At 54.4% G+C, this 57671-nt stretch carries 48 protein-coding genes (1 of these 48 running past the window's edge); 40 read left to right on the top strand and 8 right to left on the bottom strand.

Going from position 1 to position 57671, the window contains the following annotated elements; all coding sequences use genetic code 11:
• From GC101_RS32740 to GC101_RS32665, 16 genes are all read left to right on the top strand, one after another.
• Positions 1-723, top strand: partial view of a methyl-accepting chemotaxis protein gene (locus GC101_RS32740; protein ID WP_171720713.1) — the end only. Its footprint begins 1332 nt before the window's first position; the window shows 723 of its 2055 coding nt (coding positions 1333-2055); its start codon lies off the left edge, out of view; it ends in the stop codon at positions 721-723.
• A gap of 91 nt (positions 724-814) precedes the next feature.
• Positions 815-1627, top strand: a complete 813-nt coding sequence (locus GC101_RS32735; RefSeq protein ID WP_171720712.1) for a uroporphyrinogen-III synthase — start codon at positions 815-817, stop codon at positions 1625-1627.
• Between the two features lie 201 nt (positions 1628-1828).
• Positions 1829-2461 carry a ThuA domain-containing protein gene (locus GC101_RS32730; RefSeq protein ID WP_039305493.1) on the top strand — a complete coding sequence of 211 codons (633 nt, stop codon included), beginning with the start codon at positions 1829-1831 and terminating at the stop codon, positions 2459-2461.
• 159 nt (positions 2462-2620) lie between these two features.
• A complete protein-coding gene (locus GC101_RS32725; protein WP_039305489.1) occupies positions 2621-2977 on the top strand; it encodes a phasin family protein in 357 nt (118 codons plus the stop codon).
• On the top strand, positions 2978-4648 hold the full coding sequence (locus tag GC101_RS32720; protein ID WP_171720711.1) for an ABC1 kinase family protein: 1671 nt from the start codon (positions 2978-2980) through the stop codon (positions 4646-4648).
• A 424-nt stretch (positions 4649-5072) separates the two neighbouring features.
• Positions 5073-7064, top strand: coding sequence for a DEAD/DEAH box helicase (locus GC101_RS32715; protein WP_171720710.1), 1992 nt, complete (start codon positions 5073-5075; stop codon positions 7062-7064).
• 199 nt (positions 7065-7263) lie between these two features.
• The gene (locus GC101_RS32710; RefSeq protein WP_171720709.1) at positions 7264-8211 is read left to right on the top strand and encodes a M15 family metallopeptidase; all 948 of its coding nucleotides are present in this window, start codon (positions 7264-7266) and stop codon (positions 8209-8211) included.
• 882 nt (positions 8212-9093) lie between these two features.
• A complete protein-coding gene (locus GC101_RS32705; protein ID WP_042140287.1) occupies positions 9094-9432 on the top strand; it encodes a DUF3243 domain-containing protein in 339 nt (112 codons plus the stop codon).
• A 229-nt stretch (positions 9433-9661) separates the two neighbouring features.
• Positions 9662-10693, top strand: a complete 1032-nt coding sequence (locus GC101_RS32700; protein WP_171720708.1) for an LLM class flavin-dependent oxidoreductase — start codon at positions 9662-9664, stop codon at positions 10691-10693.
• Positions 10694-11322: 629 nt separating this feature from the next.
• Positions 11323-11802 carry a glutathione peroxidase gene (locus GC101_RS32695; protein ID WP_039309160.1) on the top strand — a complete coding sequence of 160 codons (480 nt, stop codon included), beginning with the start codon at positions 11323-11325 and terminating at the stop codon, positions 11800-11802.
• Between the two features lie 253 nt (positions 11803-12055).
• Complete coding sequence (locus tag GC101_RS32690) at positions 12056-13690, top strand: formate--tetrahydrofolate ligase (protein ID WP_171720707.1); 1635 nt, start codon at positions 12056-12058, stop codon at positions 13688-13690.
• A gap of 364 nt (positions 13691-14054) precedes the next feature.
• Positions 14055-15419: an FAD-dependent oxidoreductase gene (locus GC101_RS32685; protein ID WP_171720706.1), complete on the top strand. Its 1365-nt coding sequence runs from the start codon at positions 14055-14057 to the stop codon at positions 15417-15419.
• A gap of 238 nt (positions 15420-15657) precedes the next feature.
• Positions 15658-16485 (top strand): formate/nitrite transporter family protein, encoded by an 828-nt coding sequence (locus GC101_RS32680; RefSeq protein ID WP_039309150.1) that lies wholly within the window; start codon positions 15658-15660, stop codon positions 16483-16485.
• Positions 16486-16951: 466 nt separating this feature from the next.
• Positions 16952-18169, top strand: a complete 1218-nt coding sequence (locus GC101_RS32675) for an MFS transporter (protein ID WP_171720705.1) — start codon at positions 16952-16954, stop codon at positions 18167-18169.
• A 61-nt stretch (positions 18170-18230) separates the two neighbouring features.
• The gene (locus GC101_RS32670) at positions 18231-18734 is read left to right on the top strand and encodes a GNAT family N-acetyltransferase (RefSeq protein ID WP_039309145.1); all 504 of its coding nucleotides are present in this window, start codon (positions 18231-18233) and stop codon (positions 18732-18734) included.
• Positions 18735-18739: 5 nt separating this feature from the next.
• Positions 18740-19390 (top strand): MOSC domain-containing protein, encoded by a 651-nt coding sequence (locus GC101_RS32665; RefSeq protein ID WP_171720704.1) that lies wholly within the window; start codon positions 18740-18742, stop codon positions 19388-19390.
• Between the two features lie 132 nt (positions 19391-19522).
• Here GC101_RS32665 and GC101_RS32660 read toward each other — a convergent pair whose 3' ends face one another.
• A complete protein-coding gene (locus tag GC101_RS32660) occupies positions 19523-20071 on the bottom strand; it encodes a GNAT family N-acetyltransferase (RefSeq protein ID WP_039309141.1) in 549 nt (182 codons plus the stop codon).
• Positions 20072-20111: 40 nt separating this feature from the next.
• Entirely contained in the window at positions 20112-20357 is a 246-nt protein-coding gene (locus tag GC101_RS32655) for a DUF2164 domain-containing protein (RefSeq protein WP_042240376.1), read from the bottom strand.
• Positions 20358-20604: 247 nt separating this feature from the next.
• Between GC101_RS32655 and GC101_RS32650 the strand changes: the two genes are divergently transcribed.
• Positions 20605-22317: a glutamine--tRNA ligase/YqeY domain fusion protein gene (locus GC101_RS32650; RefSeq protein ID WP_171720703.1), complete on the top strand. Its 1713-nt coding sequence runs from the start codon at positions 20605-20607 to the stop codon at positions 22315-22317.
• 101 nt (positions 22318-22418) lie between these two features.
• Here the strand turns inward: GC101_RS32650 and GC101_RS32645 are convergent, their stop codons facing one another.
• On the bottom strand, positions 22419-23636 hold the full coding sequence (locus tag GC101_RS32645; RefSeq protein WP_042140280.1) for an MFS transporter: 1218 nt from the start codon (positions 23634-23636) through the stop codon (positions 22419-22421).
• A 236-nt stretch (positions 23637-23872) separates the two neighbouring features.
• On the opposite strand from GC101_RS32645, the gene GC101_RS32640 reads away from it, so the two are divergent.
• From GC101_RS32640 to GC101_RS32630, 3 genes are read left to right on the top strand one after another with little or no spacing between them, the layout of a single operon-like run.
• Positions 23873-25738: an ABC transporter ATP-binding protein gene (locus GC101_RS32640; RefSeq protein WP_171720702.1), complete on the top strand. Its 1866-nt coding sequence runs from the start codon at positions 23873-23875 to the stop codon at positions 25736-25738.
• Entirely contained in the window at positions 25668-26339 is a 672-nt protein-coding gene (locus GC101_RS32635; protein WP_042140278.1) for a response regulator transcription factor, read from the top strand. Before GC101_RS32640 ends, GC101_RS32635 begins: the two co-directional genes overlap by 71 nt.
• A 2-nt stretch (positions 26340-26341) precedes the next feature.
• Positions 26342-27409: a sensor histidine kinase gene (locus GC101_RS32630; RefSeq protein WP_171720701.1), complete on the top strand. Its 1068-nt coding sequence runs from the start codon at positions 26342-26344 to the stop codon at positions 27407-27409.
• On the opposite strand, the gene GC101_RS32625 is transcribed toward GC101_RS32630, so the two are convergent.
• From GC101_RS32625 to GC101_RS32615, 3 genes are all read right to left on the bottom strand, one after another.
• A complete protein-coding gene (locus tag GC101_RS32625) occupies positions 27402-28145 on the bottom strand; it encodes an SDR family oxidoreductase (protein ID WP_076247587.1) in 744 nt (247 codons plus the stop codon). The two genes, GC101_RS32630 and GC101_RS32625, sit on opposite strands and share 8 nt — an antisense overlap.
• Positions 28146-28164: 19 nt before the next feature.
• Positions 28165-28764, bottom strand: coding sequence for a TetR/AcrR family transcriptional regulator (locus tag GC101_RS32620; protein ID WP_343049848.1), 600 nt, complete (start codon positions 28762-28764; stop codon positions 28165-28167).
• A gap of 110 nt (positions 28765-28874) precedes the next feature.
• The gene (locus GC101_RS32615; RefSeq protein WP_246354625.1) at positions 28875-30326 is read right to left on the bottom strand and encodes an aminotransferase-like domain-containing protein; all 1452 of its coding nucleotides are present in this window, start codon (positions 30324-30326) and stop codon (positions 28875-28877) included.
• 367 nt (positions 30327-30693) lie between these two features.
• On the opposite strand from GC101_RS32615, the gene GC101_RS32610 reads away from it, so the two are divergent.
• The 4 genes from GC101_RS32610 to GC101_RS32595 all read left to right on the top strand — a co-directional run bounded on the left by GC101_RS32610 (position 30694) and on the right by GC101_RS32595 (position 34745).
• A complete protein-coding gene (locus GC101_RS32610; protein WP_171720799.1) occupies positions 30694-31305 on the top strand; it encodes a LysE/ArgO family amino acid transporter in 612 nt (203 codons plus the stop codon).
• A gap of 176 nt (positions 31306-31481) precedes the next feature.
• Positions 31482-32873 carry a helix-turn-helix domain-containing protein gene (locus GC101_RS32605; protein WP_171720698.1) on the top strand — a complete coding sequence of 464 codons (1392 nt, stop codon included), beginning with the start codon at positions 31482-31484 and terminating at the stop codon, positions 32871-32873.
• A 284-nt stretch (positions 32874-33157) separates the two neighbouring features.
• Positions 33158-33337: an aspartyl-phosphate phosphatase Spo0E family protein gene (locus GC101_RS32600; protein ID WP_042218151.1), complete on the top strand. Its 180-nt coding sequence runs from the start codon at positions 33158-33160 to the stop codon at positions 33335-33337.
• 85 nt (positions 33338-33422) lie between these two features.
• Positions 33423-34745 (top strand): helix-turn-helix domain-containing protein, encoded by a 1323-nt coding sequence (locus GC101_RS32595; protein ID WP_171720697.1) that lies wholly within the window; start codon positions 33423-33425, stop codon positions 34743-34745.
• A gap of 105 nt (positions 34746-34850) precedes the next feature.
• Here the strand turns inward: GC101_RS32595 and moaA are convergent, their stop codons facing one another.
• Positions 34851-35852 (bottom strand): GTP 3',8-cyclase MoaA, encoded by a 1002-nt coding sequence (gene moaA / locus GC101_RS32590; protein WP_039309112.1) that lies wholly within the window; start codon positions 35850-35852, stop codon positions 34851-34853.
• A 384-nt stretch (positions 35853-36236) separates the two neighbouring features.
• Here moaA and GC101_RS32585 point away from each other — a divergent pair, with 384 nt between their 5' ends.
• Positions 36237-36932, top strand: coding sequence for a TorD/DmsD family molecular chaperone (locus GC101_RS32585; protein ID WP_039309109.1), 696 nt, complete (start codon positions 36237-36239; stop codon positions 36930-36932).
• Between the two features lie 204 nt (positions 36933-37136).
• Entirely contained in the window at positions 37137-38645 is a 1509-nt protein-coding gene (gene cls, locus GC101_RS32580; protein WP_042140271.1) for a cardiolipin synthase, read from the top strand.
• A 367-nt stretch (positions 38646-39012) separates the two neighbouring features.
• Here the strand turns inward: cls and GC101_RS32575 are convergent, their stop codons facing one another.
• Positions 39013-40557 carry a phospholipase D family protein gene (locus GC101_RS32575; protein ID WP_171720696.1) on the bottom strand — a complete coding sequence of 515 codons (1545 nt, stop codon included), beginning with the start codon at positions 40555-40557 and terminating at the stop codon, positions 39013-39015.
• 282 nt (positions 40558-40839) lie between these two features.
• On the opposite strand from GC101_RS32575, the gene GC101_RS32570 reads away from it, so the two are divergent.
• The 14 genes from GC101_RS32570 to GC101_RS32505 all read left to right on the top strand — a co-directional run bounded on the left by GC101_RS32570 (position 40840) and on the right by GC101_RS32505 (position 57499).
• On the top strand, positions 40840-41769 hold the full coding sequence (locus GC101_RS32570; RefSeq protein ID WP_343049846.1) for a MerR family transcriptional regulator: 930 nt from the start codon (positions 40840-40842) through the stop codon (positions 41767-41769).
• A 209-nt stretch (positions 41770-41978) separates the two neighbouring features.
• The gene (locus tag GC101_RS32565; RefSeq protein ID WP_281365939.1) at positions 41979-43535 is read left to right on the top strand and encodes a phytoene desaturase family protein; all 1557 of its coding nucleotides are present in this window, start codon (positions 41979-41981) and stop codon (positions 43533-43535) included.
• The gene (locus GC101_RS32560; protein ID WP_171720695.1) at positions 43532-45052 is read left to right on the top strand and encodes a phytoene desaturase family protein; all 1521 of its coding nucleotides are present in this window, start codon (positions 43532-43534) and stop codon (positions 45050-45052) included. Before GC101_RS32565 ends, GC101_RS32560 begins: the two co-directional genes overlap by 4 nt.
• The gene (locus GC101_RS32555; RefSeq protein ID WP_042140267.1) at positions 45045-45902 is read left to right on the top strand and encodes a phytoene/squalene synthase family protein; all 858 of its coding nucleotides are present in this window, start codon (positions 45045-45047) and stop codon (positions 45900-45902) included. The genes GC101_RS32560 and GC101_RS32555 overlap by 8 nt, the downstream gene beginning before the upstream one ends.
• Positions 45903-45904: 2 nt before the next feature.
• Entirely contained in the window at positions 45905-46690 is a 786-nt protein-coding gene (locus tag GC101_RS32550; RefSeq protein ID WP_171720694.1) for a carotenoid biosynthesis protein, read from the top strand.
• Positions 46659-47399, top strand: a complete 741-nt coding sequence (locus GC101_RS32545) for a lysophospholipid acyltransferase family protein (protein WP_171720693.1) — start codon at positions 46659-46661, stop codon at positions 47397-47399. Before GC101_RS32550 ends, GC101_RS32545 begins: the two co-directional genes overlap by 32 nt.
• The gene (locus GC101_RS32540) at positions 47396-48553 is read left to right on the top strand and encodes a glycosyltransferase family 2 protein (RefSeq protein ID WP_171720692.1); all 1158 of its coding nucleotides are present in this window, start codon (positions 47396-47398) and stop codon (positions 48551-48553) included. Before GC101_RS32545 ends, GC101_RS32540 begins: the two co-directional genes overlap by 4 nt.
• Positions 48550-50025 carry a phytoene desaturase family protein gene (locus GC101_RS32535; protein WP_171720691.1) on the top strand — a complete coding sequence of 492 codons (1476 nt, stop codon included), beginning with the start codon at positions 48550-48552 and terminating at the stop codon, positions 50023-50025. The genes GC101_RS32540 and GC101_RS32535 overlap by 4 nt, the downstream gene beginning before the upstream one ends.
• Positions 50026-50164: 139 nt before the next feature.
• The gene (gene fni / locus GC101_RS32530) at positions 50165-51304 is read left to right on the top strand and encodes a type 2 isopentenyl-diphosphate Delta-isomerase (RefSeq protein WP_171720690.1); all 1140 of its coding nucleotides are present in this window, start codon (positions 50165-50167) and stop codon (positions 51302-51304) included.
• Positions 51305-51348: 44 nt separating this feature from the next.
• A complete protein-coding gene (locus GC101_RS32525; protein ID WP_246354622.1) occupies positions 51349-51819 on the top strand; it encodes a GNAT family N-acetyltransferase in 471 nt (156 codons plus the stop codon).
• A 237-nt stretch (positions 51820-52056) separates the two neighbouring features.
• Positions 52057-53157: a redox-regulated ATPase YchF gene (ychF, locus tag GC101_RS32520; RefSeq protein WP_039309103.1), complete on the top strand. Its 1101-nt coding sequence runs from the start codon at positions 52057-52059 to the stop codon at positions 53155-53157.
• A 797-nt stretch (positions 53158-53954) separates the two neighbouring features.
• Positions 53955-55022, top strand: a complete 1068-nt coding sequence (prfA, locus tag GC101_RS32515; RefSeq protein ID WP_039309100.1) for a peptide chain release factor 1 — start codon at positions 53955-53957, stop codon at positions 55020-55022.
• A 4-nt stretch (positions 55023-55026) separates the two neighbouring features.
• Positions 55027-56157 carry a HemK/PrmC family methyltransferase gene (locus GC101_RS32510; protein ID WP_171720689.1) on the top strand — a complete coding sequence of 377 codons (1131 nt, stop codon included), beginning with the start codon at positions 55027-55029 and terminating at the stop codon, positions 56155-56157.
• Between the two features lie 157 nt (positions 56158-56314).
• Complete coding sequence (locus tag GC101_RS32505; RefSeq protein WP_076246353.1) at positions 56315-57499, top strand: FtsW/RodA/SpoVE family cell cycle protein; 1185 nt, start codon at positions 56315-56317, stop codon at positions 57497-57499.
• Positions 57500-57671: the final 172 nt, after the last annotated feature.

The raw sequence follows: 57671 nt of genomic DNA, 5'->3' as shown, positions 1-57671 counted from the left end.
AGCGTAGTCGATAAGATCAACGGGATTCATGAAACGGTAGAGGAGCTGGGCGGGGTCATTGATAAGCTTAATGAGCGGACCGGACAGATTCAGGGGATTGTCGGTGTAATTACCGGGATCTCGCGGCAGACCAACCTGCTGGCGCTGAATGCTTCCATTGAAGCGGCCAGAGCAGGCGAGCAGGGCCGCGGCTTCGCGGTTGTCGCCTCAGAGGTGCGCAAGCTGGCTGAAGAGTCAGAGAAGTCGGCAAGAATGATCTCCGAACAGATTACTTCCATTAATGCGGAGATGATCCAGGCTACAGCTACCATGGAGTATGCGAAGAACCGGGTATCCGAAGGCATTATGGCGGTCGATACGACCGGACGCTCCTTCTCACGGATCCGCAGGGCGGTTAAAGGGGCGGCGGAGAAGATTGAAGCGATGAATGGTGCAGTGCATACGCTGACGGCAGAAGCGGATAGTATGGAGAAGGCCATCGGAGAGATCCGCGGGATCACCCAGGAAGCGGCAGGCAATACCGAAACCATCTCCGCTGCCGCCCAGCAGCAGCTGGCATCGGTGGAAGAGATCGCTTCTTCCTCGGCAGATCTGAGCCATCTTGCCGATGAACTGCAGCGGCTGGTCGGCAAATTCAAATTATATCCGGGAAATCAGGCTCCGGGTGCAGCGGATACCGTCAGGCAGAGTAGAGGTAGTTCCGGAGACCAGCGGAATTCCTGAAGCAGAAAGTGCGCTGCGGTCTTCCCTTTTACCTCCTTTTGCAAGTATACTGATAAGCAATAATATGGGGTGACGAAGGAGAGAAGCATTCATGGCAGAGCAATTGAAGGGCATTACCATTGCCCTGGCGGGTCCGCGCAAGGCGGAAGAAATGGCCAAGCTGGTACAGAATATGGGTGGGACTGCGCTGCACCGTCCGGCCCAGGGGACGGCATTTCTGGATGATGCTGCACTGCGTGACGGGCTGACGGCCTGGACAGACCAGCCGCCGGACCTGGCGGTTCTGACGACCGGAATGGGACTCGACGCATTGTTCGAGATGGCCGCGAAGCTGGAGCTTGCGGACCGCTTCCTGGAAGTTCTCTCCGCTTCACCTATTGCTGCTCGCGGCTATAAGACAGTCAATGCCTTGAAGAAGCGGGGGCTGGAGCCCGTGGTGCGCGACGATGATGGCAGCACCAAGGGGCTGATCCGCGGTTTGCAGGATTGGGATTTGCAGGGCAAACGGGTCAGACTGCAGCTGCACGGAGAGTCCGCCCCGCATCTGGTCCAGTGGCTGGAGCAGGCGGGAGCAGAGGTCAGCTGGGTGCAGCCGTACCGGTACACGCAGCCGGAGCCGGGAGCGCTGGCCCTGCTGCTGGCGGATATTACAGAAGGCCGGGTGAACGCGGTAGCCTTCACAAGTGCTCCGCAATTCCGTTTCCTGGCGCAGTATGCGCGGGAGCAGGGCAGGCTGGAAGAACTCGTTCAGGCTTTGGAGGATAAGGTGCTGGCTGTATCTGTCGGCCGGCTTACCTCTGAAGCCCTCAAGGAAGAGGGCGTGAAGCGGATCATTATGCCGGAGCATGAACGGATGGGCAGCATGTTCGTAGAGCTGGGCCGCTATATCGCGGCTTCCCGGTAACCGGCAGCACCAGGCCGGGCTGCACAGGCACCCAGAGCAGGAATTCCCGTCCGGTACAGGACGGGAATTCTTTTTGGACAACCCGGATTAGCGTATTCTTACTATAAAAGCAGCCCGTTTTATGGACATCGGGAGCTGTTTTCCTTAGAATAATAGGCAACGTTCAACTACAAAGATAAAGAAATAAGGAGGAGGAGACCCATGGATAAGAGAAAATGCCTGTTACTTGGCGATTATACCCACCCACGGTTTCACCCGCTGCAAGGCGTAGACAAGCAGGTCAGCGAGATTCTGAATGATCTTCTGACCGTACAGTGCTCGGAGAATAAAAAGCTGCTGTTAAGCGAACATTTGGCAGGATATGATCTCTGCATTGCATATAACGAATTATGGAACGAAACCGTATCTCCCCAGCAGACGGCGGGTTTGCTGAGTTATGTAAGCGGCGGCGGCGGCCTGATTGTCCTGCATACCGGTGTTTCGCTGGCGAAGCGGTATGAGCTGGCACATCTGATCGGCGGCAGATTCACCGGACATCCTCCCTATGCACCGCTGAATTTCAAGGTGCGGGAACATGATATCACCGAAGGCATTGAGGATTTCCAGCTCGATGAAGAGCCGTACCGTTTCGAGTTCGACCCCTTCACCGATAAGAAGATCCTGCTTGAATATGAAGCGGACGGGGAAATGCTGCCAGCGGCCTGGTGCCACAGCTACGGTCAGGGACGGGTTGTCTACCTTATGCCCGGCCATCATGAGCCTTCGTTCCGTCATCCGGCAGTCCGCCAGCTGATTCTGCGCGCAGCCACCTGGGCGGCACGGATTCCGAGATAACCCCGGACTTTTGTGAAAGACAGTATATATTTTGGGGGTCCCTGCAAAGTATCTGAGTAATCATTGAAGCTTTGGCCCCACTTTGTGGGGTTATTTTGTGAATTGGCCCGCTAAGGGGTATACTCTAACCATAACTGGAATCTTTGGGAGGGAAGTACCATGAGTGATTTGTTCAAGAAAGCAATCTCTTTAGGAGTGGGCCTCACCATTGTCAGCAAGGAAAAGGTTGAAAAGGTCGTAGATGAACTCGTCAAGCGGGGCGAGCTTGCGCCATCGGAATCCAAGGCACTGGTTGACCGGCTGGTGGAGCGCGGTGAAGAAGAACGCGGTACCTTCAAAGCGGCTGTACATGAGCAGGTTCAGAAGGTGCTGAAGGAGCTCAAGGTGCCTGTTCAAGGAGACATTGCCGGACTGGAATCGCGCATTGCTGTGCTTGAACGCCGCGTGGCCGAGCTGGAGGGCAATACGGCTCCCCGCACCCAGGAGGATGTCGTGCCGGAAACGCATACGGAATAAATGGCAGTCCGCATAAGACATGCCGGCCGTTACCGGGCAATAGCCATGGCGCTTATGCGTCATGGCTTCGGCTATATGGTGGAGGAACTGGGCCTCTATCATCTCCTGTCCCTTCCGCGCCGGATTATTACGCAGGAGGTTCACGAAAGCGTAACACTCGGGGAGCGGATCCGCCGGGTGCTGGAGGATCTGGGGCCGACGTTTGTCAAATTGGGCCAGCTCGCCAGTACACGTTCCGATCTGCTGCCGGATTCAATTATACAGGAGCTTATTAAGCTGCAGGACAATGTGCCGCCGTTCTCGGCTGAGACGGCCCGCAATATTATCGAGCAGGAACTCGATCAGCATATGGATACGGTCTTTGAGTACTTCGAGAACAATCCGCTTGCTGCGGCTTCCATCGGTCAGGTGCACCGGGCGGTGCTGCACGGCGGCCAGAGTGTAGCGGTCAAGATTCAGCGTCCCGGCGTCATGCGGACCATGAGCCGGGATCTTGAGATTCTGCTGGATCTAAGCGTCCTGGCTGAGCGGAAGATGGACTGGGCCAAGCAATACGGATTAACCCGGATGGTCGAGGAGTTCTCCCGTGCCCTGATGGCCGAGCTTGATTATGCCCAGGAAGGGCGCAATGCCGAACGTATAGCCGGGCATCTGACTGCCCAGGATAATGTATATATACCGGCCATCTATTGGGATTTCAGCTCGACACGGGTGCTGACGATGGAATACGTGGACGGAATTACGCTGAACCGCAGGGATGAGCTGCTGAACAAGGGCGTCAAGCTCAAGACTATTGCCCAGCAGCTTGTAGAGATGATGCTGAACCAGATTTTCATCCATGGCTTCTTTCATGCCGATCCGCATCCGGGCAATGTCATGGTACTGGAGGACGGCAAGCTGGCTCTGATTGATTTCGGGATGGTCGGGCGGCTGAGCGAGGAAATGAAGGACGGGCTGTCCGCACTCGTGATTGCACTGATGCGCAAGAATACCGATTCGATGGTACGTGCCATTCTGCGCCTGGGTGTGATTCCGGAGGATGCCGACCGGATGGCGCTGCATGATGATATGGACCGGCTGCGGGAGCAGTATTATGATATCCCGTTCAAGCAGGTCAGCATCGGCAAGGCGCTGAATGATCTGTTCGGCATTGCCCGCAAGCACCGGCTGGTTATTCCGCCGGATCTCGCGATGCTGGGCAAGACGATGCTGACGCTGGAGGGTATGGTCGCCAGCCTCGACCCGGCCTTCAGCATAGTGCAGATGGCCGAGCCGTTCGGCAGGCAGCTGGTGAAGCAGCGCTTCAGCGGAAGCCGGCTGCAGCGCAAGCTGCTCGGCGGAGTAGCCGATCTTGCCGAGAGTCTGGTGGAGCTTCCTGCCCAGGCCCGGCAGCTCTCCGCACTGCTCAGCAAGGGGAAGCTCAAGGTGGAGATTGGGGTACCTGAGCTCCAGAATCTGGAGCACAAGTTCAGCCGGGTCGGCAACCGGCTCTCCTTCAGTATCGTACTGCTGGCCTTCAGCATCATTATGGCCGGTCTGATTGTTGCTTCCTCTCTGCGCGGCGAGCCTTCGCTGCTCTGGGATTTCCCCATCGTGGAGATCGGCTCCGTCATTGCTATGCTGATGATTATATGGCTGCTGTTCTCGATATTCAAATCAGGAAGATTCTAGCGGGATAAGCCCGGGAAATAATTATTCTTCCGCATATGCACACAAGCAGCGCGAAATCAAGTACAATATATAAAGATAACTTGCCCAAAATTAAAGTGTAATGGAACGCAAATGGAGTGCCGTCTGAATGTCCGGTGGATCGCTGCTGCCCCAGAAACCGAACTTCGACTGCAGCCTTGCGGGCCAGTGGAACGGAAGGGCTCCGGCAACGGGGTTCTTCCGCTTTTGTTTGATACGGATACCTGAGAGCGATATCTGGACTGGCTGTCCTGGCACAGCACACTATGCAGGACGGTGCAGCCGTTGCCGCCTGATAACGGGCTTATGCCGCAGGCCAAGCCTTGTGAATGCGTACATTACTCCGATAAATGGATGAATATAAGTTATGAAGTGAAAACTTAGGGAAAATAGTGAGGTGGAGCAATTGCCGGGTTTTAAAGAATTAGGAGTTTCAGAAGTACTAAACGATCTGCTCAAGGGGCAGGGAATCGTGAAGCCGACGCCGGTGCAGGAAGAGGCGATTCCGCCGCTGGTAGAGGGTCTCGATGTTATCGCCCGTGCCAAGACGGGAACAGGGAAGACACTGGCTTTTCTGCTGCCGATTATGGACAAGATCCGGGTAGAGGCGGCTTATCCGCAGGCGCTTATTCTCGCGCCGACGCGTGAACTTGCGCTGCAGATTACCGAAGAAGCGCGCAAGCTGGCGCGCCATACGGGAGTGAAGATTCTGGCAGTCTATGGCGGACAGGATGTGGAGAAACAGCTCCGCAAGCTGGAAGGCGGCAGACATCTCATTATCGGAACGCCGGGACGGCTGCTGGATCACCTGCGCCGGGAGACGCTGGACTTGGGCGGCGTGAAGATGCTGGTGCTGGATGAAGCGGACCAGATGCTGCACATGGGCTTCCTGGAGGATGTAGAGACGATCATTACGGCTGTGCCTTACCGCCGCCAGACAATGCTGTTCTCTGCAACAATGCCGGACCCGATCAAACGACTGGCTGCGAATTATATGAAAGAACCGCTTGATATCATTATCAAGAGCGGCTCTCCAATTCCGCTGGACAATATCCGCCAGCAGGTAGTGGAATGCTCTGACCGCAATAAGGAAGAGGCGCTGATCTCCCTGATCGAGCGGGACCGCCCGTACCTGGCGATCATCTTCTGCCGGACCAAACGCCGGGCCATCAAGCTGAACGAAGCACTGCAGGCTGCCGGGTATGACTGCGACGAATTGCACGGCGACTTGTCGCAGGGCAAACGCGAAGCCGTCATGAAGCGGTTCCGCGATGCCAAGCTGCAGCTGCTGGTTGCTACGGATGTGGCAGCCCGCGGGCTTGATGTGGAAGGCATTACCCACATCTTCAACTACGATCTTCCGCTGGATGCGGACAGCTATATTCACCGGATCGGCCGCACGGGCCGCGCCGGAGGCAAAGGCCTTGCGATCACGTTCTCTTCGCCGCGCGAACGCGCCGGGCTCGAACTGATCGAGCACGGCATTTCCCAGCGGCTGGACCGCCGCCGGTACGAGAAGGATGAATTCGGCGTTGGCGAATTCACCTCTGTGCAAGGCGGCGGCTCGCCGCGCGGCGGGCGGCAGAGCGCAGCGCCTGAAGCGGCGCGCGCTGGACGCGGCGGCCGCGGGCAGGGCCGCAGCGGCGGTGCTCCGCGCGCGGAAGCCGCAGGCGCAGGGCGTCCGGGCGGACGCGGACGCGGCGGCAAGGAAGCAGGCGGCTGGGGTGCGCCTGCGGAAGGCGGAAGCCGCAGCCGTAAGGACGCGGCAGGCGGCAAGGAAGCAGGCGGCTGGGGCGCGCCTGCGGAAGGCGGGAGCCGCAGCCGTAAGAACGCGGCGGGCGGCGGTGGCGGCAAGCGCAGCGCGTACAGCGCGGCTGCGGCTCCGCGGGGCGGCGACTCCGCCGGCAAGAGCGCGGCGAAGCCAAGACCGGGCGGCGGCTACGGCGCCTTCGCCAGCGGCGGCGACAGCAGCCCGGCTTCGGGTTATGCGGCTGGAGCGAATGCCGCAGGCGGACGCGGCGGCAATAAGGGCGGCGGCGCCAGAAGCGGCGGCCCGAGCAGCGGCTACAGCACCAATGTATCCAGAGGCGCGGATGCCGGCGAATTCAGCTATGGTGCTTCGAAGGGCGGCGGCTCAGGTGCCGGGTACAACCCGGGCGGCGCGAAGTCGAGCCCGAAATTCCGGGCGCATGTAGCCCGCAGCAATGAAGGCGGCGGCTCAGGCGCGCCCGCTACCAAAGGCGGCGGCTCACGCGGAGGTTATAGCGGCGGCGGCTCCAAGGGCGGCAAAGGCGGATTTAGCTCGGGCGGACGCAGCAGCGGCGGAACCTCATCGCGCGGCGGACGCAGTGGCGGCTCCGGCGGCGGTTCACGCGGCGGACGCGGCTCATCCAGATAAAGGCGCTTTACATTCATAAGTGAAACTTGTTACCATAGGGCAGTTAGCGTATCGGCTAATTGTTCTATGGTAATATTTGTGTTAGGGGCTGCTGCACATTTATCAGCCCGGACTGAAACATTTCGGCCCTTCAGCCTGTCTAATAATGTAACTAAGCTTTAGAAAGAATACAGAACTTCTAGGAGGAACGAAACCGCATATGTCCAGAACCACCAAGATTGTCATCTTGTTCATCGTTGTCATTGCTGTCGGCTGGGGAATCGGGAAGTATACTAGCCCGTCCGCTTCCCGGGAAGACGGAACAAATATAAATACAGGTACCGATCTCGGGGCCGGGCCGGGTACGGCGCCGGAGACTTCGGCACTGCCAAGCGCAGAGCCGGACGGCCAGGAGCAGGGCTCCGGCAACAATACGGGGACTGAGCCTACACCGACGCCTGCGGATTCAACGAGCGGGGAGAATAATGCGGCCGGGACTCCGGAACCAACGGACAAGCCTGCCCCTACGGATAAGCCGGCAGCTACGGATTCCGGCAGTAATGGTGATGCAGAGATGGTTGCCGCCGAACCGGAGAGCATCGCGGTTATGGTTAATAAGCAGTACAGACTGCCTGATAAATATAAGCCGGCTGATCTGGTCTATCCTGATGTGCCTTTTATATTCTCGGAGAAGATCGAGAAGCGGATGCTGCGGCGTGAAGCTGCCACGGCGCTGGAGGAGATGTTTGCCGGGGCGAAGAAGGACGGTATTTATCTGGCCGGCGTATCCGGCTACCGTTCGGAAGCGACCCAGAGAAGGTTGTTCAATAACTATGTAGCCCGGGACGGCGAAGAGAAAGCCCGTACCTACAGTGCGTTGCCCGGACACAGCGAGCATCAGACGGGTCTGGCGATTGACCTGTCCGGCAGTGACGGCAAATGTGCGGCCGAAAGCTGCTTTGCCGGTACGAAGGAAGCAGAATGGCTTGCGGATCATGCCGCTGAGTACGGATATATTATCCGGTTCCTCGAAGGCAAGCAGGCGATCACCGGATATATTTATGAGCCTTGGCATGTCCGGTATGTAGGCAAGGAGATCGCCGCGTCCGTATCGGAGAGAGGAATTACCCTCGAAGAATATTATGATGCCGTTCCGGTGTCGAATTAATGTGAAATCGATGTACAGCCGGCCCCGTGGTTCACGGGGTCTTTTTGTGATTTATTCTAAGTCTATCCTTCACCCTGTGAATAGTTGGACCTCCGGGCGTCTCCTGTTGCCGTAGTTGCTACATTTACGTATTTACAGTATTTGCAGTATTTGCCGTGGTTGCCGTAGTTGTCGTTGGAATTCCTCGATTCATAAAATCCTGCCCAAAATACAACATTCCTCTCATCCTAGCGGCGCAAATCCAGAAATGTTGTATAAAAGGCAGGATTTCACTGTGTTCAAGCGGCTTAGCAGGATTATTCTTGTATTTTATACAACAATCCTCCCGAACACCCTGCTATCAAGACATCAAAGTTGCAGAACGTACAACATTTACGACTACAGCGCTTCCTAAGAGTCTCCATTCTGCCGGCAACGAATCAAGTTTATGGAATTGATGTATTCATCCAGTCCCACACAGCAGCTGAACGATAGCTTGTAGGGTTGTTGCTGTATTGCGGTTTATATAGTTGAATAGCTGAACCTGACGCAAGCGGACTGAGAAGCGCTTATTTCTCCGTTAATCATCATATTGGCGCCGAAGCGGACTGAGATTCCGTTATCTTATGTATTTTTGCCTGAAATGAGGATCTGCGGACATATAAGGGATTGTGAGTCCGCTTGATCTGCAAATACGGCCGTTCTGCCCGAATAAGCGATTCTCAGTCCGCGTCACTAGCAGCCCGGGCCATGAGAGTGCTGACAGGTTTCTGTCTGCTGCGCAGGAAAGCGGTGTGTCCACGGGATGACGATATATCCTTCGGCGGGCTTCGTTTGGTTCACCTACGGGGCCTCTGGTTAATTAGTGGGAAACCGCACACTAATAAATGGGAGGTGTTCTGAATGTCTGAACATAATCATGTGGTGAGCAAGGACGGAAGTGTGACGATGCACCGGGTGAACGATGCGCTGGACCGGATTGAGCCGGGGCAGAAGGAATTGATCCTGAACAATTTCGAGGATTTCAAAAGCTACTTGGGAAAGCGCATCCAACTGGCGCAGAAAATCGGGCTCAGCGATGAGCAGCTGGCTGTGGCTGCCGAGAAAATCGCCGATTATCTGGCGGCGTACGAAGAGCCCCGCAACAGTGAGGAGAAGCTGCTGCTGGAACTGTGGAAGGCCGGAAACAAGGAAGAGCGCCACCGGCTGGCGCATATGCTGGTGAAGATGGTACAGCATTAAGAAGCAGCAGACAACGGGTGCCGCCTTGAAGAGGCCAGTGCCCGTTGTTTCTGCATCTGCTGCCCCTCCTTCTGCCTTGTATCTGCCTATGGTCGGCAATGCTGACGGATGCTCAGATTGACTGATTCCAGGGATATATCCGGTGATATACCCGGTGATATAATGGACTGGACCAATATAGATGTTCCCGCCGAAGTTGAAAATTCAAACCCATTGGAGCTGCTCCTATATGAAATTAAGCATTCTGGATCAATCGCCGGTGTCTGAAGGGAGCACGCCTGCGGAGGCACTGGCCCAGACAGTATTGCTGGCCCGCGAAGCTGAGCGACTCGGGTATCACCGCTTCTGGGTTGCAGAGCATCACGCGGCGCCCGGACTGGCCGGCTCCAGTCCGGAGGTGCTGATGGCTCATCTGGCTGCTGTAACTTCGGAGATCCGCATCGGCTCAGGAGCTGTGCTGCTCCCGCATTACAGTGCTTACAAGGTCGCCGAGAACTTCCGCGTCCTGGAGGCCTTGTATCCCGGGCGGATCGATCTGGGTGTGGGCAGAGCGGCAGGCGGCGGTGCGCTGTCCGCCAGGGCGCTGCAGGATAACCGCGTGAATCCTGAGGATATAGACCGATATGAGCAGCAGCTTAAGGAACTCATTGCATATCTGCATGAGTCTGATGAGACTGGGGCTGCCGAACCTCCGCACCGCTATGCCGGACTGCAGGCTACACCTGCCGTGAGTACAGCGCCGGAAATCTGGCTGCTCGGCTCAAGCGGTGACAGCGCTGCGCTCTCCGCCCGGCTGGGTACCAGGTATGCCTTCGCCCGGTTTATTAACGGTAACGGGGGAGCGGAGGCGGTGCAGGAGTATGCCAACAGCTTCGCTCCATCCCTTGCTGCTGCATCGCCACAAGCACTGGTGGCGATATTTGCCGTCTGTGCTGCTGCCTCAGAGGAAGCGGACCGGCTGGCCGCCAGCATGGATTTGTCGCTGGTGCTGCTGGAGAAAGAGCATCTCTCCACTGTAACCCCTTCCGTAGAAACTGCAATGAATTATACATATACACCTTATGACAGGTTCTCCATTAAGGATAACCGTAAGCGGATGGTTGTAGGGTCGCCGAGTGAAGTCAGAGAGCAATTGCAGGCGCTGGCGGAAGAATATCGATGCGGGGAGCTGATGATTTCATCACATATTCACAGCTTTGAGGATAAGCTGACATCTCTCCGGCTTATTGCCGAAGCCTGCGGGCTGACGCGAAGGGTGTAGCCTTCCAGGGCCAATTGGGATTGAAGCTGAAGAGCATAAAAGTACCTAAATCCGCCCAAAGTGGGCTGGCTGCGAAGGCAAACAAGCCCAATGTATGCGAAAAACCGAGTACAATGTGTCACCGCGATGGTAAACCAGCCCAATGTATGCGAAAAACAGAATACAATGTGTCACTGCGAAGGTAAACGAGCCCAATGTATGCGAAAAACCGAATACAATGTGTCACTGCGCAGGTAAACAAGCCCAATGTATGCGAAAAACCGAATACAATGTGTCACAGCGGAGGCTTACGAGCCCAACGTATGCGATAAACCGGTACAATGTGTCACCGCGATGGTAACAAGCCCAACGTATGCGAAAAACCGAGTACAATGTGTCACAGCGGAGGTAAACGAGCCCAACGTATACGAAAAACCGAGTACAATGTGGCCCAAAATGGGCTACTCACTTAACGATTATTCCTGCAGCTGCCACCCGCACCGCAATCAGAGCCTGAAATTTTGTATCACGCTGCCAATAGGATAAAATAAAGAGGAATGCCCGTAGTGAGGCATAAGCTCTATAAGGGCATGGACTCTATAAGCCGCCAGGGTAAATACGAATATACAGCCGAAAGGAAGCGAAGCAGGATGTCGATCTATAGTTTTGCCGGAGTCACACCTTCGGGTACAGAAGTGCCGTTTAAGGACTATGAGGGTAAGGTGCTGCTGATCGCCAATACGGCCAGCAAGTGCGGGCTTACCCCGCAATACGGAGATTTGCAGAAGCTGTACGAACAATACGGAGATCAAGGGCTTGTTGTGCTGGGGTTTCCCTGCAACCAGTTTGCCGGCCAGGAGCCGGGTACAAGTGAGGAAGCGGAAGCCTTCTGCCAGATCAATTACGGCGTTACTTTCCCGGTGTTTGCCAAGGTAGATGTGAATGGGCCGGAGGCAAGCCTGCTGTTCCAATATTTGAAGGGTCAGCAGCCGGGTGACGGGGAGAGCAGCGATATCCAGTGGAACTTCACGAAGTTTCTGGTGGACCGCAGCGGCAATGTGGTGGCGCGTGTGGAGCCGAAGGAATCACCGGAGAGCATGAAGGACCTTATTGAATCGCTGCTGAAGTAAGTAAGGATAGCTGTCACAAAATAGTCCGCTCCCGGATTGGGGTGCACGCGCACCCCTGTCCGGGAGTTTTTTGTATGAGCAAGCCGTTTCTGCTTGGCTTCTAGAGACGGAAGTATCCCCTCGTATGAAAATTATCCTTGAATCTTTTCAGAGACACTGTATCCTTTGAAGAGGAATGTTTCACTCATCTACGGAGATTGCATAAAGAAATATGGGATGCAGGATAATAACGGCAGGAGGGTTTCATAAAGGCATGAGGTTAATAACAGAGGTAGCATCGGCAGCAGGGATCAATGAAGAGCATCTGGAGTTGTACGGTAAATATAAAAGCAAACTGTCGCCGTCCCTGTGGGCGGAGCTGAAGCACAAACCGGACGGCAAGCTCGTCCTGGTTACGGCAGTTAACCCTACACCGGCGGGTGAAGGCAAAACCTTGACGACTATCGGATTATCCCAGGCGCTGAATGCGGCGGGGATCAAGACGGTGGCGGCATTGCGAGAACCTTCGCTTGGACCCTGCCTGGGCATGAAGGGCGGCGCAACCGGCGGAGGCAAGGCGCAGATTGTTCCGGCAGACGAGATTAATCTGCATTTCACCGGGGATATCCACGCGGTGACCTCCGCGCACAACCTGCTCTCCGCGATGATCGATAATCATATTTTTCAGGGCAACGCCTTGAACCTGGACCCGCAGCGGATAGTATGGAAACGTGTGATGGATATGAATGACCGCAGCCTGCGGAATATTGTGACCGGCCTTGGCGACGGGAACGGGACGGTGCGGGAGAGCGGCTTCCAGATCACGACGGCGTCTGAGATTATGGCTGTGCTGTGCCTCTGCAATGACCTCGCGGATCTGAAGAAACGGCTGAGCCGGATGCTGGTTGGATATGACCAATTGGGACAGCCAATAACCGCGAAGGACATCGGAGCCGTTGAGGCGATGACTGCACTGCTCAAGGAAGCTGTGAAGCCGAATCTGGTGCAGACGCTTGAAGGCACGCCCGTGATTGTGCATGGCGGACCCTTCGCTAATATTGCCCACGGCTGCAGCAGTGTAATCGGAACCCGCTACGCCCTGAAGCTCGGAGACGTGGTAGTGACTGAAGCGGGCTTTGGCGCAGACCTTGGTGCTGAGAAGTTCATGGATATTAAATGCCGCCAGGCCGGCCTGACCCCTTCTGCCGCAGTACTGGTGGTTACAGTGAAATCACTGAAATATAACGGAGGTGTCCGCAAGGAGGAGCTGTATGCCGGCAACCGGGCGGCGCTGCTCTCCGGATTGTCCAATATGGAGCGCCATATTGAGAATCTTGGCAAATTCGGTGTGCCTGTACTCGTTGCCCTCAATCACTTTGAAGGGGATGCCCCGGCGGAGATTAACGATGTGCTGGAGGCCTGCCGCCGGCTGGGTGTGCCCGCTGCGGTATCCAAGGTATGGGCTGAAGGAAGCGCAGGCGGGCAGGAACTGGCGCAGGAGCTGAAGAAGCTGCTGGACCGGGAAGAGGCCGTAAAGTTCGCGCCGCTGTATGAAGACAATCTGGACATCCCGTCCAAAATCAATAAAATCGTCACCGAAATCTATCATGGCGCAGAAGTGGCCTTCTCTCCGGCAGCCAAACGCAGTCTGGCTGTTATTGACAGGCTGGGCCTGCACCAGCTTCAGGTCTGTATGGCCAAAACGCCATATTCCTTCTCGGATCAGCCGAGGCTGCTTGGAGCACCGGAAGGCTTCACCATGGGTGTCCGGGACATTACATTGTCCCTTGGCGCAGGATTTGCTGTGGTCATCACAGGGAACATTGTCACAATGCCGGGCCTACCCGCCAAACCGGCCGCAGAAGGGCTGCTGGTCGATGAAGATGGTGTGATCTCCGGTTTGGAATAAAAGGTTTTTTGGCCGCATACAGGCGGCAGCCATCCATTAGATAGAGCCTCACTTGTTCCGCAGAAGGTTTGCGGTGTAGTGGGGCTTTTTTGCTGCAAAAATTAGAATTTATACAGTTCCACACCCTAACGCCGCTTCCTGCTGCTTCCTGCTGCTGACAGACATAATGTCCTACTGGCGGGGAAAACTAATGCAAGACGAAAAGAAACCCGTGCAGATAATTAAAAATTGAAATTGTGAACAATGTGAGAAAATTCACAAAAGTGCTTGTAATGTGATAAATATCACAATATAATCAGTATATAAAGTGAAATTAATCACAACCACAGAGAAAAAGGCTTGTAAATTGGAGGAGGAAGAAATCATGAAAGTAGCAGTCATTGGATGTACACACGCCGGAACCGCCGCAATTGTTAATACCGCACAGCTGTACCCGGATGCCCAGATTACGGTTTATGAGCGCAACGATAACATATCGTTCTTGTCTTGCGGCATTGCGCTTTACGTAGGGGGAGTCGTCAAGGACCCGCAGGGATTGTTCTATTCTTCCCCGGAACAGCTTGCAGCACTGGGTGTGCAAACGAAGATGCGCCATGAAGTGACGAATGTGGATACCGCCCGCCGAACATTGAAGGCCCGCAACCTCGCTACAGGTGAAGAATTTGAAGATACGTACGACAAGCTGATTATGACAACAGGCTCATGGCCGATTGTGCCTAAGCTGGAAGGTATAGAGCTGGAGGGGATTCTGCTCTCGAAGAATTATAATCACTCCAACACCATTATTGAACAAGCGCAGAAGGTGACAAGAATTACAGTAGTCGGAGCTGGATATATCGGCGTTGAGCTGGTTGAAGCTTTTCAGATGAACGGCAAGGAAGTTACCCTGATCGACGGGGAAGAACGTATTCTGAGTAAATATCTTGATGAAGAATTCACTGCTCCGATTCAACAATCACTTGAAGAGCATGGCATCAAGCTTGCGCTTGGTGAGAAAGTCGCAGCATTCGCCGGGGAGAACGGCAAAGTCACTAAGGTCATTACTAGCAAGGGAGAGCATGAAACCGATCTGGTCATTCTCTGCATCGGCTTCCGTCCGAATACAGAGCTGCTCAAGGGTCAAGTCGACATGCTTCCGAACGGTGCGATTATGGTCAACGATTACATGCAGACCAGCCTGCCGGATGTATATGCCGCTGGTGACAGCTGTGCGATTCATTACAACCCGACCGGTAAACATGCCTATATCCCGCTCGCCACGAACGCTGTACGCATGGGGACACTGGTAGCCCGCAATCTGGTCTCGAATACGATCCCTTACATGGGTACGCAGGGTACATCGGGCATTAAGATTTATGAAGACAATATTGCCGGAACCGGACTTACCGAGGATGCCGCCAAAGCCGAAGGTATGGATGCTGAAAGTGTAATGCTGATTGACAACTACCGTCCGGAGTTTATGCCGACATTCGAGCAGGTTCAGGTAAAAGTCGTATTCGAACGTGCGACCCGCCGCATTCTTGGGGCACAGATTATGTCCAAGATGGATCTGACGCAGTCGATCAATACCGTCTCGGTATGTATTCAGAATAAAATGACCGTGGACCAGCTGGCCTTCATTGATTTCTTCTTCCAGCCGCATTACAACAAGCCTTGGAACTTCCTGAACACTGCAGGACTTCAGGCACTGCCCAAGACAGTTGCCGTTAAAGAACCAGTACACGTCTAAACCCCCAGATTTCGCCGGGGCCCGTTAAGGGCTCCTTTTTTTATGGTTTTAAGTATTAATTCCGGGTCCGAATGAGAAAAATATTCCGCCGCCTAACCTTTTATGGTAAATTTGACATGTCAGTGAAAACTTTCACTTAGGTTTTCTGAGAGTGATTTTTATCACGTTAATGTGATTGTGATCACGTTACAATGGCATAAAGGAACAAATTTTAAGTAATTAGAAGGGGATAGGAATCATGGCTTATAACAAACCGCAGGGGATCGCCGAAGTAACGGTAGAGAACGGAGTCAAGAAAGCGCACAATCCGCTCAGCACTGTACTTATTCTTGGTTTCCTGGGAGGAGCGTTTATCGCGCTCGGATTTTTGCTGGATATTCGTGTCATTGCCGGTGCGCCTGCCGAGTGGGGGTCCATCGCTAACTTCATCGGAGCTGCGGTATTCCCGGTAGGGCTGATACTGGTGCTGCTTGCCGGAGGCGAGCTGCTGACAGGCAACATGATGGCGGTGCCGCTTGCTTTTATTGCGAAGAAGATTTCGTTCTGGGAAGTGATTAAGAACCTGGTGCTGATTACGCTCAGCAACCTGGCAGGTGCCTTGTTCGTTGCTTATTTCTTCGGTCATGTCGTTGGCCTTACATCGGACGGGGTGTATCTGGAGAAGCTGGTGAGTATGGCTGAGCACAAGATTGATGCGACCTTCCTGCAGGCCTTTATCTCCGGGATCGGCTGTAACTGGCTCGTGGCGCTGGCAGTGTGGCTCTCCTATGGAGCAGATAATTTCAGCGGCAAAATCCTCGGTATCTGGTTCCCGACAATGGCGTTTGTAGCCATCGGCTTCCAGCACGTTGTAGCTAACATGTTCCTTATCCCTGCTGCCATCTTCGAAGGACATTTCACGTGGGCGCAGTACTTCGCCAACTTTGCCCCGGTATGGCTGGGCAATCTTACGGGCGGCGCGATCTTCGTCGCAGCGGCTTACTGGATGGCTTACCTGCGTAAGGAGCCGGCAGCTGTAACGGCTGTTGAAGGAATCTCCGCTGCAGGTGTGAAGAAACACGCTTAATTCAAAATCCGCTGGTAATGACCGGCATGTTCAATAGTTTGGCCCCAGCACTTCCTGGCTTCTCGGCACCCTGTTTTTGGGAATCGCAGAGAAACAGGGAGTGTTTTTTGTTAGCCCGGCTCTGCCTGGAATAACTTCAGAGCAAAACAAAATTCGCCGTGCATATCCGACTCGGGGGAACGAAATCGGATTCACGGCGAATAAATAGGGAGTGTTTCATATGCACTATTACCCCGGCCTGCGGGGAACGAATCAGGTCATATCCACCTATTTTCTTTACGTGCAGAAGCTGCGGTTATAGAATATAAATAGCACGGCAGGCGGGAAGTGATTCGGAATTTCGCAGCAGAAAATTCAATGGTTCTATGCGATAAAGCGTTAACGCGAGAACTTGCCCTTCATCCTATTTTCAGATGATACTGGATGGATTAATGACACCTATGTTACAGGGGATGAAAGACAAGTTATGAGATTTTTGCAGGCCTATCCGAAGGAAGTCAAAGTGTTCTTGATTTCCAGTCTCATTAATGCAACCGGCAGCGCGCTGATGTGGCCGCTGGTTACGATGTATGTATTTGATGAGCTGGGACGCAGTATGAAAGATGCGGGAATTGTTCTGCTGGTCCAATCCCTCGGGGGGATTGCCGGGCAATTGCTGGGCGGATCTTTGTATCACAAGGTAGGGGTAAACCGCCTGATTGTCGGAGCACTGGCGATGAACGCGCTGACCCTGTTTGCTCTTCCATGGGCGAGCGGCAGCTGGAGTATATTCATTATAGTTATGGGCCTGATGGGTTTGTTCAACTCCCTGTCTCTCCCGGCTATTCAGGCCTTTATCGGCTTCCGGTTCGCGGAGCAGCGCGGAGAGCTGTTCAATATTGTCTATGTCTCGAACAATATCGGGGTAGCACTGGGTACCGCACTGAGCGGATTCCTGGGCAATTATATGCTGAGCTTTGTGCTGAACGGTGTGACTTCGGCGGTGTTTGCCGGATTCTTCTTTGTCTATCTGCGCAGGGTGGGGACAGCACCGTCGCCGTCCCATGAGACAATACAGAAGAAACACCCGCAGGGGGAAGCGTCGGGCTGGAAGCTGCTGAGGCATACGCGGATTTATCTGTACATGGCTATTGGTTCGATGTTTCTGCTGATCGGCAATTCGATCTGGAATACCGGAGTATCGCCGTTTATTATTTCAGAAGGCTGGTCGAAGCAGTTATACGGCTTCCTCTGGACGCTGAACGGCGTACTTATCTTTGCCGCGCAGCCGCTGGTCAGTCTGATCAAACGCTGGTTCGCAGGGACTTCTACTGCGCAGATGACCGCAAGCGCCGTATTCTATCTGGGCGGGTATGCGGTTATACTGTTCATGCCGAGCTACCCGGGCATGCTGCTGGCGATGGTGCTGGCTACACTGGGGGAGATGCTGATCTCTCCGGCCATGCCATCCTTCATCTCGGAGCATGCCCAGCGCAGTGCGCCCTTCTATCTCGGGCTTAGCGGCGGTATCGGCGCGGTCGGCCGGGTTATCGGCCCGTATCTGATGGGGATTCAATTCGACAGAGGCGGCCTTGCGCCGACAGGCTGGCTGGCCTGCGGGATGGCGGTTCTGTCCGTGGGATTCTTCGCGGTCCATGCCTACGTTAACCGCGGGAGCGTGAAGCTCCGGGGTAATACTGTATAAACGGCTGCGCTGTAACTAATCCTTTTATTATCTGCTTAGCAAGGCAAGGGGTGTAGAAGCTATGCAACAACTAAACAGGGATTCGGCTTTCACCATCCGTCCCTCTGAAATCAGGGATGCCCGTGAGCTGATCATTCTCGATAATATGATCTGGACAGAGGAGACAACACCCGGTCCGCTGATGTGGCGCTCCCGGGAGGATTATCTGCTGCATGCACCGCCCGGGTCCCAGCTTGTAGCCTTGCAGGACGGGGAGCTATGCGGGTATGTCGGCTTCGGCTGTCCCAGCGGAATGGAGAGCAACCGCCATGTATGCGAGGTTAATATTGCCGTACATCCGCGCTTTCAGCGCCTGGGTGTAGGCAGCCGGCTGATTGCAGAGATCAAGCGCCATGCCGCAGAGAATGGAATCCGTAAGCTGCGCCTGCGTGTGCTCTCCTGCAATACACCGGCACTCTCGTTCTACCGCAAATGCGGATTCGAGGAGGAGGGACGGCTGCGGGAGGAGTTCTATCTGGGCGGACGATATGTAGATGAGGTATTCATGAGCTGCATGCTGGACTAGGAGGAATGAAGATGGAAGTCGTCTCACTTAATGTAGGCAAGCCGAAGACCGTGGATTACCGCGGCAAACCGCTGGAAACGGGAATCTACAAGCTGCCGGTCACCGGCCCGCTGGAGCTTCATGCTGAAGGCTTCGACGGGGACGGGCAAGCGGATCTGGTAAACCACGGGGGCCCCGACAAGGCCGTCTGCGTCTATCCGGTTGAGCATTATGCCTACTGGGAAGAGCTGCTTGGACGGAAGCTGGACTACTCCGCATTCGGTGAGAATATCACAGTGAGCGGACTTCTGGAGACCGAGGTGTGCATCGGGGATGTCTTTGAGATTGGTACGGCACTGCTCCAGGTAAGCCAGCCGCGCTTCCCCTGCTTCAAGCTCTCGCAGAAGCATGGACCGGCGGATATGCCTGCGCGGGTGCTGTCCACCGGTTACAGCGGGTTCTATTTCCGCGTGCTGCGTGAAGGCAGGGTTGCATCCGGTGACCGGATTATTAAGCGGGAGAGCGGAGCGGGAAGTTTCCCTGTGAAGCAGGTGCTGTACTCAATGGAGCACGGGCGCAAGGATAAGACCGGACTAGCCGAGCTAGCCGGGCTGGACAGCCTCACAGCCGGCATCCGGGACAAATTCCGGGGCTGGCTTGCGGCAGCGGAGAATTAGACCGGAGCAATAACATGGAAGACGGTACGCCAGAACCCCCGGGGCTTATGTTATGCCTCCGGGGGTTCTGGCTTATGCTGTGTATAAATGTGCATAATAACATGCTGCCTAATGCCTGCTGCTGCCTTGCTGTCAGCCCAGCAGCTTCCATTCGCTGCGCAGCAGACCGTAGACTGCGTGGTTCACATAACCTGCGGGCAGCTTCTCCGCCTCGCGGATCACGCCTTCGAAGATGAATCCGAGCCGCTCGGGAATAGCCCTGCTTGCCGTGTTACCCGTGGCGCAGCGGATCTCTACACGGTTGAGCTCCAGCTCCAGCAGGGCATAATCCACGAATACCCGGCAGGCGCTGGTCATGTAGCCGTTGCCTTCATAGCCTTCACCCAGCCAGTAGCCGATACCGACAGACCGGTTATGCCAGTCAATCTCGTGATACCCGATGATCCCGGCCAATTCCTCCCGGACCCACAGTCCGGCCGTGAAGCCGCCATTGTCACTGCCCTGCTTCACGGCATTCTTGATGAAAGTAGTCAGGTGGGCCTGCTCGGCTACGCCGTCCACCCAAGGCAGCCACTGCCTGAGCCGATGGCGCGAGCGCTCGACTAGGGCGTACATATGGCGGGCATGCTCAGGCATAAGCAGCTTCAGCTTCAGCTCTTCATCAATGACATAATTAAACATGCGGCTTCCCCCTCTGCGGCGTAAGGTATAAGCTTCTGCCCTAACGCTTTTTCCACTCCAGAGCGTAGATATCTTCCTCCAGCGCCTGCATGCGCTGTGAAGCCAGTGTCCGGCAGTCACTCAGTGCCCCGTTGTAGACAGCCGGCCCAAGCTCGTTCAGGAAGAACTCCAGCAGATTATCTGCTGCCAGATGGCCAATCGTTTCCCCGCGTTCGGCTTCGAAGTATGCGCGGATGTTCTCGGTGATCAATTCCCGCTGCTCTTTGGGCAGTTTGATCGGTTTCATGGGTACCCTCCTCTTCTCGGTAATCCTATATGATCCATGCTACTCTATCGCCGGGAGAGAAGTCAAAGATGCAGTTTTATCGCTGCGGGATCTTATTGGCGCCTTAGCTTCACCGGGACAGATACGTTGTACATCAGGGACAGGAATGCCGTTTCTGTTTAACTTTTATTGAACATTCCCTGCCTAACGGGTATATTAATAGGAAACATGTTTATACAAGGAAGTAGTAATAATACAGAACGAAAGGTTGATCATTGTGGAGAACCAGGGTACACCCTCCAATTTCATTAAGAACGTCATTACCGAAGATCTCCGCTCGGGCAAGGTTAAGGAAGTGGTCACCCGCTTTCCGCCGGAGCCGAACGGTTATTTACATATCGGACATGCCAAGGCGATCTGGATTAACTTTACACTGGCTGATGAATTCGGCGGCAAGACCCATCTGAGATTCGATGACACCAATCCGGTCAAGGAAGACACGGAGTATGTGAACTCCATTCAGGAAGATGTGAAGTGGCTCGGATACGAATGGGAAGAGCTGCGTTTCGCCTCGGATTATTTCGGGGAGATGTATGAGCGGGCCGAACTGCTGATCAAGAAGGGCAAAGCTTATGTCGATGATCTCACGGCAGAGCAGATCCGTGAATTCCGGGGAACGCTGACGGAGCCGGGACAGAACAGTCCTTACCGTGAACGCGGTATCGATGAGAACCTGGACTTGTTCCACCGCATGCGGGCAGGCGAATTCAAGGACGGCGAGAAGGTGCTGCGCGCCAAAATCGATATGTCCTCTCCGAATATCAATTTGCGCGATCCGGTCATTTACCGAATTTCTCACTCTCATCACCACAATACAGGCGATGAATGGTGCATCTACCCGATGTATACCTTCGCGCATCCGCTCGAAGATGCGATCGAGCATGTTACCCACTCCCTCTGTTCGCTGGAGTTCGAGGATCAGCGCCCGTTCTATGACTGGGTTGTAGCAGAATGCGAGATGCCGGCTGCGCCGCATCAATATGAATTCGGGCGCCTTAATCTGGCCCAGACCGTTACCAGTAAGCGCAAGCTGAAGCTGCTGGTGGATGAAGGCCATGTCGACGGCTGGGATGATCCCCGCATGCCGACGATATCTGGACTGCGCCGCCGCGGGTATACCCCCGAAGCGATCCGCAGCTTCGTGCATGAGACAGGCATTTCCAAGAGCCAGGGCCTCGTAGACCTGCAGATGCTGGAGCATTTCATCCGTGAAGACCTCAAGCTGACGGTACCCCGGACCATGGCTGTGCTGCGGCCGCTGAAGGTAGTTATTACGAATTATCCTGAGGGCGAAACCGAGTATTTCGAGATTGAGAACAATGTGGAGAACCCGGAAATGGGTAACCGCCAGATTCCGTTCTCCCGTGAAATTTATATTGAACGCGATGACTTCATGGAGGTTCCGCCGAATAAGTATTTCCGCCTGTTCCCCGGCAACGAGGTGCGGCTCAAGAATGCTTACTTCATCAAGTGCAACGAGTTCATCAAGGATGAGAACGGAGAAGTTATTGAGCTGCACTGCACCTATGATCCTGAAACGAAGAGCGGCAGCGGATTCACCGGACGCAAGGTCAAGGGAACGCTGCACTGGGTCGATGCGAGCCAGGCGGTACCGGCGGAATTCCGCCTCTATGAGCCGCTGATCTCCGCCGAAGAGGCTGAGACCGAAGCCGAAATCGAAGGTCTGGAAGCTGCTGAGAGCAAGCCGGAGCCTACATTCCTGGATCAGCTTAACCCGAAATCGATCGAGATCATCCAGGGCTTCGTCGAACCGGGCCTGAAGGACAGCGTGCCACAGGACAAGTTCCAATTCTTCCGCCATGGTTACTTTAATGTAGACAGTAAATATTCATCACCGGAGCATCTGGTATTCAATCTGGTGGTTTCCCTGAAGAGCTCTTTCCAGCCCAAGCAAGGCTAGACTCTCCATGAATGAATACAGGCTTGGCCTCCCGTCCGGGAAGCCAAGCCTGTTTGCTGTGTGCTGTGAATCGAACGGTCCCGCCCACCTCTGGTCCATCGCTACTCCTCTGCCGCCCCGTCTTCGGGATCAGCCGGAGGCCGGTAGCCGCCGCGGATGAAGAAGAGCCACATCAGGCCGAAGCCGATGGTGCCGAACAGGGCGAGGAGCGCACCGGACTGATACATCGTCTGTACTCCGAGGTTCTGATACATCCAGCCGCCGAGCACGCCGCCGAGGATGCCGGATATTCCGCTCCACGTAAGCGTGTAGAGTGCTTGTCCCGAGGACCGGTAAGCCCTTGGAACAAGCAGCATAGTAAGCTGGGTGCCGACATAGAAGAATCCGCCGAAGGTAATGCAGTGCAGCACCTGAATGAGGGCAACCTGTAGTGGAGTGGTCGCATCGGCCATCATCCACCAGCGCAGGAAGAACAGGGCGCTGACGAACGTGAGAGAGGCCAGCAGTACAGAGATTTTACGTTTAAGAATGTAGTTGCACAAGAGCAGCACTCCCATCTCCAGAATGGAAGAGAGGAACACCGCCAGCCCAATCATGGTCTTGCTTCCCCCCAGCTCTGTGATGTACAGTGACACAAAGGTATTATTCATCGTATTCGGGATAGAGACCAGAATGCCGAAGAGGATGAAGCAGAGGAAAAACGGGTTATAGAAGATCTGACGCAGTCCCCTGAATGGCAAGGGGGCGATTCCGATCGAATGATCAAGCTTCGGCATAGCGATCAGCGCAATCATCGCCGCGCACAGCAGTGCTGCAAAGAGATAAGACAGCACGGAAACACCGGCCCATTCAATCACGGGTCCGGCCAGTATGGCAGTAAACGCCCAGCCTAACGATCCCCAGAGCCGGTATGAGCTGAACCGCTGGCTGGTACCGTCGATATAGCTGAGGATCATGGTATTGCTCTGGGCGAACAGCGGCCCCTGGAAGAAGTAGAAGAACAGAATAGATATATATATCATCTCGTATGTATTCGCCTGAAAGACTAGCTGGGACAAGACCAGCGTGCCGGTCAGCATGACCAGGACAATCCGCCGGATATTCTGATAACGGTCACTCCAGATACCCCAGAAGGGATTGGCAATAATAGAGACGAGCGCACCTACCGACATCAGGCTCCCGATCTCCAGCTTATTCATTCCCATGATCTGAAGATATAGCGGAAAGAAGCTGGTGAACAGGACGACCGTTCCATATACGAAGAAGTTGAACCATTTAAGAGAGGTGAAAGACAGCTGCTTATCGAGGTTCTCCCGCAAACTTTGCACTCCTTTCCCGCCAGATGCCTTGAATCCTTAGAACGGCAGAAGTTGCCGCTTCTATCACTGTAACATTTGTTGAAAAGGGATACAAACCAACTTATATAGGGAATTACAAATCAATGGAAATTTAACAGTTTAATTTCAGTTTACAAAGCACAGTTATTCTAGGTTGGAAGGCGGAAGCGGGACATCAGCTGTTCCTGACATCTATCCGCCGGAAAAGGGGATTAACCATGAAGAACACTCAAGCACCGCAGAAGCAGGGAGCCGCGATGAAGCCGTTCCTGAAGCTGCTGCACGAAACTAAACCCTCCTACATGCTGCTGGCACTGGCTCTGGGCCTCAGTATGATTTCGACTCTAGTGGGTCTTGTTATTCCAATGTTCACGAAGAACCTGGTCGACGGCTTCTCGCTGGCTTCGATCAGCAAGCTGCAGATTGCCGGAATTGCCGGAGCTTTCATCGCACAGACCCTTGCCGGCGGCGTCTCGATATATCTGCTGAATGCGGTCGGGCAGAAGATTGTCGCCGGACTTAGGGACCGGCTGTGGCGCAAATTCCTTGTGCTGCCTGTGTCCTATTACAATGAGAACCGGACAGGTGAAAGCGTCAGCCGGATGACCAATGATACGGGAATTCTCAAGACACTGATCTCGGAGCATCTGGCCAGCCTCTTTACCGGCGTGATCTCCATTGTCGGTTCAATCTCTGTCCTGCTCTTCCTGAACTGGAAAATGACGCTGGTACTGTTCACCGTCCTCCCGCTGTCCGCGCTGATTCTGGTACCGCTGGGCCGGCAGATGTACAAAATATCAAAAGGCACACAAGATGAGACAGCCTCCTTCACCGCCACACTTAGCGGTGTATTGTCTGAAATCCGGCTGGTTAAATCCTCAGGAGCCGAGCAGAAGGAATATGAAGCCGGACGCAGCGGAATTATGAATCTGCTGTCCTTCGGCATCCGTGAGGGCAAAATCAGCGCGATGATCAGCCCGCTGGTCTCCTTCGTCTTCATGATGCTGCTTGTGGTGATTATCGGCTATGGCGGAATGCAGGTGTCCTCGGGGGTTCTGACCGCCGGTGAGCTGGTGGCCTTCATTCTGTATCTGATCCAGATTATTATGCCGCTGACCCAGCTGACTCAATTCTTCACGCAGCTTCAGAAGGCCAAAGGTGCCTCGGAGCGGATTATCGAGACGCTTGCGGCAGAGGAAGAAGTGTATGAAGGTGTAGAAGAGGCTGGCAGCGAGGAAGGCCCAATCGAAGTGGAAGACCTCAGCTTCGGATACAAAACGGGCGAGAAAGTGCTGAACAAGATAAGCTTCACGATGCTGCCGGGCCAGGTGACAGCGATTGTCGGTCCAAGCGGCGGCGGTAAAACGACGCTGTTCTCGCTGCTGGAACGATTCTATGAGCCGCAGAGCGGTGTTATCCGGATGGGGAGCAAGCCGGTATCGATGTTCTCCCTGAAATCCTGGCGTAAGCGGATCGGGTATGTCTCGCAGGAAAGTCCGGTGCTGGCCGGAACGATTGCCGAGAATCTGGGATATGGACTGGACCGCGAGATCAGTAAGGAGGAGCTGCAGCGTGCTGCGGCCATGGCATACGCTGACGGCTTCATTGCAGAGCTTCCGGATGGGTACAATACGGACGTCGGCGAACGCGGAGTGAAGCTGTCCGGCGGACAGCGGCAGCGGATCGCCATTGCCAGAGCGCTGCTGCGCGATCCGAAGATTCTCATGCTCGATGAGGCAACGTCCAGTCTGGACAGTCAGTCGGAAGCCGTTGTACAGAAGGCACTGGGCAATCTGATGCAGGGCAGGACCACGATTGTCATTGCCCACAGACTGGCTACAGTCGTCAATGCGGACCAGATTATATTTATGGAGAAGGGCCGGATAACCGGCAAGGGAACACATGAAGAGCTGCTGCGGGATCATGAGCTGTACCGTGAATTTGCCGAGCAGCAGCTGCAGATGAATACGCCGGAGCTTCAGGGCAGTGTGATAGAGGAGGGTTCTACAGGAAATGGCCAAAATACTGGTAGTGGACGACGATCCGCACATCCGCGAATTGGTGGGAGTCTTTCTGAGAGCTGAAGGCATGGAAGAAGTGCTGAGTGCCTCCGATGGGCTGGAGGCGCTGCGGCTGCTCGAAGAGACCCCGGCCGATCTGGCGATTATTGATGTCATGATGCCGAATATGGACGGCTGGGAGCTGTGCCGGGAGCTGCGCAAGCAGTATGACTTCCCGATCCTGATGCTGACAGCCAAAGGTGAAACCTCACAGATTGTCAAAGGCTTCGAGCTCGGTACAGACGACTATCTGGTCAAGCCGTTCGAGCCGCCCGTACTGATCGCCAGAGTGAAGGCGCTGCTGAAGCGGTACCAAATTTCTGCCGCCCAGAGCGTTACCGTAGGGAGCCTGCGGATGAACCGCAGAACATATGAGGTTGTATCCGAGCATGGCGATATTACGCTGCCGCTTAAGGAATTTGAATTGCTGTTCAAGCTGGCCAGTTATCCGGGTCAGACACTGACACGCGACCGGCTGATTGAAGAGATCTGGGGTTATGATTTTGAAGGGAATGAGCGGACGCTGGATGTGCATGTGGGCCGTCTGCGCGAGCGGTTTCCCCGGGATAAATTCGGGTTCGCCATCCGCACGATCCGGGGCCTTGGCTACCGGCTGGAGGGATAAGCATGCTGGACAGAATCAGAAAAGTATGGAAGAAAATCAATGTGATTGCGCCTATAGCCGGCATATTGACGATGCTCTTTATCTCCTGGAACGGAAGCTATTTCGGCTCAAGGCTGCTGGTCCGGCATTTCGGCTGGTCCTTCTCCGAATACGGCTATCATCTGTTTATTATGGGCATGCAGGTGATTATCTTCTTCTGCGTGGCTGGCGCCATCGCTTTCGCTACCCGCGGGCAGGACCAGAGATTCTATGTGCCGATCCTGACGGCGATGCGGCAGATTTCCAAAGGTGATTTCAAAATCGAACTGGAGAACAGCGGCCAGTACCGGCAGTTTGGCGGTATTGTAGAGGGGATTAACGAAATGGCCACTGAGCTGAGCCGGATGGAGACGATGCGCCAGGACTTCATCTCTAACGTATCGCATGAGATCCAGTCGCCGCTGACCTCCATCCGCGGGTTCGCCGCAGCTCTGCAGGATGACAGCCTCAGTACCGAGAGCAGGAAGCATTACCTGGATATCATTGAAGCGGAGAGCCGCCGCCTGTCCGGCCTGAGCGACAATCTGCTGAAGCTGTCGGCACTGGAGGCAGAGAGCTTCCCGTTCGAGCGGAAGCCCTACAGGCTGGATAAGCAGCTGCAGGAGATGATCCTGGCTTCAGAGCCGCAGTGGCTGGGCAAGGATATTGAGGTAGAGGCAGATCTTGCAGAAACCACCGTGGTTGCGGTAAAAGACCTGCTCAGCCAGGTGTGGACCAACCTGCTGCATAACAGCATCAAGTTCACCCCGCGGGGCGGACGGATTACCGTCTCCTTGCGCATCTCAGAGGAGCAGATTGAAGTGGAGGTGAAGGACAGCGGAATCGGCATTGCCGAAGAGGAGCTGCCGCGGATCTTCGAACGCTTCTATAAAGTGGACAAATCCAGAAGCGTCAGCGGGGGCGGCGGAAGCGGGCTGGGACTGCCGCTGGTGAAGAAAATCGTTGAACTTCACGAAGGCAGCATACAGATAACAAGCCGTCCCGGTGAGGGGACGGCTTCAGTCGTACGTATACCTCTGCAAGTCAGATGAATCCGCCATTGACGCGGAGGGTCTGGCCGGTAATCCACCCGGAGCCTTCTCCGGCCAGGAAGCTGACCACGCCGGCAATATCCTCCGGCTGGCCCAGACGTCCGAAGGCATTGCCCTTCTTCAGCCCTTCCAGTACGGCCTCTGATTTGCCCTCCAGGAACAATTCTGTGGCTACTGGTCCTGGTGCCACCGCATTGATGGTGATGCCTTTGCTGCCGAACTCCTTGGCAAGCTGGCGGGTGAATTGCTCAACCGCACCTTTGGTGCCGGCATAAATACTGTAGGCCGGGAACATCTGGCCGTTGACGGAAGTGGAGAAATTAATAATCCGCCCGCCCTGTTCGAGGTGATAGAAGGCCTGCTGGCAGGAGAAGTAGGTGCCCTTGACGTTGATGGCGAACTGCTTGTCGAATTGCTCCTCAGTAGCTTCTCCGATCAGGGAGTTCATCATAATCCCCGCATTATTGACCACGATATCGATCTTTCCATAGAGCGCCTTGGTCTCCTTGAACAGCTGTTCAATCTGGGCAGGCTTGCTGATGTCTGCCTGCAGGGCAGCGGCTGTTCCGCCGCCCGCCCGAATGGCCGTCACTACGTCATCTGCCTGGGCGGGACTGCTCGAATAGTTGATGATAACGGAAGCGCCCTGCTCCGCCAGCCGCTCAGCGACACTCCGCCCGATTCCTCTCGATGATCCGGTAACAATAGCCACCTTGCCTTGCAATGGTTGTGTCATTAGTAGTTCCTCCTTGAATTTAATGTTCGGATAATCCTCTTTCCAGCAGTGTCCAGAGCTGGGCGAATTCCTGCATGATGCCCGGGCTGCGCCACTCATAGGCGTGCGCCGGATGGTGAAAGCGTGCGGTGCCATAGAGGACTGAACGTGCCTGTACCGCCGCCGGGATACTCCGTGATATAAGACCTTGTTCCATGCCCTGGGCAATGAGAAGGTCAATGTGATCGAGAAGCTTCCGGATGTGGACTTCAACAAGTGCTGCCGATTCTTCAGTAACGGCTGCATACATTTTGAACATCTCGCTGTCCTGTGAAGCATGATGCTGCTTAAGCTCTACGAGCTTAGCGATATAATCTCTAAGCTGCCCCAAGGCATTGGTTGTGGGTATCGCGGCAATTTCAGTTAGCGGAGCTACAATCATCTCCTCCAGCCACCGTTCCGTTACCGCCTCCCGCAACGCAGCTTTGCTGGGGAAATGCCGGTAAAGGGTTCCATGACTTACGCCCAGCAGCTTCGCTACATCAGTGACTGAAGCCTTGTCCGGCCCGTATTTGCGCAGGGTTTGTTCAGCGGCATTAAGGATTTCTGTTTTGCTCAAAAAAGAGCTTAATTTATTCACGGGTAACTTCCCCTTCCTGTGCAAGAAGCATAACATAGCGCATAACAAATGACAAATAATTATTATTGTCATTTGTTATGCGCTATTTGTGATCCGGCAATTCGCGTTATTCATGGAGCTTCCCTGATTAGATCTGCCAGCAGGGTGATTCCGCGCTTCAGTTCTGCCGGAGAAGCATAAGCGTAGGACAGTCTGAGATGCCTGCGGTCACTGCGGTCGTACAGATCGCCTGTATTCAGCAGCAATCCGGCGCGCAGGGCTGCAGTGAACAGCTTGCGCGGAGGCACGGGGTGCAGGAGGGACAGCCAGATGTAGAATCCGCCTGCCGGTACATTCCAGGTTGCCAGTCCGGCACAATGAAGCTGCAGCAGCTCCAGCACAAGATCACGGCGCTCCCGTAGTCTGCCGCGCAGCACCTGCAGATGCTCCTCATGATAGCCGTCCTCAAGCCAGCTGGCAGCAGCCAGCTGTGACAGGGAGCTTGCGCCGTAATCACTCTGCATTTTGATATCGGCCAGCCGCCGGACTACCGGCTCCGGGCCGACAATCCAGCCGATGCGCAGGCCGGGGCTGGCTGCTTTGGACAGGGTGCCCAGATGCAGCACTCTTCCCTCGCGGTCCAGCGCCTTCAGCGGCAGCGGAGGCGGTGCATCCATCCACAGCTCCTGATAGGCGCCATCCTCGAGAATAGGCAGCCCGAGGCTGCTTGTGACCTGCATAAGCTCCCGGCGCCGCCCGGCATCCATCAGAATCCCGGTGGGGTTATGAAAGGAAGGGATACTGTAGAGCATCGCCGCCTTGCTGCGGACAGCCTCAGCCGTAAGATGCTCCGGGATCAGCCCGCGTCCGTCCATGGGCAGCCCGCTGAATTTCACCCCGGCAGACTGAAAGGCATGAATCGAATACAGATAAGACGGCTTCTCCAGCAGGATCGATGAGCCGCGCGGCAGAAGGCCCAGAGCAATAAGCTGGAGTCCCTGAAGTGCCCCGGAGGTGATAAGAATGGAGGCGGGGTCGGCTGCAATGCCGCTTCGGGCCAGCATCCGGCTGACCGCAGCCCGCAGCGCCGGATTGCCGAGCGGTTCCTCATAAGAGAGCGGTGGAAGAATGCGCTGCGCGAGCCCGGCCAGCACCTGGTTCATCGCCGCCCCGGGCAGCAGCTCCGGCGCAGGCTCGCCGGTGCCGAGGCGGATCAGACCCGGCTCATATTCGAGCCGGTTGATATCCTGTACGGTAGGCAGGTTGGGATAGTGAATCCCCTCCTCCACATAATCATTCCAGTTGCCCCGGCGCTCCGGTTCTGCCGGAGCTGTGACCGCATTGGAATCACCGGCGGGCCGGATGCCGGGACGTGCATCCGCTACTACTACGGTGCCTCCGCCGCGTCTGCCCTCAATCAGGCCCAGTGCTGTAAGCTGGCCCAGCGCCGTGACCACCGTGCTGCGGTTAACACCGAGCATGCGGCAGAGCTCACGCTGCGGAGCCAGCCGCATGCCGGGAGGCCAGGCCCCGCTGCTGATCTTGGCGAAGAAGTAGGAGGATATCTGACTATGAAGCGGCAGCGGGGAAGCCGGGTCCGGCTTCCATGTGCCTTGAAGGACAGGGAGTGAGCCGTCCGGCTCCTTTTCAAGAGCGGCAGGTGCGGGAGCTTCAGGGTGACCGGAAGAACCGGCAGTGCTTAAGTCTGGATGATCTGGCGGATGCTGATGTGTCAAGGGACGGGCTCCTCTTTTGTGGTTTCTTTCCTTGAGTGTACCATGGTTCATAGTCGTCTATTAAGCTTGGCTGGGTATGAGACGGAAAACTTGGATGGTTACGGCAGCCTCTGCACCAGAGTACGATCAGAATGCGTTAACCGGGAAGAAGCAAGAAGCTGTGGAGGCTTGTCCATCCGGCAGCATCACAGCTTATATGAAGGAGGAAGAAGTTATGACGGAAGCCATTGTACATGGAATCATTCTGGCCTTCGGGCTTATTCTGCCGCTGGGCGTGCAGAATATATTCGTATTCAATCAAGGGGCACAGCACGCGAGATTCCGCAGTGTGCTGCCTGTAGTTCTGACGGCAGCGGCATGCGATACGCTGCTTATAACCGCAGCAGTAGGCGGTATTTCTCTGGTCATTCTATCGCTGGACTGGGTCACGCCCCTTATATACAGTGCGGGAATCCTGTTTCTCTGCTTCATGGGCTGGAGAATCTGGCGCTCTTCTCCGGCGCAGGAAGAGGCGGGGCGCCTCTCTCCGAAGGGACAGATGCTGTATGCACTGTCCGTTTCCCTCTTGAATCCGCATGCGCTGCTGGATACGGTGGGCGTCATCGGTACAAGCTCGCTGCAATATGACGGTATGGTGCGCTGGGCTTTCGCGGCGGCTACGGTGGCCGTCTCCTGGATCTGGTTCCTGGGTCTTGCCGCTGCGGGCCGCCTGCTCGGCAGGATGGATGCCTCCGGTAAGGTGATTAAGAGGCTGAATACCGCTTCAGCACTATTGATCTGGGCGATCGCCGTCTACATGGGAATACAGCTGTGGCGGAGCTTTTAACGCCAATTTAGCCATGCAGAACCGGATTCGGCAACCGGGTTGCCAAACTGTTTCGAAAACTTCACACATTCATAATTTATCTGAATCTAGTCTATTGACCCTTGGAATATAATCGCCTACTATACAGATATAAACACAAAATTCTAAATTATGGGATTCGGAAGGGTGGTGTTTCCTTGGAGCCTGCAGCCACGATTCGAGATCAGCTAGTGGATTATTTATCAAAGCATGAGCTGTCCATCAATCAGTTTGCCATAAGATCCGGCATTAATTCCGGGACATTAAGCCGGATTATTAATGGTCATCAGCCGATTGCCATGAGCCATCTGGAGTTAATTACTGCAGGGATGGGGGTACGCGAGGACTATTTTTACAGTTTATATGTAGATGAATGCTTCTATCATTCGGCACCGACCTGGCGGCGGCTTCGGCCTTTTATTGTAAAGTGTGCAGAGCTTGGGCGCATGGACTGTATCGAGCTTCTTGTACATAATCTGCTTGATAATCTGACCTATGTTCCCATGTTGTTCGAAGTAGCCGAAGGATTGTTTCAGCAGGGGTATTGGCCGGGGGCAGCACTGCTCTACGAGAATGTAAGCGCCAGCGAGAAATACCAGTACTCCGAACGGTTGGCTATGTGCCAATACCGCCTGTTCCAGATCGCACTTGGTGATGATCAGAGCACGAACCTGCGCGCTGCTACTCTGTTTGAGAGCTACATCCCGCGTTTGGATGAGGCGGACCAGCTGGATGCGTTGAAGCATTTGATGGATGTCTACTACTCACTGCAATTATGGAGTAAAGTAAATGAGCTTGCTCTTGAATTACTACGGATTGCTACAATTCAATATGATCTTTATTGTCGCTCGAAACATAAAGAGACGGTGAAGAGCGGAGAAAGACCTTTTTGCTTTTATATATTGTATGCCCATCTAATGCGTTCGAATGCATACGATGAATGTGGGGATTACAAAGCGGCTCTTGAACTTGTACCTTTATATTCGGACGTGAATTGGATACATGAAGAAAGTGAGGAAGCGAAGAGGACTGTAGCGCAATTCCAGGAATGGGGCAAGGCTAATACTTATTTGTACCGCTTACTGGATGGACAGTCAGAGGTGTTAGCTGATTATGTTAACTATATTTCAACGCAACAAGGGGAGATCTTCACAGCTTTATTTTATATCGTCAAATCTGCAAACTTATATAACTGGAATGTAGATTCTATTTTAGAACGTTTCTCTGATTACATGCCCTATAGGATACATCTCACTGAGCTCGGAGTGTACAATCAGCAGATTAAGGCTGACCAACACGCCAGATTTCTTGTTGAACTGGGAGTCTATTATCTGCGGAATAAGCGAAGTGAAGGCATTGGATATATCTTGGAAGGTTTGGAATCATCATCTAAGCTTAACAACGAGAGCATCATCTTCAAATGTGTTGATCTATTCGAGCAGAACAGGCATATTGCTGGAGAAGATGAGCAGAGGCAATACAAAATCTTAATCAGAGAGGTACGGGATGCAAATGAAAAGAAAACTCCTATTATTGCTAGCCTCGTGTAGTGTTGTTGTACTGATTACTCTGCCTGTATCAGACATAGTGGGTAAACCTATACAACAACAATTGATTGAAACAATGGGACATGGTCCAGGGGGCTGAATGAGCAGCTGTAGTTATATAGTACATCTTCGGCGTCTTCTGCTAATGCAGGGACGTCTTTTTTATGTACAACTCCTATCTCGCCAGAGCTTGTCAATATATTCACTTTAACAGATAATGCAATCAGTCCAATATTTTGTATTTTTACATAAAAATCTATAATATTGCATAAGGAGGCGGGATTCTTATGTATAGTCCGGCAAGTGTCAGAATTCGTATTGAGAGAGCCAGAAGCAAGCTTCATCAGTTGCAAGTCCAATATGGCGGTTTATGTCATCCTGAGGTACTACGGCAATCCGTAGTGCTGGATGAACTGCTTAATTCTTATGATAATACCTACCGGATGAAGAAAAGGCCGCCTGCTTAGCAGTAACTTAAGAGATGAAGTGAAACAACAGATAAGTTAGATCTAACATTCTATGGATAAGCGTGTGAAAAGGGTGATAAATACTGTGGAGCATACAGTCAAAATCCGGGACGAAATAGCAGCGTATCTCTTCAAGCATAACCTGTCCATTAATCAATTTGCTATCATCAGCGGCATACATTCCGGTACACTCAGCCGGGTGATGAAGGGTCAGCAGGCCTTGGCGATGAATCATCTGATCCGTGTTACACGCGGGATGGGACTTCCCGAGGACTACTTTTACAGTAAGTATGTGGATGAATGCTTGTATGATTCGGCACCAACCTGGCGGCGCCTGCGGCCGTTCCTGCTGCAATGTGCGGCGCTGTCACGTCTGGACTGTATTGAGCGGATTGTACAGAATTTGCTGGATAATCTTCTCTATGTTCCGCTGCTCTTTGAGGTCGCCGAGGAGTTATTCGAGCAAAAGAACTGGCCAGCAGCTTCACTAATCTATGAAAATGTGGGAGCCAGCGAGAAATACCAGCATTCCGAGCGTCTGGCGCTCTGTCAATATCGGTTATTTCTGATTAATCTGGGAGACGATCCGCACAACAATTTGATAGCAGCCACCTTGTGTGAGGGTTATGTGGGCAGGCTGGATGAGGTCAATCAGCTGGATGCGTTGAAGCAACTGGCTGATACGTATGCTTCACTTCATAAGTGGCAGAAGGTGGGCGAGCTTGCCGAGGAAATGCTCAGCATTGCTTCTCATCTGTATGAGCTACATAGAGAGTCAGGCCGTACGACCAATAATGGACAGGTACACAAAAGACCATTATATGCATATATTTTATACGCCCAGCTACTTCGTGCCTATGTATTAGAGCAGTGCGGGGCTTATAAGTCTGCACTCGAGATTATACCGTTATATATGGATGGAAGCTGGATAAGGGAAGACACTGAGGAAGCAAGGCGGATTATCGCCCAATACCAGGAATGGGGAACGGCCAATACTTATCTCTATCGCTTGTTGGATGGACAAATCGAAGTGCTGGATGAGTACGTAGAGTACATTTCTACCCGGGAAAATGAGATCTTTACGGCACTATTCAAAATTATTGAATCGGCCAACCGTTATAAGTGGGATGTCGATCATATTCTGCTGAGATTCGCCAATTATATCCCTTACCGCAAATATTCCAGCGTCTTTGGTGAACGCAATATATTGATGCTGAAAGATAGCCATGCTCAGTTCCGCCGCGAGCTGGCAACCTATTATCTGGCCCGCAGACGTTATAAAGGCGATGACGTGACCATGCAGGGTGTGGACCTATCCGCCAAAATAGACTGTGAGCGTAATGTGATCCGGGGAACCTTATCCGTGGATTTTGAGATATCGATTTCGGATATCACTAAACTCGGCTGAGGATTGAGGAAAAGCATTCCCTTTGAATATTCATGCAAAACGGCTGAGAACCCCTCCAGGGAATCTCAGCCGTTTATTTGTTCAACCGGTAATGCCGCCCTGCGGTTAGCCGCCGATCTGTGACATGCGGCGGGCGGTAGGCGTATGGCTCTGCGCTTTACGCTCGAGGGCCAGCGCCATTTCATGATTATGCGGCTTGTTGCCGAGCGCCTGGCGGAAAAGAGCCTGCACCGCAGCAGGATCACTTATCAGTGGCCGCACATTATATTCATCCTCCCAGTAAAGGCAGGCTTTGATGTTGCCGTCGGCGGTGAGGCGCAGCCGGTTGCAGTTATCGCAGAAGTGCTCGCTTACCGGATGGATCAGTCCGAAGGTTCCTTTTGCCCCGGTGACACGCCGGTTCTGGGAGGGGCCATTCCCGGAAGGCATATCGGCTTCCTCGGTAGTCCAGCCTGCTTCATTGCAGGCTTCCACTACCGTTTCTAGCGGGAGATAGGTCTGCCGCCAGGCATCGCTTGCGCTGCCGATGGGCATATATTCGATGAAACGTACATTCAGCGGGCTGTTCAGCGTCAGGGCGATGAAGTCCTTGATCTCATCATCATTAATACCCTTCATCAGCACGACATTCAGCTTGATCGGCGACAGGCCGGCCGCTTCGGCGGCTTCAATCCCCTTCAGCACTTTGGCGACATCGCCGCCGCGGGTGATCATGGAGAACCGTTCCTGCCGAAGGGAGTCCAGGCTGATGTTCACCCGTGACAAGCCCGCCTGCTTCAGGGCTGCGGCTTTGGCCGGAAGCATCAGACCATTCGTAGTTAACGATATATCTTCAATACCGGGTATAGCGGAGATCATGGATACCAGCTTCTCCAGATCCTTACGGACCAGCGGTTCTCCGCCGGTCAGCCGGACCTTCCGCAGACCCAGCGGCGCAAGTGCTTCCACTACAGCGGTAATTTCCTCATAACTCATAATCTCGTCCTGCGGCTGGAATTGCATTCCTTCCGCAGGCATACAATAAATACAGCGCAGGTTGCAGCGGTCTGTAACCGAAATGCGGATGTAATCATGTATCCGTCCAAAAGGATCGGTCAGCGGCTCCATGGCACTACTCCTTCACCTGTTGAGTTTTATTTTAAATTTTAAAGACTTCATTCCTCTGCGTCAATGTGTACGGCTTCAGCTGGCCCAATCCGCAATTATGGAAGAGGAGGGAATGCATACAGCATAAGAAACGGACAACCTAAATAATATGTGACGAAAGATGAAAGACGCAGCCTAATTTTGACAAAAGTACGACAATTTCAGGGAATGGTCATAGAATGCTCACCGAAAGCGCTTAACAATTTCGATATAATTTAGGTGCGGAAGATTCAAACTTTATAACCTTTCACTTTTGCGAAGAACACAGCTATGATACCGGAAAGTTCAGGCGGCGACCTTAAGGAAGCCCCGGCGTCCGGCAAACCAATAGGGAGGATTTGCAAAATGACTATACCTACAGTTCCATCACTTGTCGTGCCGGAGGTTTGTAGCCGCTGGCTGGAGAGTCGGGGATTAATATATCAGCTTCTGGTTGATTTCTACGGAAGAAAACCATCGCTCTCACTGGTCGCCCAGTGGAGCCGCAACCGTGAGATGAGTATTGCTGCAGAAATGACCGAAGGCGGACGTGAACTGAAGCGTTACCTGTGCAGCCAGGAGCCAGCAATGCTGCCGGCCATCTGTGAGAAAGAGAAGCTCGAATATAAGCGGCTGATGAATGAGCGTGCTGCCAGTACTTTTGTGGCCCGGGAAGCAGCCCAGCTCGGCCGTGAAGAAGAATTCTGTAACGTACTTTCCGATGTGTATGCTTCGGCAGGCATTGTGTTCAAGAAATGCAGCGGGGAAGCTGACGACCATATCGCCATTGAACTGGAATTCATGGCAGTCCTGCATGAACGGATGCTGTACAACAGCTTCTCCATCCGCAGTGCAATGGAGCTTCTGGAGATCCAGGAGAACTTCCTCGAAGAGCATCTGCTGAAATGGACACCGCAGTTCTGTGAACGGCTGAACGCAGCGACTGACAGCCCGCTATATCTTGGACTCAGCCACATGCTGGAGGAATTCCTGCCGCAGGATCTGCATATGCTGCGTGCCTGGAAGGCTTCGCTGGAGAGCAGTGCGGCGGCAATGGTCTAAACAGCTGAATAATCAAGGCGTCCTTCCGAAGTGGAAGGGCGCCTTATTTGTTGCTGCGGCAGGTTCAGCTTCCTGCGAAGAGGTTACAGTATTGTTGCAATTTAAGTTTCGTATAGGATTCCAGTAGGAAGAAACGGTGTCTTCATGTAATATATAAATGTGTCAGTTTAGTGATGAACGGTAGAACGAGAAGGTAGGTTGCATATGAGAAGAGGACTGCAGGCTTTAGTCATCATAGGGGCTATGCTGGCTTTTTATTACTTTGGATTTGGTATTTTTGGCAGTACGGCCGGAACGATCATCAGTATTTTCTCCACATTGACGGTTATCTCTATCGGGCTGGGTATCTTCATGGAGAACCGTAACCCTTCTACCACAATGTCCTGGATTCTGCTGCTGGCCTTGATTCCGGTGCTGGGACTCGTTTTCTATTTTCTGTTCGGACAGAATGTGTTCAAACGGCGCAAATACGATAAGAAGGCCCAGCGCGACCTGATGGCCTATGAACGGATTGAGAATGACGCGCTGCGCATGCACCAGGATTGGTCAGTGTTCAGTCCCGGGCGCCAAAAGCTGCTGGGATTGTCGCAGAGACTGGGACGTACGCCGATTTCCTTCAATTCAGAGACGCGTATCCTGACCAACGGTGAAGAAACCTTCGGGACCCTGCTGCTCGAGCTGCGTCAGGCCCAGCATCATATCCATATGGAATACTATATTTTCCGGGCGGATCATATTGGGACACGCATACAGCAGATTCTGATCGAGAAAGCCCGGGCGGGCGTAGCTGTCCGGTTTATGTATGATGCGGTCGGAAGTATTCAGCTGTCCAAGGCCTTCCTTAAGGAGCTCAGTGATGCCGGCGTTCAGGTGGCTGCCTATGGCAACTCAACCTCCTTTTTCTCCAGCCGGGTGAATTACCGGAATCACCGCAAAATTGTTGTCATCGACGGCGATGTGGGATTCATGGGCGGACTTAATGTTGGCGATGAATATTTGAGCCGGAGTAAGACTTACGGCTTCTGGCGGGATACGCATATGCTGCTGAGAGGTGAAGCGGTGCGGACGATGCAGATTATCTTCCTGCAGGACTGGATGCACACCACCGGTGAGAAAATATTAGAGCAGGATTACCTCTCCCCGCAGCTGCGCTTCACGACCGGCGACGGAGCGGTCCAGATTATTGCCAGCGGACCGGATAACGAGCGGCGTGCACTCAAGAATATCTTTTTCTCCATGATTGCCTCGGCGGAAAAGTCAGTCTGGATCGCCAGCCCCTACTTCATCCCCGATGAGGATATCCTGACCGCGCTGCGTGTGGCGGCGATGTCGGGTCTGGATGTCCGTCTGCTGTTCCCGGCCAAGCCGGATAAGTGGATTCCGTTCCTGGCTTCGCATTCCTACTTCCCGGCACTGCTGGAATCCGGGGTGAAGATCTATGAATATGAGAAGGGCTTCATCCACTCGAAGCTGCTGATTGCGGATGGGGAGATTGCTACCATCGGCACGGCCAACATGGATATGCGCAGCTTCCACCTGAACTTCGAGGTGAATGCGCTGCTGCTGCAGACCGAGAGTGTCTCGCGTATTGTCGCAGACTTCGAGCGTGACCTGCTGTCCACGCGGCAGATTGTCCATGAGACCTTCATGGATAAAAGGCTGCTGGAGCGGCTGCTGGAATCGGCAGCCCGCCTGATGTCTCCGCTGCTGTAGTAAGGAGAATAGCTGAAAAGACCGCCGGATGGAGCTGCTGCTCTCCGGCGGTCTTTTTCTTATTTAGGGACTTATGATATTCCAGGAATCACTCTGAATCCTCTGGAAGTGGGCAGTGTGGGGAATTCAAAGGGAAAAATCTCTCTAATTCCCGCAGATGCGGCCAAAGGAGCAAATGAGGAGCATTAGTGCACCTGAATTTACAGGGGCTACCCCAGAAGTCGCCCGAATGGAGCAATAGGAGTTGGCCTTAAATCTACATTAGCTGCACAGGCCGCGCACACCGCATAAGCTCCAGCTGATTCCCCATTAGGGTGATATTTATTTGTCCCAATAGAAGAATTTACAGGTTTCTGCTTGGGCATATTCAGAAGGTAGTGAGCCCGAGGCGGGTCTGCATCCGGTAGAGGAGATACTTAATCCATGTAATTTCACTCTGATATTCCTTCAGCGGCAGGCTGTACTCGGCTCCCTCGTTATTCCACAAACGGTTGAAGTAGCTCTCCATTTCAGCATATAGCGGCTGCCCCTGCGGCACGGATACCCATAGGTTATTCTCCAGATTATAGTCGTCCAGATTACGGGCCGTGAAATTCGTTGATCCGCCCAGAACGATGGAGTTGCCGGCTGCCTTGGCGATGAACAACAGCTTGCTGTGATACTGCTCCTTGCCCGTATTGTACCAGCGGATTGCGATATTCCCCTTAGACTTCCGGTTCAGCTCCATCGCAACCGGGCGGTTTGGGATACCGATTTTGTCCCGTCCGAAGGCATTCTGATTGGGATCCAGCAGCAGCCTTACTTCAGCGCCGCGTGCGTCAGCCGCCAGCAGGGCATCAATAATTCCGTCGTCCGCCAGATAGAACATACCCATCCAGATGACATCCCCCTGCCCTGCTGCCTTGATATCATCCAGAGCGTACTTGTACACTTTGCCCTCGGTTAAATAACGGACCTCGAGCTGCGGCTCTCCGGCGGGGAGGGCTTGATGCTTGAAGTCCGGTGTCTTGCTCAGCAAAGGGCCCGCTCCCGAGAGGTTCGCGGCAGCCTGCTCACTCTGCAGAATGTCAGCCAGAATGGGACCCTGCACCTCCAAGGCAATGTTAGAGTGATAGGCGCTGGCGTCATGCACATTCCCCGAAGAGATCAGCGCGGTGTTCTCACTGAGCACCACTTTGCGGTGATTGGCTTTGACATTGAGCAGCTTCAGATACGAACGCGCGGTAATATCGGGTCCTCCGCTGGCCATAAGATTGGGAATCCAGCCCTTGCCGGATTGTCCGAACCACTGAATGAAGGTCCGCCATACAGCGGAGTAGGCCGGGGTCGAGTCACGCAGCGTATCCACATCCGTCATAATAACCTTGATTCCGGCGGCTTTCATCTCTTCCAGCAGATGATTGGGCGCAGAGCTGTAATTGGTATTCACCTCATCGGTAATGAAGGCGATCTCCATCCCGGGATAGGCTGCTTTCTGGGCGATAAGCTTATCAGTAAGCTCCTGGCTGACTGCAGGGAACTGCTGGTCGGTGTGGGTATAGTCATTGAACAGGAACAGGTCGATTACGAGGAATTCTCTGGCCTCTCCAATAATCTGCAGAATTCTCGGGAGAATCTGTTCTTCCCTTGCTTCGGCCCCGCTGCTGTCCTGATAGGTCAAGTCGTGCCAGAAGGCTACATTCTCCACCTTATACGCAGGACTCTCCACGGAAATCCCGGGAGGCAGCGGTTTATGGGTCTGGTAGATCATTACCCCGGCTAACCATACCAAAAGAAGGATGACGGCAATCAGTATCTTGGAGCGGCGTCGCAGAATAAACTGCGGTTTCCGCTTGCGGGGTGACGTAATCGCACCGGAAGCTATAATTAGCTGCGACTGTTCGGGCGTAATGGAGCGGCTGCCTTGATTCATGGGATGATCCTCCTGGGTGCTGCGGAGCCAGAGTCCGTAGGTCTTGGCGCCGGCATTGTAACTACCTATTAACGCCCGCTGAGGAGAAGTGAAGCAGCTGACTGCAAAATCATCTGAAAGATCTATTTTTGCTAAAATCGCCGGATTTATACCGTATCGTTCCTGTAAAGCAGGGTTATACAAGTTCTAATGACATACAGCAGAAGCAAATGTATAATGAGTGTAAATAATTTGTATAAGGTTTGAATCTTCAGAAGTATTCAGTGTAAATAGGAAAAGAGTGTGAGATACATCGTGTATTCCATCAAACAGGTCGTCGAAATGCTCGATATTCCTTCGGTCACTCTGCGGGCATGGGAGAACAGGTACCAGGCTGTTGTTCCGGAACGTACCGAATCGGGCTACAGGCTGTACAGCCAGGAGAATATCGAGGACCTTCGCTGGTTGAAGGAACAGACGGACAAGCAGGGCATCAGTATTTCCCATGCCGTGCGGATGCTGAAGATGCGTAAGCAGAAACATCTGGATGAACGTCTGAACGTGGCGGGCGGTGACCCCAGAGATGCCATTGACAAAATGAAGCAGCAGATCTATACAGCCCTGCACGAAATCCAGGGCGAGCGGGCGGATGCATTAATCGATTTCGGGTTCTCATTGTACGGCTATGAGGCTATGGTATATCAGGTGCTTGTGCCGGTGCTGGTCAAGGTTGGCGATGCCTGGGAAGAAGGGACGGCAACGGTAGCCCAGGAGCATTATATGACGCATATGATCTCTAACCGGCTGTCCCAGTTTTTTCATGTGTTTCCCGTTTATGCGCATTTGCCGAAGGTGCTCGCCTTTTGTCCGGCGGGAGAGCATCATCAGATAGGGCTGCTGCTGTTCTCGCTTTTCCTGCGTAAGAACGGGGTTGAGGTCATTTACCTGGGGGCCAATACGCCGGAGGAAGGTGTTATGGATATGCTGGAGAAGCAAGGCCGGATCGGGGCAGTCTGTCTGTCCGTTACGGATGAAGAGCTTGTGCCGTACTGTGAAGATTTGCTTGGACGGCTCGCTAGCATGCACCCGGAGCTGCAATTTATTGTCGGCGGCAAAGGATATGAAACGGCCGGTCCTGGGGCCACCAGGGCGACCTATAAACTGGATGAGCCCCCGGAGCAGTGGCAAGCCTGGTTTGACCGGGAGTTTGCCCGAATGAAGCATAGAATGTAGCTTTTAGAACCGATCGGTACCCCTTGAGGGCCGGCCGGTTCTTTTTTGCTTTTACAGGCTGCGAACTCTAATTATTGGAAGTCGGATTGCTGATATTTACATGGCGCTGCAAAGTATGTATGATATTTGTATCATACTTGTATAGTTTTTGTATAATGTTTGAAAAGAGTTATCTGCCTCAAGACAGACAGCTATAAGGAGGAAGGCGCTTGACTGGACCCAAACGTACCGCGAAAGTTGCAATAATAGGCGCTGGACCAGGCGGGCTGGCTGCAGCTATGCTGCTGGCCGCCGAAGGCTACGCAGTGGATCTCTATGAGAAGCAGGATACAGTTGGCGGAAGATCGGGAGAGCTTAAGCTGGGCAGCTACCGTTTTGACCGGGGGGCTACCTTTTTGATGATGCCGCATCTGCTGGAGGAGCTGTTCGCCCTGGCAGGACGTTCCGTGCATGATTATGTGTCCTTGAAGCCGCTTGATCCGCTATATTCACTGCATTTCGGAGATACCGTATTTACACCTTCTACCGACCAGGAGCAGACTGCCGGAGAGATTGAGCGATTGTTTCCCGGCAACGGGAGCGGCTACCGCCGGTTTATGGCCGATGAAGCCGACAAGCTGGAGCGAGTCATTCCGCTGCTGCAGCGTCCGTTTCAATCCCTGGGTGACTATATGAAAAGAGATGTACTGCACGCGTTGCCTAAGCTGAACGCCGCAGATAATGTATACAACCGGCTGTCCCGGTATTTCGATGATGAACGGCTGCGGTTCTCGTTTACCTTTCAGGCTAAATATCTGGGGATGTCGCCCTGGGAATGTCCCGGTACGTTCACGATCCTGTCCTATATGGAGCACCGTTACGGCTTGTACCATCCGATAGGCGGAATTAACCGTGTCCTTCAGGCGATGTCTGAGGTGATTCAGGAGCATGGCGGGCATGTGCACACCTCCAGCGGAGTGAAGCGCATAGTGGTCAAGAACGGGCATGCGGCAGGATTGCTGCTGGAGAACGGGGAGCGGGTGGAAGCGGATTACGTTGTGATCGGGGCCGACTTCGGCTCAGCGATGACGCAGCTGTTCGAGCCCGGCATTCTGAAGAAATACACCCCCCGCAAGGTTGCCCGGAAAAGATACTCCTGTTCAACAGCCATGCTGTATCTGGGTATCGATGGGGAGGTGGACCTTGGTCATCATTCGGTTCATTTCTCCGCCGATTACCGGCGTAATGTCGAAGAAATTACTAAGCTTGGGGTATTATCCGAAGACCCCTCTATATATGTCCATAATCCGTCGGTTATCGATAAGACGCTGGCGCCGCCGGGCAAGTCTTCACTCTATGTGCTGATGCCGGTGCCTAATCTGAGCGCAGAGGTCAACTGGCAGCAGGCGAGTGCGGAAGTTGAAGCGCAGATGATGGAGCGCCTGGAGCAGATTCCCCAGCTTGCGGGAATAACCGGGCGGGTGGAAGAGAGCTTATTCTTCTCTCCGCTGGACTGGCAGAACAAGCTGAATGTATATAACGGCGCAACCTTTAATCTGGCCCATAATCTGGGGCAGATGATGTATTTGCGGCCGCACAACACCTTCGAGGAGGTGCGCGGCATCTGGCTGGTCGGAGGCGGAACCCATCCGGGCAGCGGCTTGCCGACGATCTTCGAGTCGGCGAAGATCAGTGCGCGGCTGCTGCGGGAGCATGACCAGGCCCTGCGGGGCAGCTTCACCGTGCCGGCCGGCGCTCCCGGCGCGGGCGCGGGGGTTCCGCTATGAGCCGCGTAGCCGTTGTGGGCAGCGGAATCGGCGGGCTGACCGCAGCGCTGCTGCTTACCCGGCAGGGGCATGAGGTTGTAATGTACGAGCGCGCAGAGCAGGTGGGCGGGCGTGTTGCCTTTGAAGAACAAGGCAGCTACCGGATAGACCGCGGGCCTACCATTGTGCTGCTGCCGGAGATGCTTCTGGATATTCTGGAGGAAGGCGGGCTGCCGCGCGGAAGTCTGGAGCTGCTGCGCTGTGATCCGCTTTACCGGGTTCACTTCAGGAGCGGGCGCGTGCTGACCAAATTTGCGGGGGCCGCGGAGCAGGCAGAGGAGATTGACCGTCTGTATCCCGGAGAAGGCAAGGGCTTCCTGCGGTTTATGGAAGATATGTCACACTTGTATCCAAAGGGTAGGGCTTCGTTTCTGGAGAGAGGCTATAAGAACGGGCGCGAATTTTTCAGCCCGGCCAATGTGTCGCTGATGGTCCGTCTGCGGGCGTACCGAAGTCTGCGCTCTGCAGTCGGGCAATATTTCAGGCATGAGGAGCTAAGGGATGCCTTCTCCCTACAGAGCCTGTATATCGGCGGAGCCCCCTTCCGCACACCGGGAATCTATATGATGCTTCCCTACGCGGAGCATGCCTTCGGCATCTGGATGCTGAAGGGGGGATATGGCACCCTGCCGCAGATCATTGCCCGGGAGCTGGAGGGCCGCGGAGTACAGATTCATACCAGTACAGAAGTTGATTCCCTGATGGTAGAAGGGGGAAGCTGCCGCGGGGTCGTCGTTCAAGGCCGGCAGATAACCTATGATGCCGTGCTGTACAACGGTGATTTCCCGTATATTGAGAAGCTGCTTCCATCCGGGTTGTTCAAGCGGGACAAGAATCTGGCCGGAACTACAAATAAGACAAGCGGCGCTACTGATAAACCGATCCGGCACGGCAGCTTCACACCTTCCTCAGGCTGCCTGCTCATCTATGCAGCTGTATCCAAGCGTTGGCCGCAGTCTCAGGTTCACCAGTTCTTCTTGCCGGACAGTCTGGATAGCAGTCTCCATGAGGTGTTTGACCGTGGGCAGATCCCTGCTGATTCATCATATTATGTGTTCAACCCGGTAGTGCTGGACGACAGTGCCGCTCCTCCCGGAGAAAGTATACTGTATTTCCTTGTCCCTGTTCCGGCAGCACCGGATAAGGATTGGGATGATATCGCCGAAGCACTGGCCGGCAAGGTGCTAAGGGATGCCGAGAAGCGCGGATTCCCGGGGCTTACCGCCAGTATAGTCTGGCGCAGGCTAAGAACGCCGGCCGATGCCCGTAAGGAAGGGATGTACGGGGGCGGGAGCTTCGGAATAGCCCCGATGTTAAGCCAATCCGGTGTATTCCGGCCTCAACCGAAGCCGTATCCGCTCCAAGGCCTGTATGCCGCAGGAGCATCCGTCCATCCCGGCGGCGGTGTGCCGATTGTGATGCAGGGAGCCAGGCTGGCAGTTCAAGAACTGATAAAGGAGATGAGCGGTCATGAATGAAAGGATACTGCAGCAATGTGAAGAACTGATGAAGAAAGGGTCTACTTCCTTTTATAAGGCTTTTAATTTTCTGCCAAGTCCCAGGCGTGAGGCAGTGCATGTTATTTATGCCTTTTGCCGGATTATTGATGACAGTGTGGATGAGCCTGACAGCTCGCCGTACAGCATTCATGAACTGAAGGCGCATTTCAGGGATCTGGAGGAGGCGGACGGACATTTCATCTGGCCGGCGCTGCGCTGGCTGTTCAGCAGCTTCCCGCAGCTTCAGCGTGAGCCTTTTCACCTGCAGATGGAAGGCCAGATCAGAGATCTCTCCTTCACCCGGTACGAAACGATGGAGCAGCTGAAGAGCTACTGCTATCTTGTAGCAGGGACCGTAGGGGAAATGCTGCTGCCCGTTCTGCGGGATGATCAGAATGAAGCGGCACGGGCCGCAGGGATATCGCTGGGTATAGGCATGCAGCTGGTGAATATTATCCGTGATGTAGGCGAGGACCTGCGGAGAGGGCGGAGATATGTACCGCTTGAGGTTATGGAGCGACAGGGTTACAGCCAGCAGGAGCTGGAAGCCGGAGAGGTTAATGAGCCGTTTATCGCTGTGCTTCAGGAGCTTAGGGCGGAGGCGCTGCACTGGTTTGAAAAGGGCCTGGAGAATGTTCATACGTATCCCTGGGAGAGCGGCATGTCAATTGAACTCGCTGCCGCCTTCTATGCCGCCATTCTTGATGCCGTAGAGGCAGACGGCTATGACGTATTCCACAAGCGGTCTTATGTCAGCGATGAAGCCAAGCTCAAGCTGTTCAGGCGTACGGTAGTGCGCTATACCGGTATCACAACCGTGGTGGTGTAATCATGATCAGAACCCTATTTTGGATCTGGTATGGAGTCGGCGCTCTGCTGCTGATCTGGTTTGGGATTCCGGAAAGTCTGAGCTTTTCCAATGGTTTGTTTCTAGTCTTTTATGGTGCATATGCCGCGCATTTATTATCCTCCGGGCAGGCTTGGCCCTTCATGTCTGACTGGTCAGTCATATCTGTTGAACGCCGCCGTAAACTTTCCATGTGGCGTGCTGCAGGCCTGATCTGGATGGGAGGAATGGCTGTCGAATGGGTCGGCGTTCATTCAGGCCGGTTGTTCGGTGAGTATCACTACTCTTCGGTGCTCGGACCTTTATTGTTTGGTGTGCCGGTTACGCTGGGCTTCGCCTGGATCGCTGTCGTCTGCAATGCCGTACTTATCAGCTATGATTTCGGGCAGCGCGGCTTGCGCCTGCTGCTGCTGCGGGCCGTTCAGGTCGGCTTCTGGACGGTGCTTCTGGATCTGGTGCTTGATCCCGTTGCCCATGCCAGAAACTTCTGGCACTGGGAGGGAGTTGGCGGCTTCTACCAAGTCCCCTGGAGCAATTTCGGGGGCTGGCTGATTGCCGGCGCTGCCTTGTCCATGCTGCTGCCGGCTGTGCCGGTTACCTGCCTGGCGGCCCGCCGCGGTACCCGTCTGTACCAGGCGATTCTGATTCTGTTCGGTCTTATCAGTCTTACAGAGGGTCTGCCGGCCTGTGCAGTGATTGCCGGATTAGGCACTGCTCTGGCGGAAGGGAGCTTGCGTTATGCTGGAAGCCGTCAAGTCGGGAAGCTTTGACCGCTTGTTCTACCGCTATAATTCATTTTATCTGCTGCGCAGGCATTTCCATTCCATCGGAATATGCGGGGATCTGCAGCCTGCAGCGGCCGAAGGCAGAGGTATCCTCTATCTCATGAATCACAGTTCCTGGTGGGATGGTCTGCTCGCCTATCACGCGGCAGGGAAATTGGCGGGAAGCAGGCACTACTTCATGATGGAAGAGGAGCAGCTGCGCAAATATGCCTTCTTCCGGAAGCTTGGCGCCTATTCCATTAACTCCGCCGGTACGGGGGACTTGCGGGCTTCATTGCGTTATACAGCGGGACTGCTGCAGGCGGGAGAGAGCGTCTGGATGTATCCGGAAGGTGAGATTCTGCCGCTGGAGCATCGTCCGCTGAGCCTGAAAGAGGGGGCGGCACTGGTGCTGCGTCTCAGTCCGCTGACTGCGGTAGTGCCGGTAACGCTATATCATGGCCTGTTCCGCCATACCAAACCGGAAGCGACACTGCTCGCCGGAACCCCGCAGCTGCTGCCTTGGGCCGATATGGACCGCTCAGACATTGCCCGCAGCCTGGAGGCTGCGCTTGGCGAACAACTGGAGGCACACCGCAATCAGATTCTTAATCATAAAGGTTACATGCCGGAGGAATTCAGGCCGCTTCTGAAGAGGGGAAGATCCACCAATGAATGGCTTGACATGCTGAGGCCGGGCAGGGGGAGCCGATGATCACGGTCTTACAGATCATATCGGTTGTGCTGCTGCTCCAGCTGCTGTTTGCGGTGTGGAATGCAGCGCAGCTTCCCAAGCTGGGCGCGGGAATTAGCCGAGGGGCTTCAGAAGTACATCCGGTATCGGCAGCATCAGCAGTACGGCGCCTGTCCGTGCTGATCCCCGCACGGAATGAAGCGGATAATATTGCGGACTGCCTATCCTCTGTGCTGGCTTGCAGCACCAGCGGAAGGGAAGTGGAAGTAAGAGTGCTGGATGATTCCTCGGCAGACGGCACAGGAGCGATTGCCGCTGCAATCCTTGGAGACAGGGCATGTGTTATGCGGGGACGGGAGCTGCCGGAAGGCTGGCTGGGCAAATCCCATGCCTGTGCCCAGCTGGCGGAGGCTGCAGAGGGTGACTGGCTGCTGTTTCTGGATGCGGATGTCCGGTTGCAGCCGCTGGCTCTGGAGGCGGCATTCTCTGCGGCCGAAGCTCAAGGCGGCGGCATGGTCACAGGATTCCCCCGCCAGGTCACCGGCACATGGCTGGAGCGGCTGGTGGTTCCCCTGATGGTCTTCACGATCATCTGCCACCTGCCGGTTCCGCTTGTCCGCGGTTCAAGAGACCCGCGTTTTGTTGCGGCACATGGGGGCTTCATCCTGATCCACCGGGATACTTATGCCCGCTGCGGCGGGCATGAATCGATCCGTGGTGAACTGGTCGATGATATGGCGCTGGCCCGTGCGGTGAAGCGTGCTGGAGAACCGGTGACCCTCGCAGATATCACCGGTCATGCTTCAATGCGGATGTATCACAATGCCAGGGAAGTGTGGAACGGCTACCGCAAGAATATCTATGCCGGTATCGGCCGCAGCCCCGTGCTTCTGCTGGCTGTGCTTACGATGTATTTATCGCTCTATATGCTGCCGGTTGCGGCAGTCTTATACTATTGCATGACCGGGCAGCCTTCATCTGCGGTTATGCCGGCTGTTGCAGGGCTGGCCGGTATCGCCATCAAGCGGACCAGTGATGCGGCAGGCAGGCAGCCGGTCTGGTTCTGTTTGCTTTTGCCGGCCGGTATACTCTGCTTATCCTTAATTGCCGTGGCATCCTGGCGCGGAAGCCGGTCCCGCGGGGGCTACGAATGGAAAGGTAGGCGTTATTTATGAAACCGAAGGCTGTGATTATAGGTGCCGGATTCGGAGGGCTGTCCTGTGCGGTAACACTGGCCGTCAAAGGCTGGGAAGTAACCGTGCTGGAACGGCAGCAGCAGCCGGGCGGCAAGCTGCAGCGTGTCGAAGCGGGAGGATACATGTTCGACCGTGGCCCGAGCACCATTACGATGCCGCATGTCTTCCGTTCGTTGTATGAGCTTGCCGGGACCCGCATGGAGAAGTATGTCCGGCTGTATGAACTGGAGCCGCGAACCCGCAATGTATTTACTGACGGCTCAATCGTTGATTTCTCCCGCAATATCGGGGCTATGCAGGAGCAAATTGCGTCTTATAGTCCTGAAGATGCTGTGCGCTATCCAGACTTTCTGGCCGAAGCCTCGCGTCTATACGAGCTCAGCGGGCAGCAGTTCCTGAACAGGCTGCTGCTGTCCTGGCGGGACAAATTATCGCTGTCTCTTGTACGGGACCTGCTGCGCGTCAGGCCTTTTCTTAATCTTCATGGCCTGCTGCTCCGTTATTTCAGTCATCCGAACACCCTGGCTATGCTGGGACGTTATGCCACATATGTCGGTTCCTCGCCGTATCGTGCGCCTTCGATATTTGCGATGCTTGGACATCTGGAGATCAGGGAAGGGGTCTACGGTGTCAGGGGCGGGACCTATGAGCTGGTCAAAGGCTTAACTACACTTGCCCGGGAGCTGGGCGTACAGCTGGTTACAGGCACCGAGGTTACGGGGATTTCGGTAGTTTCCGGCGCTGTGGAAGGGGTGGATACGGCTCAAGGATTCTATCCGGCCAAGACTGTTATAGCCGGCGGTGATGTGCTGAGTATCAACCGTATGCTGCTGCCCGAAGAGAACCGTCCGGGCATGACAGACCGCAAGATTGAAGCCTACGAGCCGTCCTTGTCCGGGCTGGTGACACTGGCGGGAGTGCCGCGCAGATATGATACCCTGCTGCATCATACGGTTTTTTTCCCTGAGAATTATGAACAGGAATTCAAGGATATCTTTGAGCATAAACGTCCTCCGCAGCAGCCTGCGGTCTATGTATGCCACTCGGGTTATTCCGAGCCTGAGCTGGCGCCGCCGGGCGGCAGCAATCTTTTTATACTGGCCAATGCGCCGTATCTGAGCCCCGCCTGTGACTGGAACGAAGAAACCGCTGCTTACGGGGAACGTGTGCTGTCCGTGCTGGAGGGCCATGGAATTACAGGGTTATCCCAAGCGGATGTCCTGCAGCGTTATACCCCCCGGGATATCGCTGACGATACTCTCGCCCACCGGGGGGCCATTTACGGGATATCCTCCAATTCAGCGCGGCAGACCTTCTCCCGCCCGGGGAACCGCTCCAGGGATGTTAAGGGGCTCTGGTACGTCGGCGGAACTACGCATCCCGGAGGAGGGACGCCGGTTGTATCCTTGTCCGGAAGGCTGGTGGGGGAGTATATTGCCGGGAGTCAATAAAAGACAGAAGAAATCCGCCCGTGTCAACTGCCGGGCGGTGTTGTGCTATAATGAAATGTACTTGTGCTTAAGAAGCCTATAAGTAGCGTCTCACGCTACCGGACATATATGAATACAGGGTAGAACGGAGGAAGACAGCATGAATCATATGCCGCAGGACGGTGTGCCGCGAAGTCCGGAACAGCAGCCGGGCACAGAGTACGGGTCAGCATCGCGGGCAGCAGGCACTGAGGGACATAAATCTCTGCTGCCTGACTCCAGAACCGGGGAACGCAAGATTGAGCATGTGCGGCTCTGCCTGAATGAAGACGTTACCGGCAGCGGAATTACAACCGGCTTCGAGCAGTACAGGTTCCGCCATAACGCACTGCCGGAGCTGGACTTTGAGGAGATCAGGCTCGGTACGGAATTTCTCGGCCGGGAGCTGCGGACACCGCTGCTGATCAGCTCCATGACCGGGGGGAGCGAGGCGACCGGGCACATTAACGCCCGGCTCGCCGAAGCGGCCGAGCGCCGGGGCTGGGCCCTCGGCGTGGGTTCTGTCCGCGCCGCTGTAGAGCGTGCAGAGCTGGCGGCTTCTTTTCATGTGCGCGATAAGGCTCCCACAATTCCGGTTATAGCCAATGTCGGGGCGGTGCAGCTCTCTTACGGCTTCGGTGTAGAAGAGTGCCGCCGCGCGGTAGAGATTGCCGGGGCAGACTGGCTGGTTCTGCATCTGAACGGGCTGCAGGAGGTTTTCCAGCCGGAGGGAGACACAGGGTTCGCTTCCCTGCTGAAGCGGATAGAGGCGTTATGCCGTAACCTTGAGATACCGGTAGGTGTCAAAGAAGTAGGCTGGGGCATTGACGGAGACACCGCAGCCCTGCTGTATAATGCAGGTGCTGCCTTTATCGACGTTGCCGGTGCGGGCGGCACATCCTGGAGCCAGGTGGAGAAGTTCCGCAGTACGGACCCGGTACGGCGCGCGGCTGCGGAGGCCTTCGCGGACTGGGGGATTCCCACGGCGGAATGCATTACCGAAGTACGCGCGGTCTCTGCGCACGGCGCGCTGATCGGCAGCGGCGGGCTGAAGCATGGTGTGGATGCCGCCAAGGCGCTGGCGCTTGGGGCCGACTTGGCCGGCTTCGGGCGGAATCTGCTGGGTCCGGCTGTCAGCTCCGAGGAGGCGCTGGACCAGGCGCTGGCACAGGTTGAACTGGAGCTGCGCACGGTCATGTTCGGCATCGGCGCGCCGGATCTTGCTTCCCTGCGCGGTACCCCGCGTCTTATCCGGCGCTAGAAGCAAGCCGATGAATATGGAATTAAAGGAAGGGCTAAAAAACAATGATCAAACTGGTCCAAATGGACGAATCGACTTTTCAATTTTTCTTAAGACAATCCACCCGTGATTACGCAGAGGACAAAATAAAGGCCGGAGCCTGGGATGCTGAGACCGCCATGAAATTGTCCCAGGAAGAAATGACACGTTTCCTGCCCAAAGGACTCTACACAGAGGGGGCTTATCTCTATTCTATAGTAGAGGCTGAGAGTGAAGCTGAGGCCGGGTACATCTGGTTTAATGTGAACGAGAACCGGGGAGTCCGGGAGGCGTTCATCTATGACTTTTATATTTTCGAACCTTTCCAGAGTAAGGGGTACGGCAAGCAGGCGCTGGCTGCATTAGATGAAGAAGCCCGGAAGATGAATGTGACCCGGATCGGACTGCATGTCTTTGGCCAGAATGACCGTGCTTTTGAGCTGTACAAAAAAATGGGCTTCCTGGTTACGGATATTACGATGTCGAAGACTTTGTAGGTGCAGGGCCGGGAAATAGCGGTGAATGGTGTTGTAAAGTTTTATTACATTATTTACATGTTTTTGGGTCCCCCAAAAGCATCTGATTAATCAACGAGGCTAAAGCTCCGCATTATGGGGTGGCGTTCCCTTGACATCCGCTGTTGCTGGAGGTTTTGTTCTAATATATAATGGTTTAGATCAGTACGGTAATTCATGCGGTGATCAATTCAACCGAAAATAGGAGTTGTCATATAAATGGCTTTGAAAGCTGGAATCGTTGGACTTCCCAATGTAGGGAAATCGACATTGTTTAATGCTATAACACAAGCGGGGGCGGAATCCGCCAACTATCCTTTCTGCACCATTGACCCGAACGTGGGTGTCGTGGAAGTGCCGGACGAACGTCTGAATAAGCTGGTCGAGCTGGTGCAGCCGCACAAGACGGTTCCGACCGCTTTTGAATTCGTAGATATTGCCGGACTCGTGCGCGGTGCGAGCAAGGGCGAAGGTCTGGGCAACAAGTTCCTGGCTCATATCCGGGAAGTGGATGCCATTGTTCATGTGGTCCGCTGCTTCGTTGATGAGAACGTAACCCATGTGGACGGCAAGGTGAATCCGATCAGCGACATCCAGACGATCAACCTGGAGCTGATTCTGGCCGACCTCGAAAGCGTCGAGAAGAAGATTGAGCGTTCCCGCAAAAATATCAAGGGCGGCGACAAGAAATTCGCTCAGGAAGTAGAAGTACTGGAGCGCGTTAAGGAAGCTCTTTATCTGGATCAGCCTGCGCGCAGCCTGGAATTATCCGATGACGAGCGTCTGATCGTGCGCGATCTTCACCTGCTGACCCTGAAGCCGGTGCTGTATGCGGCGAACGTGGGCGAGGATGAAGTGGCGACTGCTGAAGAGAACCCGTATGTTAAGCAAGTACGTGAATTCGCAGCGGCTGAGAATGCTGAAGTAGTGCCGATCAGTGCCAAGGTGGAGGCTGAGATTGCCGAGCTGGAAGGCGAAGACAAGGCGATGTTCCTGGAAGAGCTGGGTCTGCAGGAATCCGGGCTTAACCGCCTGATCAAAGCGGCATACAGACTGCTCGGACTCTACACCTATTTCACAGCGGGCGTGCAGGAAGTCCGTGCGTGGACTATCCGCAAAGGCACCAAAGCACCTGGAGCGGCCGGAGTTATTCATACGGACTTCGAACGCGGATTCATCCGGGCTGAAGTTGTAGCTTATACGGATCTGGTAGCAGCAGGCTCGATGAACGGTGCCAAAGAGCGCGGCCAGCTGCGTCTGGAAGGCAAGGAATATCTGGTGCAGGACGGCGACGTTATGCATTTCCGCTTCAACGTATAGACCATTTAACGTATAGACCATTTATAGTGTAGGGCAGAGAGGCCATTCAGAGTAGAGTTGTTTACTTGCTGGATGGTTCTTTTTGAATTTTGGATAAGGATGAGGGTCAGCTCCTATTTGCGCAAAACCCGAAAAGGCGGCTTCAGAAGCCGGGGGATACGATGAACCAGGGTTCGGCTGGGACAGTGGCGGACGGCGAGCGTCTGCGGTCTGGTCTACCGTCTGGTCTGTCGCTACCGCCTGCCGCCTGCGGTGGAAAAGCAGTTGGATAATCTCCACTTGCTTATGAACAGAGTGATCCTTGCCAGGCAGTAGTTGGAAAAACAGCACTTAATATTCAGCAAATAGATCACTTTCGAGGAAACGCCTGAAATTTAATGACGTTTATCCAATTAATTCCCTTTAACGCTGCAAAACACCGAAATTAAGATACGTTTTTCCAACTATTCATGCAGAGTGGCTCCTCCTCCTATGACCGCCGTATAATCGCCGTATGACCGCCAAGCTATACAACTACTAATATCCATGGGAATGAAGCCGGGAGCGGCATCAGATATTTATTCAGTACCGGGTTATTTTGTAATCAGGACACGCGCCTGATGCATAACTTGGCTGCAGCTTTTACATCATAAGGTGGCGCAGCTCAGGATTCAAAAGATTTCCTGATTTCGGCGCTTTGTACTGTAGCCAATTGGCTGGAGTGGTGGTATAATATAAAGTCGTATATCTATTTTTGTTGTATCGACAATATTAAGTATGTATAACCGAAGAATTTGAATCAGGAGAGGTGAATTCCCTTGTTGGACCGATTGCAATCCCTGGCGGACCGCTATGAGAAACTCAGTGAACTGCTTTGTGACCCGGATGTTGCAAACGACAGTAAGAAACTGAGGGACTATTCCAAAGAACAATCCGACTTGCAGCCCGCCTTTGAGGCGTATAGCGAATATAAAAATGTAATGGAAGAGCTCGAAGCCGCCAAGATGATGCAGGCTGAGAAGCTTGATGATGAAATGAAGGAAATGGTCAAGATGGAGATTGACGACCTGTCTTCGCGACAGGTAGTTCTGGAGGAAAAGATCCGTCTGCTCCTGCTCCCCAAAGACCCTAATGATGATAAGAACGTAATCGTGGAAATCCGCGGCGCAGCCGGCGGGGACGAAGCAGCCTTGTTTGCCTCTGACCTGTACCGGATGTATACCCGTTATGCCGATACCCAGGGCTGGCGCGTAGAGCTGATGGATGTTAACACGAACGATCTCGGCGGATTCAAGGAAGTTATCTTCCTGATCAACGGCCGCGGCGCTTACAGCAAAATGAAGTTCGAAAGCGGTGCGCATCGTGTGCAGCGTATTCCTACAACCGAATCCGGCGGACGTATTCATACTTCAACTTCTACCGTTGCGGTTATGCCGGAAGCGGAAGAATTCGAAATTGAAATTCATGATAAGGACATCCGTGTCGATACCTTCTGTTCCAGCGGCGCGGGCGGACAGTCCGTTAATACGACCAAGTCTGCGGTGCGTGTAACCCATGTACCTACCGGTATCGTAGCTACCTGTCAGGACGGCAAGTCCCAGAACTCCAATAAGGAGAAGGCGCTGCAGGTGCTGCGTGCCCGTATCTCGGATCTGAAGCGTCAGGAAGAAGAAGCCAAGTACTCCGGAGAACGGAAGAGCAAAGTAGGAACCGGGGACCGCAGTGAGCGTATCCGTACCTACAACTTCCCGCAGAGCCGTGTAACGGATCACCGGATCGGCCTTACCCTGCACCGTCTGGAGCAGGTCATGAACGGAGATATCACCGAAATCATCTCGGCACTGTCTATTGCGGAACAAGCGGAATTGATGGAAAAAGGAGAATAATGCTTTGAAACACGACTCTTACGTCATGTCGGAATTGCAAAGCATCCGGGAAGCCTTTGCGGAGGCTTCTTCTTTTTTGGCCGGGCACGGATGCAATGAGCCGCAGCGCAGCAGCCAGCTGCTGCTGGAGCATGTGCTGGGCTTGTCCGGAGCGGCATATTATATGGCGCTGGCTGATCCATTCCCGCCAGCGCTCAAGGCGCAGTGGGAAACGCTGGTCACCCGCCGGGCGGCGGGCGAACCGGTGCAGTACATCATAGGCGAGCAGGAATTCTACGGCCGAGCCTTCGAGGTTACGCCCGATGTGCTGATTCCGCGCCCGGAGACGGAGCTGCTCGTCGAGGCAATTCTGCGCTACGGCGCGGAGCTGTGGCCGGACGGGGCAGTTGCGGTGCGGGGCGAAGCCGGGCAAGAAGCCGGCGGGCCCGCAGGGGAGAGAGCCGCGGGTGGTGAGGCGCCGGGGCCTGCGCGGGGCGAAGCCGCACAAGAAGCCGGCGGACCCGCGGGGGAAAGAGCCGCGGGCGGTGAGGCGGTGGGGCCTGCGCGGGGCGAAGCCGCGCAAGAAGCTGATGGGCCCGCGGGGGAAAGAACCGCGGGCGGTGAGGCGGCGCGCCCGCGCGCCGTGCGTCCGCTGACCGCCGTCGACATCGGCGCCGGCAGCGGAGCGATCTCCGTCACGCTGGCGGCGGAAGCGCCGGCGTGGCGGGTCTGCGCCGGCGACATCTCGCCCGGCGCGCTGGCCGTGGCCGGGCGCAATGCGCAGCGGCTCGGCACGTCCGTTGACCTGCGGCTCGGCGATCTGCTCGAGCCGTTCGCGGGGATGGAGACGGATATTCTCGTCTCCAACCCGCCGTATATTCCCGGCGGCGACATCGCCGGGCTGCAGCGCGAGGTGCGCGACCATGAGCCGCGCACGGCACTGGACGGCGGCGGGGACGGGCTTGATCCCTACCGCCGCATGATGGAGCAGCTGCCGCTGCTCCCGGCTCCGCCGCGCCTGGTCGGCTTCGAGCTCGGCCAGGGACAGGCCGGGCAGGTAGCTGAGCTGCTGCGGGCGGCCGGCCACTGGAACGAGATCATCACGATCGAGGATCTCGCCGGGATTCCCCGGCATGTGCTGGGGATCGCCCGCTAGCGTCCCCATCCTGGATGCAGCTGCCAGTAGGCAGAAACCGCCAAACGGTGAAATTGTATTTATGCTGCCCCTTCCTTTACAATAGAAATGACGGGACCTCTGTATGCGGCTGCGGCCAGGAGACAAGAGGAACCAGTACTGAGTAAGGAGACAGAATATGCTTCAGAAGATTAAGAAGATAGACGGCGTCATCCTGGTCATTCTTGTGCTGCTGATGGTAGTCAGCATTTTCTCCATATACAGCGTTACCCACGGGCGCGACAAGCTGGACGGATCGCATATCAAAATGATCAAATTCTATATCCTGGGCTTCATCGCCTTCATTGGGCTCACCTTCGTGGATTATCGTCTGCTTGTCAAATATGCGCTGTATGTTTACGTTACAGGCATTGGGATTCTGGTGCTGGTCAGCTTTATCGGTACAGAACAGAACGGCGCGCAGGGCTGGATTAAATTCGGGAGCTTCAGTCTCCAGCCCGCCGAGCTGTTTAAGCTGATTCTGATCCTGTTTCTGGCTGCGGTGCTGGTCCGCAAGAATAAGAATAAGCTGCTGTTCTGGCGCGATGTCGTGCCGCTGGGTCTAATGAGCCTATTACCGTTTTTGATCGTACTAAGCCAGAATGACCTTGGGAATGCGCTCTCCTATATCGTGATTCTGGTTGGCCTCCTCTGGATCGGTAATATCAAGTTCACGCACGCGCTGATCGGGCTGTTAATTATTGGCGGAAGCGCGGCTGCCGGAATCATGAGCTACATTCATTACCATGATGAAATCAAGGATTTCCTGACAGATATCGGCCGTTCCCACTGGGTAGAGCGCTTTGATCCGTGGCTGGTACCGGAAGAAGCGACGGCCAAGGCAAGCTATCATACCAAAAACGCCAAAATCGCCATAGCCTCCGGCGGTATGAGCGGCGAAGGCTATATGGAGGGCAGCTCGGTACAGACGGATCGTGTGCCGTATACGTATTCTGATTCGATTTTTGTACAGATTGCCGAGGAGTTTGGCTTTGTCGGATCGGCGCTGGTGCTGCTGCTCTACTTTATCCTGATTCACCGGATGATTCTGATTGCACTGGAGTGCAAGGACAGGGGCGGGCCGTTCCTGATTGTCGGCATTGTCGCGATGATGCTGTATCAGATTTTTGAGAATATCGGTGCCTTCATCGGCCTGATGCCGCTGACCGGGATTACGCTGCCGTTCATCAGCTTCGGGGGGACCTCACTCCTGATCAACATGGCCAGTATCGGTCTGGTAATGAGTGTACGCCTGCATGGTCAAGAGGTAGAGGAAGATTTGCCGAGTCCTACAATCTATTCTTCTCCGGTCAAGCAAGGCTAACTGTATACTATAATATCTCTGATTCAATCAGAGGTAATCCGCATGCCGGGGCTCTTCGAAAAGGAAGGGTTCCGGCGTTTTGTTTGTCTGTACGCTAGTACAACATCAGAACTTAAGAAGTGAGTTGATTCTCAAGCATGCAGCGATGGATGTGTTCAGTTTCAAGGGGGAA

This window comes from Paenibacillus phytohabitans, assembly GCF_013141775.1.
Lineage (GTDB): Bacteria > Bacillota > Bacilli > Paenibacillales > Paenibacillaceae > Paenibacillus_AQ > Paenibacillus_AQ phytohabitans.
Note: the sequence above shows the minus strand (reverse complement) of the source record. Positions and strands in the feature narration are given on the sequence as shown.

Bases quoted from the DNA above. Each gene is read 5' to 3' on its own strand.
- GC101_RS32735 (WP_171720712.1), top strand. From the start codon at position 815: ATGGCAGAGCAATTGAAGGGCATTACCATTGCCCTGGCGGGTCCGCGC.
- GC101_RS32730 (WP_039305493.1), top strand. From the start codon at position 1,829: ATGGATAAGAGAAAATGCCTGTTACTTGGCGATTATACCCACCCACGG.
- GC101_RS32725 (WP_039305489.1), top strand. From the start codon at position 2,621: ATGAGTGATTTGTTCAAGAAAGCAATCTCTTTAGGAGTGGGCCTCACC.
- GC101_RS32720 (WP_171720711.1), top strand. From the start codon at position 2,978: ATGGCAGTCCGCATAAGACATGCCGGCCGTTACCGGGCAATAGCCATG.
- GC101_RS32710 (WP_171720709.1), top strand. From the start codon at position 7,264: ATGTCCAGAACCACCAAGATTGTCATCTTGTTCATCGTTGTCATTGCT.
- GC101_RS32705 (WP_042140287.1), top strand. From the start codon at position 9,094: ATGTCTGAACATAATCATGTGGTGAGCAAGGACGGAAGTGTGACGATG.
- GC101_RS32700 (WP_171720708.1), top strand. From the start codon at position 9,662: ATGAAATTAAGCATTCTGGATCAATCGCCGGTGTCTGAAGGGAGCACG.
- GC101_RS32695 (WP_039309160.1), top strand. From the start codon at position 11,323: ATGTCGATCTATAGTTTTGCCGGAGTCACACCTTCGGGTACAGAAGTG.
- GC101_RS32690 (WP_171720707.1), top strand. From the start codon at position 12,056: ATGAGGTTAATAACAGAGGTAGCATCGGCAGCAGGGATCAATGAAGAG.
- GC101_RS32685 (WP_171720706.1), top strand. From the start codon at position 14,055: ATGAAAGTAGCAGTCATTGGATGTACACACGCCGGAACCGCCGCAATT.
- GC101_RS32680 (WP_039309150.1), top strand. From the start codon at position 15,658: ATGGCTTATAACAAACCGCAGGGGATCGCCGAAGTAACGGTAGAGAAC.
- GC101_RS32675 (WP_171720705.1), top strand. From the start codon at position 16,952: ATGAGATTTTTGCAGGCCTATCCGAAGGAAGTCAAAGTGTTCTTGATT.
- GC101_RS32670 (WP_039309145.1), top strand. From the start codon at position 18,231: ATGCAACAACTAAACAGGGATTCGGCTTTCACCATCCGTCCCTCTGAA.
- GC101_RS32665 (WP_171720704.1), top strand. From the start codon at position 18,740: ATGAAGATGGAAGTCGTCTCACTTAATGTAGGCAAGCCGAAGACCGTG.
- GC101_RS32660 (WP_039309141.1), bottom strand. From the start codon at position 20,071: ATGTTTAATTATGTCATTGATGAAGAGCTGAAGCTGAAGCTGCTTATG.
- GC101_RS32655 (WP_042240376.1), bottom strand. From the start codon at position 20,357: ATGAAACCGATCAAACTGCCCAAAGAGCAGCGGGAATTGATCACCGAG.
- GC101_RS32640 (WP_171720702.1), top strand. From the start codon at position 23,873: ATGAAGAACACTCAAGCACCGCAGAAGCAGGGAGCCGCGATGAAGCCG.
- GC101_RS32635 (WP_042140278.1), top strand. From the start codon at position 25,668: ATGGCCAAAATACTGGTAGTGGACGACGATCCGCACATCCGCGAATTG.
- GC101_RS32630 (WP_171720701.1), top strand. From the start codon at position 26,342: ATGCTGGACAGAATCAGAAAAGTATGGAAGAAAATCAATGTGATTGCG.
- GC101_RS32625 (WP_076247587.1), bottom strand. From the start codon at position 28,145: ATGACACAACCATTGCAAGGCAAGGTGGCTATTGTTACCGGATCATCG.
- GC101_RS32610 (WP_171720799.1), top strand. From the start codon at position 30,694: ATGACGGAAGCCATTGTACATGGAATCATTCTGGCCTTCGGGCTTATT.
- GC101_RS32600 (WP_042218151.1), top strand. From the start codon at position 33,158: ATGTATAGTCCGGCAAGTGTCAGAATTCGTATTGAGAGAGCCAGAAGC.
- moaA (WP_039309112.1), bottom strand. From the start codon at position 35,852: ATGGAGCCGCTGACCGATCCTTTTGGACGGATACATGATTACATCCGC.
- GC101_RS32585 (WP_039309109.1), top strand. From the start codon at position 36,237: ATGACTATACCTACAGTTCCATCACTTGTCGTGCCGGAGGTTTGTAGC.
- cls (WP_042140271.1), top strand. From the start codon at position 37,137: ATGAGAAGAGGACTGCAGGCTTTAGTCATCATAGGGGCTATGCTGGCT.
- GC101_RS32575 (WP_171720696.1), bottom strand. From the start codon at position 40,557: ATGAATCAAGGCAGCCGCTCCATTACGCCCGAACAGTCGCAGCTAATT.
- GC101_RS32560 (WP_171720695.1), top strand. From the start codon at position 43,532: ATGAGCCGCGTAGCCGTTGTGGGCAGCGGAATCGGCGGGCTGACCGCA.
- GC101_RS32555 (WP_042140267.1), top strand. From the start codon at position 45,045: ATGAATGAAAGGATACTGCAGCAATGTGAAGAACTGATGAAGAAAGGG.
- GC101_RS32550 (WP_171720694.1), top strand. From the start codon at position 45,905: ATGATCAGAACCCTATTTTGGATCTGGTATGGAGTCGGCGCTCTGCTG.
- GC101_RS32545 (WP_171720693.1), top strand. From the start codon at position 46,659: ATGCTGGAAGCCGTCAAGTCGGGAAGCTTTGACCGCTTGTTCTACCGC.
- GC101_RS32540 (WP_171720692.1), top strand. From the start codon at position 47,396: ATGATCACGGTCTTACAGATCATATCGGTTGTGCTGCTGCTCCAGCTG.
- GC101_RS32535 (WP_171720691.1), top strand. From the start codon at position 48,550: ATGAAACCGAAGGCTGTGATTATAGGTGCCGGATTCGGAGGGCTGTCC.
- fni (WP_171720690.1), top strand. From the start codon at position 50,165: ATGAATCATATGCCGCAGGACGGTGTGCCGCGAAGTCCGGAACAGCAG.
- GC101_RS32525 (WP_246354622.1), top strand. From the start codon at position 51,349: ATGATCAAACTGGTCCAAATGGACGAATCGACTTTTCAATTTTTCTTA.
- ychF (WP_039309103.1), top strand. From the start codon at position 52,057: ATGGCTTTGAAAGCTGGAATCGTTGGACTTCCCAATGTAGGGAAATCG.
- GC101_RS32505 (WP_076246353.1), top strand. From the start codon at position 56,315: ATGCTTCAGAAGATTAAGAAGATAGACGGCGTCATCCTGGTCATTCTT.